Annotated in this window: 49 protein-coding genes and 2 pseudogenes (1 of these 51 only partly in view); 29 read left to right on the forward strand and 22 right to left on the reverse strand. The window is 65.7% G+C overall.

The window, feature by feature from the left end:
- Together HNS03_RS09355 and ppsA are read right to left on the reverse strand one after the other, a co-directional pair.
- A pseudogene (locus tag HNS03_RS09355) lies at positions 1–371 on the reverse strand (helix-turn-helix domain-containing protein); the annotation flags it as partial.
- A 217-nt stretch (positions 372–588) separates the two neighbouring features.
- Positions 589–2,985, reverse strand: coding sequence for a phosphoenolpyruvate synthase (gene ppsA / locus HNS03_RS09360; protein WP_367194775.1), 2,397 nt, complete (start codon positions 2,983–2,985; stop codon positions 589–591).
- Positions 2,986–3,399: 414 nt separating this feature from the next.
- On the opposite strand from ppsA, the gene HNS03_RS09365 reads away from it, so the two are divergent.
- From HNS03_RS09365 to HNS03_RS09375, 3 genes and pseudogenes are all read left to right on the forward strand, one after another.
- Entirely contained in the window at positions 3,400–3,714 is a 315-nt protein-coding gene (locus tag HNS03_RS09365) for a helix-turn-helix domain-containing protein (protein ID WP_367194776.1), read from the forward strand.
- Positions 3,715–3,888, forward strand: a pseudogene (locus tag HNS03_RS09370) (helix-turn-helix domain-containing protein); the annotation flags it as partial.
- A 79-nt stretch (positions 3,889–3,967) separates the two neighbouring features.
- Positions 3,968–4,513, forward strand: coding sequence for a TRAP transporter large permease subunit (locus HNS03_RS09375; protein ID WP_367195057.1), 546 nt, complete (start codon positions 3,968–3,970; stop codon positions 4,511–4,513).
- 77 nt (positions 4,514–4,590) lie between these two features.
- Here HNS03_RS09375 and HNS03_RS09380 read toward each other — a convergent pair whose 3' ends face one another.
- From HNS03_RS09380 to HNS03_RS09395, 4 genes are all read right to left on the reverse strand, one after another.
- Positions 4,591–5,931: an aspartate aminotransferase family protein gene (locus HNS03_RS09380; protein ID WP_367194777.1), complete on the reverse strand. Its 1,341-nt coding sequence runs from the start codon at positions 5,929–5,931 to the stop codon at positions 4,591–4,593.
- Between the two features lie 288 nt (positions 5,932–6,219).
- A complete protein-coding gene (locus HNS03_RS09385) occupies positions 6,220–6,648 on the reverse strand; it encodes a universal stress protein (RefSeq protein WP_367194779.1) in 429 nt (142 codons plus the stop codon).
- A gap of 294 nt (positions 6,649–6,942) precedes the next feature.
- A complete protein-coding gene (locus tag HNS03_RS09390) occupies positions 6,943–9,561 on the reverse strand; it encodes a TRAP transporter permease (protein WP_367194781.1) in 2,619 nt (872 codons plus the stop codon).
- A 182-nt stretch (positions 9,562–9,743) separates the two neighbouring features.
- Positions 9,744–10,709, reverse strand: coding sequence for a TAXI family TRAP transporter solute-binding subunit (locus HNS03_RS09395; protein WP_367194782.1), 966 nt, complete (start codon positions 10,707–10,709; stop codon positions 9,744–9,746).
- Positions 10,710–11,004: 295 nt separating this feature from the next.
- On the opposite strand from HNS03_RS09395, the gene HNS03_RS09400 reads away from it, so the two are divergent.
- The 6 genes from HNS03_RS09400 to HNS03_RS09425 all read left to right on the forward strand — a co-directional run bounded on the left by HNS03_RS09400 (position 11,005) and on the right by HNS03_RS09425 (position 18,808).
- On the forward strand, positions 11,005–12,570 hold the full coding sequence (locus HNS03_RS09400) for an MFS transporter (protein WP_367194784.1): 1,566 nt from the start codon (positions 11,005–11,007) through the stop codon (positions 12,568–12,570).
- A 206-nt stretch (positions 12,571–12,776) separates the two neighbouring features.
- Positions 12,777–13,409: a TetR/AcrR family transcriptional regulator gene (locus HNS03_RS09405; RefSeq protein ID WP_367194786.1), complete on the forward strand. Its 633-nt coding sequence runs from the start codon at positions 12,777–12,779 to the stop codon at positions 13,407–13,409.
- Entirely contained in the window at positions 13,406–14,383 is a 978-nt protein-coding gene (locus tag HNS03_RS09410) for an HlyD family secretion protein (RefSeq protein WP_367194788.1), read from the forward strand. The genes HNS03_RS09405 and HNS03_RS09410 overlap by 4 nt, the downstream gene beginning before the upstream one ends.
- Positions 14,380–15,297 carry an ABC transporter ATP-binding protein gene (locus HNS03_RS09415; protein ID WP_367194790.1) on the forward strand — a complete coding sequence of 306 codons (918 nt, stop codon included), beginning with the start codon at positions 14,380–14,382 and terminating at the stop codon, positions 15,295–15,297. Before HNS03_RS09410 ends, HNS03_RS09415 begins: the two co-directional genes overlap by 4 nt.
- A complete protein-coding gene (locus tag HNS03_RS09420) occupies positions 15,294–16,424 on the forward strand; it encodes an ABC transporter permease (protein WP_367194791.1) in 1,131 nt (376 codons plus the stop codon). Before HNS03_RS09415 ends, HNS03_RS09420 begins: the two co-directional genes overlap by 4 nt.
- Before the next feature lie 158 nt (positions 16,425–16,582).
- On the forward strand, positions 16,583–18,808 hold the full coding sequence (locus HNS03_RS09425; protein ID WP_367194793.1) for a diguanylate cyclase: 2,226 nt from the start codon (positions 16,583–16,585) through the stop codon (positions 18,806–18,808).
- Here HNS03_RS09425 and HNS03_RS09430 read toward each other — a convergent pair.
- Positions 18,792–19,880, reverse strand: coding sequence for a glycosyl hydrolase family 8 (locus HNS03_RS09430; protein ID WP_367194795.1), 1,089 nt, complete (start codon positions 19,878–19,880; stop codon positions 18,792–18,794). The genes HNS03_RS09425 and HNS03_RS09430 overlap by 17 nt on opposite strands.
- Before the next feature lie 287 nt (positions 19,881–20,167).
- Here HNS03_RS09430 and HNS03_RS09435 point away from each other — a divergent pair, with 287 nt between their 5' ends.
- Positions 20,168–20,599 carry a hypothetical protein gene (locus HNS03_RS09435; RefSeq protein ID WP_367194797.1) on the forward strand — a complete coding sequence of 144 codons (432 nt, stop codon included), beginning with the start codon at positions 20,168–20,170 and terminating at the stop codon, positions 20,597–20,599.
- Positions 20,600–20,604: 5 nt separating this feature from the next.
- Here HNS03_RS09435 and HNS03_RS09440 read toward each other — a convergent pair whose 3' ends face one another.
- Entirely contained in the window at positions 20,605–21,135 is a 531-nt protein-coding gene (locus HNS03_RS09440; protein ID WP_367194798.1) for a YHS domain-containing (seleno)protein, read from the reverse strand.
- A gap of 225 nt (positions 21,136–21,360) precedes the next feature.
- On the opposite strand from HNS03_RS09440, the gene HNS03_RS09445 reads away from it, so the two are divergent.
- A complete protein-coding gene (locus HNS03_RS09445) occupies positions 21,361–21,831 on the forward strand; it encodes a TerB family tellurite resistance protein (protein ID WP_367194799.1) in 471 nt (156 codons plus the stop codon).
- A gap of 263 nt (positions 21,832–22,094) precedes the next feature.
- Positions 22,095–22,865, forward strand: coding sequence for a glutamine amidotransferase (locus HNS03_RS09450; RefSeq protein ID WP_367194801.1), 771 nt, complete (start codon positions 22,095–22,097; stop codon positions 22,863–22,865).
- A gap of 97 nt (positions 22,866–22,962) precedes the next feature.
- On the opposite strand, the gene HNS03_RS09455 is transcribed toward HNS03_RS09450, so the two are convergent.
- Positions 22,963–24,723: a monovalent cation:proton antiporter-2 (CPA2) family protein gene (locus HNS03_RS09455; protein WP_367194803.1), complete on the reverse strand. Its 1,761-nt coding sequence runs from the start codon at positions 24,721–24,723 to the stop codon at positions 22,963–22,965.
- Positions 24,724–25,144: 421 nt separating this feature from the next.
- Between HNS03_RS09455 and HNS03_RS09460 the strand changes: the two genes are divergently transcribed.
- Together HNS03_RS09460 and HNS03_RS09465 are read left to right on the forward strand one after the other, a co-directional pair.
- Positions 25,145–26,605: a TrkH family potassium uptake protein gene (locus HNS03_RS09460; protein ID WP_367194804.1), complete on the forward strand. Its 1,461-nt coding sequence runs from the start codon at positions 25,145–25,147 to the stop codon at positions 26,603–26,605.
- A gap of 275 nt (positions 26,606–26,880) precedes the next feature.
- A complete protein-coding gene (locus HNS03_RS09465; RefSeq protein ID WP_367194806.1) occupies positions 26,881–28,560 on the forward strand; it encodes a methyl-accepting chemotaxis protein in 1,680 nt (559 codons plus the stop codon).
- Between the two features lie 194 nt (positions 28,561–28,754).
- Here HNS03_RS09465 and HNS03_RS09470 read toward each other — a convergent pair whose 3' ends face one another.
- Positions 28,755–29,192, reverse strand: a complete 438-nt coding sequence (locus HNS03_RS09470) for a host attachment protein (RefSeq protein WP_367194807.1) — start codon at positions 29,190–29,192, stop codon at positions 28,755–28,757.
- 525 nt (positions 29,193–29,717) lie between these two features.
- Between HNS03_RS09470 and HNS03_RS09475 the strand changes: the two genes are divergently transcribed.
- Together HNS03_RS09475 and HNS03_RS09480 are read left to right on the forward strand one after the other, a co-directional pair.
- Positions 29,718–31,415 carry an ABC transporter permease gene (locus tag HNS03_RS09475; protein ID WP_367194809.1) on the forward strand — a complete coding sequence of 566 codons (1,698 nt, stop codon included), beginning with the start codon at positions 29,718–29,720 and terminating at the stop codon, positions 31,413–31,415.
- Between the two features lie 89 nt (positions 31,416–31,504).
- A complete protein-coding gene (locus HNS03_RS09480) occupies positions 31,505–32,179 on the forward strand; it encodes a YoaK family protein (protein ID WP_367194811.1) in 675 nt (224 codons plus the stop codon).
- Between the two features lie 74 nt (positions 32,180–32,253).
- Here HNS03_RS09480 and HNS03_RS09485 read toward each other — a convergent pair whose 3' ends face one another.
- Both HNS03_RS09485 and HNS03_RS09490 read right to left on the reverse strand, forming a co-directional pair.
- A complete protein-coding gene (locus HNS03_RS09485) occupies positions 32,254–33,276 on the reverse strand; it encodes a Fe(3+) ABC transporter substrate-binding protein (protein WP_367195059.1) in 1,023 nt (340 codons plus the stop codon).
- Between the two features lie 324 nt (positions 33,277–33,600).
- Positions 33,601–33,900, reverse strand: coding sequence for a bacterioferritin-associated ferredoxin (locus HNS03_RS09490; RefSeq protein ID WP_367194813.1), 300 nt, complete (start codon positions 33,898–33,900; stop codon positions 33,601–33,603).
- Positions 33,901–34,313: 413 nt separating this feature from the next.
- Here HNS03_RS09490 and HNS03_RS09495 point away from each other — a divergent pair, with 413 nt between their 5' ends.
- Positions 34,314–35,627, forward strand: coding sequence for a polymer-forming cytoskeletal protein (locus HNS03_RS09495; protein WP_367194814.1), 1,314 nt, complete (start codon positions 34,314–34,316; stop codon positions 35,625–35,627).
- A gap of 17 nt (positions 35,628–35,644) precedes the next feature.
- On the opposite strand, the gene HNS03_RS09500 is transcribed toward HNS03_RS09495, so the two are convergent.
- The 3 genes from HNS03_RS09500 to HNS03_RS09510 all read right to left on the reverse strand — a co-directional run bounded on the left by HNS03_RS09500 (position 35,645) and on the right by HNS03_RS09510 (position 37,818).
- The gene (locus tag HNS03_RS09500) at positions 35,645–36,277 is read right to left on the reverse strand and encodes a hypothetical protein (RefSeq protein WP_367194816.1); all 633 of its coding nucleotides are present in this window, start codon (positions 36,275–36,277) and stop codon (positions 35,645–35,647) included.
- A gap of 172 nt (positions 36,278–36,449) precedes the next feature.
- Entirely contained in the window at positions 36,450–37,361 is a 912-nt protein-coding gene (locus HNS03_RS09505; RefSeq protein ID WP_367194818.1) for a sigma-70 family RNA polymerase sigma factor, read from the reverse strand.
- Positions 37,362–37,371: 10 nt separating this feature from the next.
- A complete protein-coding gene (locus HNS03_RS09510) occupies positions 37,372–37,818 on the reverse strand; it encodes a carboxymuconolactone decarboxylase family protein (RefSeq protein ID WP_367194820.1) in 447 nt (148 codons plus the stop codon).
- Between the two features lie 105 nt (positions 37,819–37,923).
- On the opposite strand from HNS03_RS09510, the gene HNS03_RS09515 reads away from it, so the two are divergent.
- Together HNS03_RS09515 and HNS03_RS09520 are read left to right on the forward strand one after the other, a co-directional pair.
- Positions 37,924–38,757: a 3-keto-5-aminohexanoate cleavage protein gene (locus tag HNS03_RS09515; RefSeq protein WP_367194822.1), complete on the forward strand. Its 834-nt coding sequence runs from the start codon at positions 37,924–37,926 to the stop codon at positions 38,755–38,757.
- Positions 38,758–38,860: 103 nt separating this feature from the next.
- Positions 38,861–39,214, forward strand: coding sequence for a hypothetical protein (locus HNS03_RS09520; RefSeq protein WP_367194824.1), 354 nt, complete (start codon positions 38,861–38,863; stop codon positions 39,212–39,214).
- 41 nt (positions 39,215–39,255) lie between these two features.
- Here HNS03_RS09520 and HNS03_RS09525 read toward each other — a convergent pair whose 3' ends face one another.
- From HNS03_RS09525 to HNS03_RS09535, 3 genes are read right to left on the reverse strand one after another with little or no spacing between them, the layout of a single operon-like run.
- Positions 39,256–39,612: a hypothetical protein gene (locus HNS03_RS09525; RefSeq protein ID WP_367194826.1), complete on the reverse strand. Its 357-nt coding sequence runs from the start codon at positions 39,610–39,612 to the stop codon at positions 39,256–39,258.
- Positions 39,609–40,034 carry a group III truncated hemoglobin gene (locus HNS03_RS09530; RefSeq protein WP_367194828.1) on the reverse strand — a complete coding sequence of 142 codons (426 nt, stop codon included), beginning with the start codon at positions 40,032–40,034 and terminating at the stop codon, positions 39,609–39,611. Before HNS03_RS09530 ends, HNS03_RS09525 begins: the two co-directional genes overlap by 4 nt.
- Before the next feature lie 26 nt (positions 40,035–40,060).
- A complete protein-coding gene (locus HNS03_RS09535) occupies positions 40,061–40,357 on the reverse strand; it encodes an ArsR/SmtB family transcription factor (RefSeq protein ID WP_367194830.1) in 297 nt (98 codons plus the stop codon).
- A 217-nt stretch (positions 40,358–40,574) separates the two neighbouring features.
- On the opposite strand from HNS03_RS09535, the gene HNS03_RS09540 reads away from it, so the two are divergent.
- The 4 genes from HNS03_RS09540 (at position 40,575) to HNS03_RS09555 (ending at position 46,483) form a co-directional block, all read left to right on the forward strand.
- On the forward strand, positions 40,575–41,867 hold the full coding sequence (locus tag HNS03_RS09540; protein WP_367194832.1) for an NAD(P)/FAD-dependent oxidoreductase: 1,293 nt from the start codon (positions 40,575–40,577) through the stop codon (positions 41,865–41,867).
- Between the two features lie 40 nt (positions 41,868–41,907).
- Positions 41,908–42,111 (forward strand): DUF2892 domain-containing protein, encoded by a 204-nt coding sequence (locus tag HNS03_RS09545; RefSeq protein ID WP_367194834.1) that lies wholly within the window; start codon positions 41,908–41,910, stop codon positions 42,109–42,111.
- A gap of 140 nt (positions 42,112–42,251) precedes the next feature.
- The gene (locus HNS03_RS09550) at positions 42,252–43,256 is read left to right on the forward strand and encodes an efflux RND transporter periplasmic adaptor subunit (RefSeq protein ID WP_367194835.1); all 1,005 of its coding nucleotides are present in this window, start codon (positions 42,252–42,254) and stop codon (positions 43,254–43,256) included.
- A complete protein-coding gene (locus tag HNS03_RS09555) occupies positions 43,253–46,483 on the forward strand; it encodes an efflux RND transporter permease subunit (protein WP_367194837.1) in 3,231 nt (1,076 codons plus the stop codon). Before HNS03_RS09550 ends, HNS03_RS09555 begins: the two co-directional genes overlap by 4 nt.
- A 137-nt stretch (positions 46,484–46,620) precedes the next feature.
- On the opposite strand, the gene HNS03_RS09560 is transcribed toward HNS03_RS09555, so the two are convergent.
- Together HNS03_RS09560 and HNS03_RS09565 are read right to left on the reverse strand one after the other, a co-directional pair.
- Entirely contained in the window at positions 46,621–48,273 is a 1,653-nt protein-coding gene (locus HNS03_RS09560) for a methyl-accepting chemotaxis protein (RefSeq protein WP_367194839.1), read from the reverse strand.
- 54 nt (positions 48,274–48,327) lie between these two features.
- Positions 48,328–48,897 (reverse strand): cache domain-containing protein, encoded by a 570-nt coding sequence (locus HNS03_RS09565; protein ID WP_367194841.1) that lies wholly within the window; start codon positions 48,895–48,897, stop codon positions 48,328–48,330.
- 242 nt (positions 48,898–49,139) lie between these two features.
- On the opposite strand from HNS03_RS09565, the gene HNS03_RS09570 reads away from it, so the two are divergent.
- Complete coding sequence (locus HNS03_RS09570; RefSeq protein ID WP_367194843.1) at positions 49,140–49,439, forward strand: DUF5132 domain-containing protein; 300 nt, start codon at positions 49,140–49,142, stop codon at positions 49,437–49,439.
- 4 nt (positions 49,440–49,443) lie between these two features.
- Positions 49,444–49,923, forward strand: coding sequence for a hypothetical protein (locus HNS03_RS09575; RefSeq protein WP_367194844.1), 480 nt, complete (start codon positions 49,444–49,446; stop codon positions 49,921–49,923).
- A gap of 178 nt (positions 49,924–50,101) precedes the next feature.
- On the opposite strand, the gene HNS03_RS09580 is transcribed toward HNS03_RS09575, so the two are convergent.
- Together HNS03_RS09580 and HNS03_RS09585 are read right to left on the reverse strand one after the other, a co-directional pair.
- Positions 50,102–51,235 (reverse strand): methionine adenosyltransferase domain-containing protein, encoded by a 1,134-nt coding sequence (locus HNS03_RS09580; RefSeq protein ID WP_367194846.1) that lies wholly within the window; start codon positions 51,233–51,235, stop codon positions 50,102–50,104.
- Positions 51,235–54,180 (reverse strand): HAD-IC family P-type ATPase, encoded by a 2,946-nt coding sequence (locus HNS03_RS09585; protein WP_367194848.1) that lies wholly within the window; start codon positions 54,178–54,180, stop codon positions 51,235–51,237. Before HNS03_RS09585 ends, HNS03_RS09580 begins: the two co-directional genes overlap by 1 nt.
- Before the next feature lie 375 nt (positions 54,181–54,555).
- Between HNS03_RS09585 and HNS03_RS09590 the strand changes: the two genes are divergently transcribed.
- The 4 genes from HNS03_RS09590 to HNS03_RS09605 form a co-directional block, all read left to right on the forward strand.
- Positions 54,556–55,056 carry a hypothetical protein gene (locus HNS03_RS09590; protein WP_367194849.1) on the forward strand — a complete coding sequence of 167 codons (501 nt, stop codon included), beginning with the start codon at positions 54,556–54,558 and terminating at the stop codon, positions 55,054–55,056.
- Complete coding sequence (locus tag HNS03_RS09595; protein ID WP_367194850.1) at positions 55,037–56,776, forward strand: sensor histidine kinase; 1,740 nt, start codon at positions 55,037–55,039, stop codon at positions 56,774–56,776. Before HNS03_RS09590 ends, HNS03_RS09595 begins: the two co-directional genes overlap by 20 nt.
- Entirely contained in the window at positions 56,773–57,168 is a 396-nt protein-coding gene (locus HNS03_RS09600) for a response regulator (protein WP_367194852.1), read from the forward strand. The genes HNS03_RS09595 and HNS03_RS09600 overlap by 4 nt, the downstream gene beginning before the upstream one ends.
- A 75-nt stretch (positions 57,169–57,243) precedes the next feature.
- Positions 57,244–57,255, forward strand: the start of a protein-coding gene (locus tag HNS03_RS09605) for an EAL domain-containing protein (protein WP_367194854.1). 1,227 nt of this gene lie beyond the right edge of the window; the window shows 12 of its 1,239 coding nt (coding positions 1–12); its start codon is at positions 57,244–57,246; its stop codon lies off the right edge, out of view.

The raw sequence follows: 57,255 nt of genomic DNA on the forward strand, positions 1-57,255 counted from the left end.
GACGGGCCTGCTCCAGCGCGAACATGGTTTTTTTTGAAGCTCAGCCCCTCGCGCCGCAGGAACTGCCAGACGGCATGATGCGAGACCGTCACGCCGTGATCGGCCAACAGCGCCTGCAGCCTGCGCACGCTCAGATGCGGAGTGGTTGCGATCGCCTGCAGAATGAGATCCCGGTGGCCGTCCAGAACGAACCTGCGGCGCGCGCCCATGCGCGAAGGAGCAACCGAGCCGGTCGTTCGGTAGCGCTGGTGCCACTTGACCACCGAAGACACCGCCACATCGAAGCGCTTGGCAACTGAACGCACCGGCTCGCCCCCATGCACCGCGGCCACGACCCGTTCACGAAGATCATTGGAATAGGGTTTGGTCATGCATGCCAGCCTCCACCCAGCAGGCAGCTTGAATCAGATCCAACCCCTCAAGGGAATCCCATTTCCGATTCAAAAACCAAATGACACGCTCTAGAAGCTGTTGCGAACGTCGAATAGGTCTGCGCCGTTGCCGATTTCTTTGCTCGGGCCGGAGCTGGTCGATGCTCGTACGGGGCGTACGGTCGGGGTCGGCGATGAACCGGAGCAAAGAATTCGCCTAACCCGCGCCCCTCGCGTTCCGCTCCGCTTTGGCAACCTCGGTCTTCACCGCCAGGAAACTGTCCGGGCTCACTGAGATGGAATCGATGCCGCACTCGACTAGGAAAGCGGCGAATTCCGGATGATCGCTCGGCGCCTGGCCGCACAATCCGACCTTCGCGCCGGCCTTGTGCGCCTCCGCGATGACATTGCGGATCATCCATTTCACCGCCTCGTCCTGCTCATCGAAGAGGTCCGCCAGCTCGGCGGAATCGCGGTCGACGCCGAGGGTAAGCTGAGTGAGATCGTTGGAGCCAATCGAAAAACCATCGAACCGCTCCGCGAACGCCGATGCGAGCACCACGTTCGACGGGATCTCGCACATCACATAGACCTCCAGCCCGTCCGCGCCGCGCGTCAGGCCGTTCGCCTCCATCACCTGAAGCACGCGGTCGGCTTCCTTGGCGGAGCGGCAAAACGGGATCATGACCACGACGTTCGAAAATCCCATGTCGTTCCGCAGCCGTGCAATCGCCCGACATTCCAGCGCGAAACCCTCCCGGTAACGCGGCGAGTAATAGCGCGAGGCGCCCCGGAACCCGATCATCGGATTCTCCTCCTTCGGCTCGAAGCCCGCGCCGCCGACCAACCCGGCATATTCGTTGGTCTTGAAATCGCTCATACGCACGATCACCGGATCGGGAAAACGAGCCGCCGCGATCCGCGCCAGCCCGCGCGACAAGCGATCGACGAAATATTCCGCCTTGTCTTCGTAGCCTTCGGTGATCTCCTGGATCTGCGCTTTTACCTCCGGGTCCGTCAGCGCATCGAAGCGGACGAGCGCCATCGGATGAACCTTGATGAAGTTGGCGACCACGAACTCCATGCGCGCCAGCCCCACGCCGTCGGCCGGCAACCGCCACCAGCGGAAAGCAGCGCCCGGATTGGCGAGGTTCAGCATGATCTTCGTGTGCGTCTGAGGCACGTGGGAGAGATCCAGCGGCACCTTTTCGAAGGCGGCGAGCCCTTCGTAGACGAAGCCCTGGTCGCCTTCGGCACAGGAAACGGTCACCTCCTGCTCGTCGTGGAGAACACGCGTCGCATCGCCGGTGCCGACGATCGCCGGCAGGCCGAGTTCGCGGCTGACGATCGCCGCATGGGAGGTGCGCCCGCCAAGATCGGTAACGATCGCCGAGGCCCGCTTCATCACCGGCACCCAGTCGGGGTCGGTGGTTCGCGTGACCAGCACCGCGCCATCGACGAAGCGGTCGATCTCGCTGGCCTCTTCGATGACGCAGACCCGGCCGCCGACCACCGCCGAACCGATCGCAAGCCCGGTCGAAAGCGTGCGCCCCTTGTCTCCGATCCGATAGGATGTCAGCGCCTGTCCGGCCTCGCGCGAATGGACCGTCTCCGGCCGCGCCTGGACGATGAAAAGATCGCCGCTGTCGCCGTCGCGAGCCCATTCCATGTCCATCGCGACGCCGTAGTGATCTTCGATCAGACAGGCCCAGCGAGCGAGCGTCAGGATTTCTTCGTCGTCGAGCACGAAAGCCGCCTGTTCGGCCTTCGAGGTCGGCACGTTGCGGGTCGCGGGCTCGCCGGTGCGGCCGTAGATCATCTTGATCGCCTTGGCGCCCTTGGCCTTCTCCACGATCGGCTTGAGCGACGGATTGGAGAGTAGCGGCTTGAAGACCTGATACTCGTCTGGGTCGACCGCGCCCTGCACCACATTCTCGCCGAGCCCCCAGGCGGCGGTGATCAACACGACCTTGTCGAAGCCGGTCTCCGTGTCGATGGAGAACATCACGCCGGAGCCACCGGTGTCGGAGCGCACCATGCGCTGCACGCCGATCGAAAGCGCGACCTTCATATGGTCGAAGCCCTTGACGGTACGGTAGCTGATCGCGCGATCGGTGAAGAGCGAGGCATAGCAGCGCCGGCAGGCGTCGATCAGGGCGTCGTTGCCGCAAATGTTGAGAAAAGTCTCCTGTTGGCCGGCGAAACTGGCATCGGGAAGATCCTCGGCGGTGGCGCTGGAACGAACCGCAACGTCGAGATCCTCGCGCCCCGCTTCGCGCGCGAGCGCGCCGTAAGCCGTCCGGATCTGGTCCGCCGTCGCCTCCGGAAAGCGGCCCTTGAGGAAGGCTTCGCGAATGGTGCGCCCTGCTTCGGCCAGCGACAGAGTGCCAGCCGCATAGGCCGCCAGCGTTCTGGCGATGAGGGGCTCCAGGTCGTTGTGCGCGACAAACGCCCAGTAAGCATCGGCCGTGGTGGCGAAGCCGCCCGGCACGCGAACGCCTTCGGCGGAGAGAGCGGCGATCAACTCGCCGAGGGAGGCGTTCTTGCCGCCGACGCGGGCAACGTCCCCGCGCCTCAGCGCCTCAAATCGCACCACATGAGCTTCGTCCACCATGGCGCTTTCCTCCTGACGCAGCAGAACGTGTTCAGCAATCGTGGCCGGTCTTGGATGGCGCGGCCGATCGAACCACCATGGCGCGAATGATCCACCGAGGGCGTTGATCGGCGTCAACCGAATGCGGGCTACGTGCTTTCGACATTTACGCCCCGCTCTTACGCTGTTGATTATAAATATTTTTTGAATTTCACCTTGGTGGCGCAGGCTCACGGAGAGCTGGCCTCGAAACTCAAATTCGATCCAATCGGAGAAAAGCGCGGACGCGGTGGCAGCGGAGCCTGTTTACCAGGCGGCTGATCCGCCGGGCATCGCCCAACACCTTGCCGCCCCCCTGACGGCGACGTAACCATAGCGCAAGCAGGACTCCGCATCCCGGAATCGGGGTGGAGCAGACAGCACAAGGGATTGGCGGTGGAGAAGCAGCCGCGCGGCATACAGTCGATCGAGGTCGGGGGACGGCTTTTGAACGCGCTGGTGGCGCATGCCCAGCCGATGACCCTCAAAGACCTCGCGGCGGCGGCCGACATGGCACCGGCCCAGGCGCACGGCTATCTGGCGAGCTACCGGCGGACCGGTCTGGTGGAACAGGAAAGCGCCAGCGGACACTATCAGCTTGGGCCCCTTGCCACGCGGCTTGCGACCGCCCGGCTCCTGGACGTGACCAAGACCTTGTCCGCCAACCACGGTCAGTCCCTCAAGGCGGGGCTGGCGGAGAAGGAACGCTAGATGCCGGCCAATTCGGGACGCGGGGTCCGCTCGGTCGAGGTCGGCGCGCACCTTTTGGAAGTGCTGGCGGCAAGCCTCGAACCCTTGATGCTGCGCGACCTTTCCCAGCGCGCCGGCATGGGGCCTGCCCAGGCCCACGCCTACCTGACCAGCCTGCGTAAGCTGGGCCTCGTCGAACAGGAACCGCAGACCACGCGCTACCGACTCGGCCCCGCCGCGCTCGATCTCGGGATCGTCCGCACCCGCAACGTCGATCCGATCCGGCAAGCTCGGCTGGGGCACGCTCTCCACCGCGCTGCGCGACACCACCAAGACCACCGCCATGATCATCTTCGTGATGATTGGCGCCACCGTCTTCAGCGTTATTTTCCGCAAGCTTGGCGGCAGCGACATGATCGAGGACGCCTTCGCCGTCCACGAGGGCAACCCCTGTCTGGTGCTCGCCATGATCATGGGGCTGGTGTTCGTGCTGGGCTTCTTCCTGGAGTGGGTCGAGATCACGCTGGTGGTGGTGCCGATCGTGGCGCCGGTGGTGGCCGGGCTCGATTTCGGCATGGACAAAGACCACACGCTGACCTGGTTCGCGATCGCGCTGTCGGTGAACCTGCAGACCTCGTTCCTGACGCCGCCGTTCGGCTACGCGCTGTTCTATCTCAGAGGCATCGCGCCGCCCGAGGTCACGATCGGCACGATCTACAAGGGCATCATCCCGTTCGTGATCCTGCAGGTCCTGGCGCTGGTCTCGGTGATCGCCTTCACCGCGCTGACGCTCTGGCTGCCGAACTATCTCTCCAACTGACGCAATTTCCGGAGAAAGGGAGAACCGGTCTTCCGCCCGAAATCGCGTGAGAGAAAGGCCCGGCACGGGCCGACAGGTCAGGCGACGGCGGCAAGCGCCGTGTCGAGCGCGCCGGAAAGCTTGTCGACGATCTCGTCGGCCTGAGGCTTGGTCAGGATGAAGGGCGGGGCGATCAGCACATGGTCGCCGTTGACCCCGTCGATGGTGCCGCCCATCGGGTAGACCATCAGTCCGTCGGCCATGGCCGCGCGCTTGACCTGCGCGTTGAGTTTCAGGCCGGCGTCGAACGGCGCTTTCGTCTCCCTGTCGGCGACCAGCTCCAGCCCCAGAAACAGACCGCGACCGCGGATGTCGCCCACGTGCGGGTCCCGGCCGAACCGGTCCAGAAGCTGGGTTTTCAGATAGGCGCCGACCTCGCGCACATTGGCGAGGAGGTCGCGGCCTTCGATCTCGGAGAGCACGGCACGGCCGGCGGCGCAGGCGGTCGGGTGGCCGCCATAGGTGTGGCCGTGCTGGAAGAAGCCGGAGCCGCCTTCGAATACCTCGTAGACGTGATCGGCGACCAGTGTCGCGCCGATCGGCTGGTAGCCGGCGCCGAGCCCCTTGGCGATCAGGATCATGTCCGGCACCACGCCGTCCTGCTCTGAGGCAAACAGCGTGCCCGTCCGGCCCATGCCGCACATCACCTCGTCGAGGATCAGGAGCACGCCGTAGCGGTCGCAGATCTCGCGGATGCGCTTGAAATAGCCCGCCACCGGCGGCACCGCACCCATGGTCGCGCCCACCACCGGCTCGGCGATGAAGGCGGCGACGGTTTCCGGCCCGAGCTCCAGGATCTTGGCCTCGAGCTGGTCGGCGATGCGGCGGCCATAGTCCTCCTCGCTCTCGCCCGGCTCTGCCCAGCGCCAGTAGTGGCAGGCGTCGATATGGTGCATGGCGTCGGTCAAGAGCGGCTCGAACTGGGCGCGGCGCCAGCGGTTGCCGCCGGCCGCGAGCGCGCCGAGTGTGTTGCCGTGATAGCTCTGCCAGCGCGCGATCACGTTGGCGCGGCTCTTTTCGCCCTTCTCCCAGAAATACTGCCGGGCGAGCTTGAGCGCCGCCTCCGCCGCCTCCGATCCGCCGGAGACGAAGTAGACCCGGTTCACGCCGTCGGGCGCGCGGCTTGCCAGGTGCGCGGCGAGCTCCTCCGCCGGCCTGGTGGTGAAGAAGCCGGTGTGGGCGTAGGGGAGCTGATCGAGCTGGGCCTTGATCGCCTCGACGACGGTTGTGTCGGAATGGCCGAGACAGGACACCGCCGCCCCGCCGCAGCCGTCGAGATAGCGCTTGCCGCTCTCGTCGATCACGTAGCAGCCGTCACCGCCGACGGCGACCGGCATCTCGACCTTGGTGTGACGGGGAAAGACGTGGGGAGAGGGCATGGGGTGGCCTTACTGGCTGTCTTGTTGGCGGTTGTGCGAAAAGCCGGTGTGAATGGGCGTTCGAGACCGGGGAGAGCCTCTCCCTTCACTCCGCTCATTCCCGCGCAAGCGGGAATCCATAGGGCCTTTCGAATTTTACTCAGTCGTTGCGGAAGACCTCGTCAATTCTGAGACTGAAAAACATATCCGTGCAGCCGGATCCGCGCGCACTTGTTATGCCGAATGGATTCCCGCTTGCGCGGGAATGAGCGGAGAGAAAAGCATGCTCGGAGGCGAAATGTCAGGCCCTCACTCCCTCACCACCATCACCGACTGGGGGGCGTGGCGGACGACGCGGGCGGCGTTAGGGCCGAGCAGATAGTCCTTCAGCTCCGGCCGGTGGGCGCCGATCACGATCAGGTCGGCCTGCAGTTCCTTGGCCGCGTGCAGGATCTCCTCGTAGATCGAGCCATGGGCGATGTGGCCGACCGCGTTGATCTCCGGTCCAAGTTCGGCGTCCAGGAAGACGCCGAGATCGGTCTTCGCCTTGTCCAACGCCTTTTCCTCAAAGCCGGAGGGGAAAAAGCCCCCGACGATCGACATCCCGAAATTCGGCACCACCGAGATGACGTGCAGCTCGGACCCGAAGGTCTGCGCAATCGCCGCGGCGGTGGCCAGCGCCTTCTTGGCCGTCGTGGCGTCGTTCAGGTCGATCGGAAGCAGGATCTTCTTGTACATGCCGGTCTCCTCCGGACTCAGGCAGGTTTTAGGTCATGAACTCACAAATCCGGACGGTCCGGGCGGAGGCGATTTGGTCGAATTCCAGGAGCAAGAGCGCAGGAAACCCGGCCGGTTTTCAAGATTTTGCGACGCAGCAGTCGGGCAAATCGACCCGCTCCTTCGGACGCCGAAACGGTTTCGACCTGCTTCGTCGACCCGCTCGGACGGGGGAAAGACCCCGCCCTTCGCGGCTCTCCTGGCATCTCTTTGCCGTTTCAGGCGCCGGAACATTCGCATTTATGAGTCCATGACCTAGAACGCCGGAACGGTCTGGCGGCGGCGCTGGGACCACACCACCACCACCAGAAGCAGGACCGCCGGCAGGTAGAAGATCTCGCGCGGCATCCGCTCCGCCGGGGTCGCCACGCTCTCCACCACCACCGGCTCGTCGGCGTAGAAATCGAGTTCCTGGGCCAGCCGGAAGAACGGCGTGCCGGGGAAAGGCTCGTCCAGCGTCATCCGGTCGCCGTCCGGGAACAGGGTCAGGCCCGCCTGATCCAACCGGTCCGCGCCCGGTCCCGGTGCTCCGAGCGGCACCATGAAAGTCTTGGTAATGCGCTCGTCCGGATTGTTGAAGTCGGTCCCCTCGATGGTCATGCGCAGCCGGGCGTCCGCCGGCAGCGAGGTCGCCACCTGCTCCACCTGGGTGCCGGGCGAGACGTCGTAGGGTGCCTGCACCTGGTCCAGCCAGAAGCCCGGCCTAAACAGCGTGAATGAGATCAAAAGCAGCGCCACCACCTCCCACCAGCGGGTGGGGGTAAGGAAGTAGCGCTGGGTGGCGGCGGCGAACAAGAGCATCGCCACCACCGCGACGATGAACTGAACCACCGCCTCCAGCGGCCCCACCCCGATCAACAGAAGCTGGGTGTTGAACAGGAACAGGAACGGCAGCAGCGCGGTCCGGATATCGTAGGTGAAGCCTTGGATACCGGTCTTGATCGGATCGCCGCCGGAGATCGCGGCGGCCGCGAAGGCGGCAAGGCCCACCGGTGGCGTGTCGTCGGCCAGGATGCCGAAATAGAACACGAACAGGTGGACCGCCACGAGCGGCACGATCAGCCCCTGCTGGGCGCCGAGCGTCACGATCACCGGTGCCATCAGCGAGGACACGACGATGTAGTTCGCCGTCGTCGGCAACCCCATGCCGAGGATGAGGCTCATGATGGCGACCAGGATCAGCATGACCATCAGGTTGCCGCCGGAGACGAACTCCACGAATTCGCCGATCACCTGGTGGGCGCCGGTGAGCGAGATGGTGCCGACGATGACGCCCGCCGCACCCGTCGCCACCGCGATCGCGATCATGTTGCGCGACCCGGCGATCATGCCGGCGAGCCATTCGTGAACGCCGCGCATCGCCTCGAAGCCGAGATTGCCGGTGCCGCGGAAAAGCGCCTTCAGCGGATGCTGGGTCAGCGCGATCGCGATCATGGCGATGGTTGCGTAGAAGGCGGAGAGGCCCGGCGACAGCCGCTCGATCATGATGCACCAGATCAGGATCACGATCGGCAGCAGATAATAAAGGCCGGTAAGCGCAACCTCGCCAGCGCGCGGCAGCTCCTGAAGCGGGGCGTTGGGGTCGTCGACCTCCAGATCCGGCCGCTGCGCCGCAATCCACAACAGGATGAGGTACGCCACCGCGAAGATCAGCGAGGCCGCCCATAGCCCCATGCCGGGGAAGACGTCCCGCACCCAACCTAGCCCGTAGTAGACGACACCGGCCAGCACGGCGAGGCCCAGGAACCCACCCAGGAAGCCCATCAGCCGGGTCATCAGCCGCATGTGGCTGGGCGGGCGCTTCATGCCGGCAAGGCCCAGCTTCAGGGCCTCAAGGTGCACGATATAGACCAGCGCGATGTAGGAAATCAGCGCCGGTAGCACGGCGTTTTTGATGAGCTCGGTATAGGGCGTGCCGGTAAACTCGGAGATCAGGAAGGCCGCCGCCCCCATGACCGGCGGGGTGAGCTGGCCGTTGGTGGAGGAGGCCACCTCGACCGCGCCGGCCTTTTCCGGCGGAAAACCGGTCTTCTTCATCAAGGGGATGGTGAAGGTGCCGGTAGTGACCGTGTTGGCGATGGATGAACCGGAATAAAGCCCGCTCATGGCCGACGCGACGACGGCCGCCTTGGCCGGACCGCCACGCAAATGGCCCAGAAGCGCAAAGGCGATCTTGATGAAGAAGTTGCCCGCGCCGGCCTTTTCCAGGATCGCGCCGAACATGACGAACAGGAAGATCATGGTGGCGGAGACGCCAAGGGCGACGCCGAACACACCCTCCGTCTGCATCCAGTAGTGCCACATGGCCTTGCCGTAGGAGGCGCCCTTCCATTGCAGGGTGCCCGGAATCCAGTCGGCATCGCCGAAGAACACGTAGAGCACGAAGACGGAAGCCACGATCAGAAGCGGCAGACCGAGCGACCGGAACACGGCAACGCCGAGCACGATCATGCCGACGGTCGACATGATCAGATCCCAGTCGGTGGGAAGCCCGGCCCGGTCGGCAATCTGGTTCTTGAAGACAAAGAGATAGAGACAGGCCGTCGCCCCGAGCGCGGCCAGGATCCAGTCATACCAGGGGATCTTGTGGCGCGAGGCCGACTTGAAGAGCGGATAGGCGAACGCCGCCAGCACCAGCGCGAACGCGAGATGGACGATGCGGATTTCGGTGTTGTTGAGAACGAGGGGCAGGCCCGACAACCGTGCCACGATGAACGGAACCGGCGAAGCCACATAGAGCTGGAAGAAGGCCCAGACCAACGCGATGCCGGGAATCAGCCAGCGCTGCCAGCCCTCGGGGGATCGCGCACCGGTATCGGTCGCGGCGACGAGGGACTCCGCGTCGACGCGATGGGTGGGTTGATCGACCGCCATGGCCGCGCCCCTCGTATCTGGAAGGTTATGTATCGTTTATCGTTGGGATCCCACCTCGAAGGATGCGATCCTTAAAAAGAAAACGGGCGCGGTCTCGGATTTTGGCGAGGAGTGGGATGCGCTCGGAAAACCGGCATCCCCTTTCCCTCATCCCGCTCCAAAGCCGCGCCCGCCGAGCCGGATTACATCCAGCCGCGCTCTTGGTAGTATTTCTTCGCCCCGTCATGCAGCGGCGCGGAGAGACCGTCCTTGATCATCTGCTCCTCCTTCAGGTTGGCGAAGGCGGGATGCAGCTGCTTGAACTGGTCGAAGTTGTCGAACACCGACTTCACCACGACGTAGACCACCTCGTCGGGAACGTCGGAGGACGTGATGAAGGTGGCGCCGACGCCGAAGGTGGTGGTGTCGTCCGGATTGCCCTTGTACATGCCGCCGGGAATGGTGGCGACGCGGTAATAGGGATTCTCCTCGACCAGCTTGTCGATCGGCTCGCCCTTCACGTCGACCAGATCAACGTCGCAGGAGTTGACGGCTTCCTGGATCGCCGCGGCGGGGTGACCGACGGTGTAGATCATCGCGTCGATGTTGCCGTCGCACAACGCCTGGGCCATCTCGGAGCCCTTCAGCTCGGTGGCGAGCGAAAAGTCGCCCATCTCCATGCCGAAGGCGTCCATGACCACTTCCATGGTCGCGCGCTGGCCGGAGCCCGGATTGCCGACGTTGACGCGCTTGCCCTTCAGGTCCTCGAAGCTCTCGATCCCGGAATCACCGCGAACGAGCAGGGTGAACGGCTCCGGATGCACCGAAAAGACCGCGCGCTCCTTCTCGAACGGTCCCTGGTCCTCGAACTTCGAGGTGCCGTTGTAGGCGTGATACTGCCAGTCGGACTGGGCAACGCCGAACTCCAGTTCGCCGGCGCGCACGGTGTTGATGTTGTAGACCGACCCGCCGGTCGATTCCGCCGAGCAGCGGATGCCATGTTCTTTTCGGTCCCGGTTGACCAGACGGCAGATCGCACCACCGGTCGGATAGTAGACGCCGGTCACACCTCCCGTTCCGATCGAAATGAACTGCTGATCTTGGGCCGATGCAGCGCCGGCGGCGGCAAAAAGCGCGGTCGCGGCAAGCGCCGCAATTGTGCGTTTCATCGATTGGCTCCCTTTGGAATAGTGGTTTCGTCGCCGGTGAGCCGGCGGAATATCCCTCCGGCCCGGAAGGGTATACCAGCTATCCTTGCCGCGTAAGTCAATCACAACCCGATGAAAGTTTCGGTGAGTGCTTCGCGGGGCGCGCCATGCGGGGGCCACAAAAGCCGAAAATACGACGCTCCGGCGCAGCCGATCGGCCGCTTGCGAGGCGCCCTCTTTATGCCAGCCGTTCGCCGCGCCAAACTGGACGTTTTCCGGCAACCGCCTCAGCGGTCCGGTCTTTTTCAGGATTCTCATGACGATCGGACCGCTGCTTTCGAAGACGTTGCTTCCTGCCCGCGCGGAGCTTCAGCCCTGCCCGGAGGCGCTGAAGCCGGCGCTGATCGCCGCGTCGGCGATCGCCGCAGGGACGATCTTCCTCGATCCCTTCGCCATCGCGATCGCCATTCCGGACTTGCGGCTCGCTCTCGGGCTTCCTTTCGCCGGCGCCCAGTGGCTTCTGATCCTGCATCCGCTGCTCCTCGCCGCCGGGCTGATCCTCGGGATCGGCCTTGGCCAAGCTTATGGGCGCTGGCGCATGCTGAGCCTCGGCCTGGCCGTCGGCGGCGTGGCGGCGCTGATTGCCGGGCTGGCGCCGGGGAGCGAGTTCGTGGTCGCCGCCCGGGCGCTGCAAGGCATGGCGGCCGCCGTCGCGCTGCCGGCCACGCTCGCGCTGATCGCCGTCAACCTGCCCAAGGCGGAGCGCGCACGCACCGTGGAACGATGGTCGCTGGGAGCGGCGGCAACGGTGGCAGCCGGCATCGTGCTGACGAGCCTTCTGGTCTGGCTGTGGTCGTGGCGCGGGGCCTTCCTTCTGGAAGCCGTGCTTGCGTTTGGATGTCTCGTCCTCATGCGCCTGCGCGTGCCGATCGATTTTCCGGAGCTGATCGAGCCGCGCCTCGACCTTGTGGGCGCAGTGCTCTTCGCTCTTGCCGGCGCCCTGGTGGCCTTCGCGCTCACGATCTCCTCGGCCGGGGTCGGCGTCGGCGTTGTGGTGTCGTTCCTGGTTGCCGGGCTGGTCGGCTTTGGGCTGTTCGCACTGTGGGAGACGACCATGGCGACGGTCCCGATGGTCGCGACGGACGTGTTCGCCTCGATCCGCTTTCTGGTTGCCACCGGGCTCGCGGTACTTGCCCATCTGGGCCTCGCCGGGTGCCTGCTGCTCGTCCCGATCGCGGTCATCGACGGCGGAGCCGGATCGCCCCTCGCAACGGCGGCTGTCTATCTCGCCTTCCTGGCCGGGCTGATGGGAAGCAACCGCCTCACCGAACCGACCGAGGACCGGATTGGCCCCGCTGCCGCGGTCGCCGCCGGCTATGCGCTTGCCGCCGGCGCCCTGCTTGGGCTGTCCGCAGCGGTGGCGAGCGGACGAGTCTGGCTCGCGGCCGTCCCGACGGCGCTCCTGCTCGGGATCGGCATCGGGGTCGCCGTGGCGATCCTTCTGCGCCGCGCCTTGGAGAGCACGCCCGTCCGCCACCGGGCTGCCGCGGCCGCCGGGCAGAACGTGGTGTTCCGGCTCGCCGGCGCGCTGTCGCTGGCGCTGATCGGTGCGGTCGCGGGATTTGCCTATCGCGACGTGGTGGTCGAACTCGCCCCTTCCGTCGCCAGCGTGTTCCACGGCCGCGATTTCGCCGCCCCCGTGAATCCGCTGCCGGAACTCCTGTCGATCCGCGCCACCGCCATTCGACTGACCTTCGCTCGCGTCGGCGTGCTGGGCGCCTGCGGCTTGGGCCTGGCAAGCGTCATCGCCCTGTTCGCCCTGCCACAGGAAAGCGGACAGTCCGCGACGGGTCCCCAAGTGCGCAACGGCCGGAGCCGATAGGGCGCAGACGGCGCCACGCATCGGCCTCGTGTCGCTTGCAGCCTCCTTGGCACCCGGCACGCTTGCATGCGGTCGTGGCGTGGCGGCTTGGTGTTCCTTGAGGCCCGCCGCACCATTTTCATCGACGCGAATGGAACGGAATATCTGGACGTGGGGATGAGAACGGCTTAATTAATAACTGACTAGTCAGTTATTAAGAGTGCGCCATGTCCGAAGGGCCCAAATTCCGCCGCCGCAAGGAAGCCCGCCCGGCGGAGATCCTGAACGCCGCTCTGGACGTGTTTTCGGAGAAGGGCTTCGCGGCCGCGCGCCTGGACGAAATCGCCAAGCGTGCCGGACTCTCGAAAGGGACCCTCTATCTCTATTACGCGACCAAGGAAGAGCTTTTTTCCGCCGTCATCACCCAGGCGATCGCACCGGACCTTGGCCGCATTCGAAGCGAAGCCACGGCGGTGGTTCCCTTTTCCGTGTTCGTGCGCGCCTTCCTGCTGCAGCTCGCCACCCGCGCCCGGAGCGGTCGGATCGCGCCGATCGCCAAGATGGTGATCGCCGAAAGCCGGACCTTTCCCGACCTCGCCCGCCATTGGCACGACCAGGCCGTGCGCCCGATGCTCGATTTCGTTGCCGGCGAGGTCGAAGCCGCCCAGGGCCGCGGCGAAGTGCGGCCCGGCGACCCTTTCCTCTATGCCCTTCAGATCGTGGGTCCGTTCATTCTCGGCATACTCTGGACCGAGACGTTCGTTCCGATCGGGGCCGAGTCGGTCGAATTCGAGCGCCTCGTCGACCAGCATGTGGCGACCCTGCTAGCCGGCCTCATGGGTACGGAGATCGCGTCATGAAGCGAGCCCCGATCGTTCTCGTCGCCCTCGCCGCCGTTACGGCCGGCGCGATCTACGCCTGGCAGGCGCGGACGCCGGAGGAGATCGCCGTCCTCTCCGGCTATGTAGAAGGCGAAGCGCTCTATTTCGCCGCCCCGGTGTCCGCTTCGCTGCGTACTCTCGACGTGGACGAGGGCGACCGGGTGGACGCCGACGCCCGACTGTTTGCCATCGACCCGGCGACGCTTGAAGCCCGGCGCGATCAGGCGCGCGCCAATCTGGAGGCGGCCGAGGCGAGGCTCGCGGACGCCCGCAAGGGCGAGCGCCCCATCGAGCTCGCCGTGATCCAGGCGCGCAAGCAGGCCGCGGAAGCCAACCTGACCCAGGCGGAGGCCACCTTGAAGCGGGTCAAGCCGCTGGTCGAACGCGGGGTCTCGCCCAAGTCCAACCTCGACGACGCCCAGGCCGCCTACGACGCCGCGCTTGCCAACCGCAACGAGGTGGAAAAGAGCCTGGAGGCAGCCGAACAGGGCGCGCGGGAGGACCAGATCCGCGCCGCCGAAGCCGACGTGAAGCAAGCGACCGCCGCCCTCAAGGAAATCGAGGTCCAGCTCGGCGAGCTGACGCCCAAGGCACCCGGTGCCGGCCGGATCGAAGACGTGTTCTATCGTCCCGGCGAATGGGTGCCGGCCAATCAGCCGGTGGTCGCCCTTCTGCCCGACGACCGCGTTCGCATCCGCTTCTTCGTGCCGGAGGCGGAAATCGTGCGCTACCAGCCCGGCAAGACGGTCCGCTTCGGCTGCGACGGCTGCGGCGGCCCGCTGAGCGCCACCATCAGCTACGTCAGCCCGCGCGCGGAATACACGCCACCGGTGATCTACAGCCGCTCCAGCCGGGAGAAACTGGTCTTCCTCGTCGAAGCGCGCCCGGACGACCCGACCGCGCTCGCCCCCGGCCTGCCCGTCGACGTCACACCGCTCGAGGGGACGCCATGACCGTCGCGATCGACGTTCACGGCCTCAACAAGAGCTTCGGCGACAAGCACGTCGTGAAGGACGTGTCGATCGCCGTGGAGGAAGGCCACGTCACCGGCTTTCTCGGCCCCAACGGCTCCGGCAAGACCACCACCATGCGCATGCTGTGCGGGCTGCTCACCCCCGACAGCGGAACAGGCACCTGCCTGGGGCTGGACATCCTCACCCAGTCCGGCGCGATCAAACGCCAGACCGGCTATATGACGCAGAAATTCTCGCTCTACGAGGATTTGACCATCGAGGAGAATCTGCGCTTCGTCGCCCGCATCTACGGCATGCACGACCGCGACCGGCGGGTGACGGAAGCTCTGGAAAAGCTTGGCCTGGAAACCCGCCGCCGCCAGCTCGCCGGCACGCTGTCGGGCGGCTGGAAGCAACGGATGGCGCTTGCGGCCGCCGTCTTGCACGAGCCGCGCCTGCTCCTGCTCGACGAGCCCACCGCCGGTGTCGACCCCAAGGCGCGGCGCGACTTCTGGGACGAGATCCACCGGCTCGCCGCCGACGGGCTGACGGTCATGGTCTCCACCCACTATATGGACGAGGCCGAGCGCTGCCACGACATCGCCTATATCGCCTACGGCTCGCTGATTGCGCGTGGCACCGTCGCCGACCTGATCGAAGAAGCCCATCTCGTCACCTTTCGCGGCGAAGGGCCCGGCGCCGACCGGCTCGCCCACGAGCTTCTCGGCAAGCCGGGCGTGGCGACCGCCACTCCGTTCGGCGCGATCGTGCATGTCAGCGGCGAGGACCGCGCCGCGCTGGAAGCCGCGATCGCCCCCTATCGGCATGCGCCCTACACCTGGAGCGAAAGCAAGCCGACCATCGAGGACGTGTTCATCCATCTGATGGACCGCTCCACGGACAATTTCCAATGACGGAGGCTCTCACCCGCGTCCTGGCCGTGATGGCGAAGGAGTTCATCCAGCTCTCCCGCGACCGGCTGACCTACGCGATGATCCTGGCCGTCCCGGTCATGCAGCTTTTGCTTTTCGGCTACGCGATCAACACCGACCCGCGCGATCTGCCCACCGTCGTGCTCGATGCCGACCGCAGCATACTGTCGCGTTCCGTGCTCGCCGCGATCGAAAACACCGGCTACTTCGCCTTCGTGCAAGAGGCCCGCTCGCCGGCCGAAGCCGACAGAGCGATCGAGACCGGCCAGGTCCAGTTCGCCGTCACCATTCCCGCCGATTTCTCCCGCCGCGTAGTGCGCGGCGAAGATCCGGAAATCGTACTGGAGGCGGACGCTTCCGATCCCACCACCGTGGGAAGCGCGCTCGGCGCGCTGGCCGGCGTGGAAAGCCAGGCGCTGACCCACGATCTGCGAGGGCCGCTCTCCGCCTCCAAGGGCGGATCGCCCTCCTTCCAGATCGTCGTTCACCGCCGCTACAACCCGGAGAACATCACCGCCTACAACATCGTGCCCGGCCTGCTCGGCATCGTGCTTTCCATGACGCTGGTCATGATGACCGCCCTGTCGCTCACCCGCGAGCGCGAGCGCGGCACCATGGAGACACTGCTGGCCACGCCGGTACGTCCGTTGGAGGTGATGGCCGGAAAGCTGGCGCCCTATGTCGGAATCGGGCTGATCCAGACGCTTCTGATCCTGGTGCTCGCCCGCATCCTGTTCGACGTGCCGCTGTCCGGCGGCTGGTCGGCGCTCGCCACCGGCGTGGCGCTTTTCATCGTCGGCAGCCTGTCGCTCGGTTTCTTCTTCTCAACCCTTGCCAAGAGCCAGCTCCAGGCGATGCAGATGTCGGTGTTCTACCTGCTGCCATCGATCCTGCTGTCCGGCTTCATGTTTCCGTTTCGCGGCATGCCGGAATGGGCGCAGGTGATCGGGACGGCGATCCCCGTCACCCATTTTCTGCGCGTCGTCCGTGGTACGCTCCTCAAAGGCGTTGGCTTCCCCGAACTCTGGCCGAGCCTGATTGCGCTGGTGATCTTCGTGACCGTCGTGACCACGCTCGCCATGACGCGCTATCGCACCACGCTCGACTGAATCGGGAATTTTCGAAGCGCGCACAACAATTTCGACACTGTCCGGCTTGCGCCCGGCGCCGCTTCGCGCCACGCTGCGCGCTTAAAATGGATCGGCCGACGCGCGGGATGGACTCTCCGCGCGCGGCGTGGCGGGCAGGCGAGGACCCCACCTGCAAAATGGCGGACAGGACCGGCAAGACCACCGCGCGACGGCCCGGGATCGTCACGATCCTGCTCGCCATCCTCGTGCTGTTTCTCCTGCCGACCCTTTTGGTCGTGGGCGTGTTCATCTACGAGATTCGAAGATCCGACGAGGCGCAGTCGGAGCAATATCTCAACACCGAGATCCGCGGTCTTGCCAACGGGCTCTCCGGCGAGATCGATGAAGCGCAGCTTTTCATGCGCGTGGTGCGCCGGGCGCTTGGCCCGCTGGTGGAGCGCGGCGACAGCACCGCCTGCCAAAGCCAGATTGCCGAACTCCAAAGCGGCGATCCGACGCTGACGGGCTACTACGTCACCGATGCGGCCGGTACGATCGTCTGCGCTGCCGACGAAAGTCGGGTTGGAACCTCCATCGCGTCGACCAGCGCCTTCCAGGCCCTGCAACTCGGCGGCCGTCTCTATCTCGGCGGCCCGACCTTCGACGCCCACGACCGCGCGATGGTGCCCGTCGCCCTCAAATGGCTGGGCAGCGCACAGGAATTCGCCGGCGTCGTCGGCGCGGAGATCGACCTGGCGACCGTGCTGGCCAAGGTGCGCACCAGCTACGCGCTGCCGGAAGCCGTCGTCATGCTGACGAGCTCGGACGGCCTCATCCTGTCCATGATCCCGGATCCGGGCGGCCAGACGGGAAGCCGCATCGCGCCGGGCGGCGGCACGCCATTCGTCGACGGTGTCGAACGGCGCTGGTCGGATCAGCAGGTCGCGCTCGCAAACGACGTCCTCGTCGTGACCGTCGGCGTTCCGCGCACCATCGTGGAGGCGCGCACCAACCAAATCGCCTGGTGGACCGTCGGGGCGCTTCTCGCCATCGTCGTGGCCGGTCTCCTGATCGCCTTCATCGCCGCGTCCTATTTCGTGCGCCGGCCGGTGCATGCCCTTGCGGATGCGGCCGAGCGGCTGGGTTCCGGCGATCGCAGCGCGCGGGCGGGAACCGTCGGCGGCGCGCGCGAACTGGCCGGGCTGGGCCAGGCCTTCGACACCATGGCCGACCGGCTCGACGGACGCGAAGCGGAAAACGAGCGCTATCGCCGGGAGCTGGAACAAGCCCGCGACGAGCTGGAAGTCCGCGTCGAGGAACGCACCCGCGACCTTGCCGCAATGACGGATAAGGCGGAGTTGCGTGCCCGCACGGTGGAGCGGCGCTTCGAGCAGGAAATGCGCCTGCGCGAGATCGTGACCCTGCTGCAGGCCTGCCAGGATCTGGACGAGAGCGCGGCCATCCTGAAAAATTTGATGCCGGACCTGTTCCCGTCCACCCGCGGCGCACTCGCCCTTTTCTCGGAGCCCCACAACGAGCTTGAGACCATCGCCCAATGGGGCACGGAAGGGTCGTTTGCGGAAAGCTTCATGCCCGACGCCTGTTGGGCGCTCCGGCTGGGCAACGGCCATCGCTCCGGGATGCACGGCGAAGGCAATCCGCGCTGCGCCCATATCGAAAATCCCGACCTGGACGTGGTGTGTGCCCCGATCCTGGTGCAGGGAGAAACCCGCGGCGTCGTGTCGGTCGATCTGCAGGGGCTGCCGGAGGAAATCGCCGGGGCAGAGGGCGAGCATGCGGTCGCGAGCGTGGAAACCGCTGCCACGACCATCGGCATCGCGCTCTACAACATCCGTCTGCGCGGAGCGCTGCGCAAGCTGACGATCCGCGATCCGCTCACCGGCCTTCACAACCGCCGCTTCGCCGACGACGTCGTCGCCAAGGAGCTGTCGCGGGCGCGGCGCAGCCGCCAGCCGGTCACCGTGGTGCGCATCGACGTCGACCGCTTCAAGGCGATCAACGACGAGTTCGGCTTCGACGCCGGCGACACGGTGCTGCGCGAAATGGCCGGCGCCATCGAACATTTCTTCCGCTACGAGGACGTCTGCAGCCGCTATGGCGGACAGGATTTCCTGATCGTGATGGTCGGGGCGTCCAAGGTGGATGCCGTGAACCGCTGCGACCAGCTTCGCGAACAGCTCGGCGAACGCTCCTATTTCTACAAGGGAATGGCGCTGCCGAGGATTTCGGTCTCCATCGGCGTCGCCACCTATCCGGAAGACGGCACCACCGAGGACGACCTGCTGACCGCCGTCGAAGCCGCTCTCTCCACGGCCAAGCACGATGGGCGCGACCGGGTTCGCGCCGCACCCGGCGAGGCGCTTCCGCCTCCCGACGACACGCCGGCTACAAACACCCGCTGAAATGGCGCCGCAGGACGGACAACGTCATCAGGTGCAGGGTCGAGGCATAGTAGGTGGTGGTGCGGAACCGGGTCAGATCGGGCGGTATCCGTTCGCCGCGCAAGGCACACGCCACCAGGGCCGCGATCGCCTTATAGCCCGGATCCGGCATCGGGCCGAGCACCGCGCCCGTCCGCGCATTGATCACCGCCGGCCCATCGCGCCCCGGGCCGTTCCAGGCCCGATCGAACGCGGCGAGCTGATCGCGCGGAACCACCCCGCTGAAGAGCAGATAAAGCGGGATGCGCACGGCATCGTAGCTTGAAAGCGGCGGAAAGTTGTTGGCCGGGTCGGGCCGCAGCGGATCGGTGACCGAACTCCAGTTCGGCGGAAGGACCGATGCGCCGGAGGCCGACGCCGCGGTCAGCCCAAGCCCCGATTCGATCAGGCTGCGCCACGTCTGATCGGGCATCACCAGGTTGAAATAGGGAAAGGCCGGATAGATCCAGTAGGACAGGTTCACCACCGGCCCGTCGCGCTGATCGTCCACGCCGAAGCCTTTGAGGCCCGGCTTCAGCAAGGTGGCTTCGCGCCGTCGGAAGATCAGGTCGCGCGCCACCGCCTGGATGATCGCGGAGGCCTCGTTGACGTAGTCGCGATTTTCCCATTTCAGCCCGGCGAGCAGAAGCGACCACGCGATGAAGATGTCGCCGTCGGAGGCGTCGTTCCGGTCTTCGATCGGGTTGACGGAAAACGGGTTCCACTTCCAATAGAACAGCGGCCCCGACGCCATCCGCATCTCGTCGCGGGCAAATCCCCAGATGCGGTCGAAGTCGTCGCGCGCGCCCGCCTCCACCGCCAGATACATGCTGAAGCCCTGGCCTTCGGAATGGCTGATCTGGCCGTTTTCGTAGTCGACCACGCGGCCGGAGTCGGCGACGTAGGCGGAGCGGAAGGCGTTCCACTCCTCCGCCGTGATCGAATTTTGGCGAATCGCCTCAAGATCGAGCTGGGCGTGGACAGGGGTCGGCACCGTCCACGCAAGTACGGCACATAGGAACAGCGCCAGCCGATGTGCCTCGCTCCGCAGCATGCCCTCGCCGTCGCAGCCTCACGCAGAATCGGGCCTCTTCGTGGCCTCACCCGCCATCGTGACCGAACTCGGCGCGCCGCGATAGACCGAGACGCGTTTCCGCCGCGCCGACCACTGATCCCGAAAGCTGATCCGGCCCAAAGCGTTAGCCGAAAATTGCCGCAGCGGTCCGGGATCGCGTCGCAGTCTCCGGCGCAAAGCCCCAAAAAAGACGCAACTGATGCACATCTTGAAGGTTCCCCTTTTTGGGGGATTTGTGGATGCAAATATCGTTGGATCGAACGACCATGACCAACCTTCGCCGCGGCCGGTTCGCTGCGGCACTTGCCGTCGCCCAATACGGCCATCGCCTTTCCGATGGCCTGAAGACGTTCGCACGCGCCCCGCATCGGCCGCACCTCGTGGCCACGACGCCGGAGCTTGCCGACATGGCCCGCCGCCTCGCCGGATCCCGGGCCGATGTGAGCCAGGCCTCCGCCCACGATCTTCTCGCGCTTGCACGCGCCGACATCGTGCTGTTTCCGAAGGCGAGCGTATCCCATGCGGAGACGGCGGTGGTGGCGCGCTTCGCGACCGTGCTGTCCTGCTCGACGAACCCGGCCGATCTGGAAGAAACGCTCGGCCAGATCCGTGACGCGCTGATCGCGCTCGACCGCGACGGCGAGTTCGACTACCGCGAGCGCTTCGATCTCGCTGCGGTCGAGCGGCCGACCGTCTAGCACGCTCAGCGTTTGGTGGGCGCCTGTTTCGGCTGGAGAGCCGGCACTGCCATATCGGAGGCCGGCCGGGCCTCCAGCGCGGTCCAATTCGTTTCCGCCTTGGCGAGGTTGCCGTCGATGTCGCGCTCCCACCGGCGCACGATGTCCGGCGAAATATTGAGATAGAGCGTGCCGTCGACGATCCGCCACAGGTTCGGATTGCCCGGAACTTTGCCGCGCACCGCGACGCCATAGGCGCAGTGGCCGTCATAGGCGGGAATGTAGCGCGCCGGATCGGCGAGAAAGCGATCCCGGTTCGCCTCGGTGGCGAATGCAAACGTCGCGCCGTTATAGCTGGCGGTGATGTCGGCCCGACCGGGAACGGCCTCGGGCTGAGACGCGCCCACCGGCGCCTGGGCCAGATCGCGATAGGCGACTACGTCGTAGCCAGACACGGCGAACCCGCTGCCATCGACATATTGCTCGCCGGCGCGCGCAGCCAACCCCATGAGCGTGAGCCCTGCCAGCACCACAAGTGCAAATCGCCCCGTTTTCATGACCCTCGCCCTTGTCCTGCTCGCGTCTCCGCGACTGTCCCGCTTGCGTCTCCGCGACGTCGAACGACGGCCGCTCAACCCTGTACCCGGCGCAAGCAAGAGGGAAATGACACCTTGCTCAAGACTGCGTGTGGCGGGTGAGAATCCCGGCTTGCGCTTGCGAGGTCCGGCTATCGACGCTACCTCCTGAGGGACAGGCCCGTTGGATCACGAAGGACGCTGCGCATGTTCAAGGCCATTCGCGAGTGGCTGCAAATGGAAGGTCTCGTCGAGGACGACGAGCGCCAGTTCGGACCCGACGATCATCGCATCGCGGTCGCCGCCCTGCTCGTTCATCTCGTCGCCATCGACGGCGAGATCACCGCCGACGAACGCCGCGTGTTGCGCGAAGTCCTGGCCGACCACTATGATTTGACCACCGAGGACACCGAGACGCTGGTCAAGCTCGCCAAGGAGCGCGACGACGAAGCGGTGGATCTTTACGGCTTCACGTCGGTGCTGAAGCGCGTGCTCGACGAAGACGGGCGCAAGCAGGTGATCGAGATGATGTGGGAGATGGGCTACGCCGACGGGCGCATCTCCGAATTCGAGGACAACACCGTCTGGCGCGTGGCCGAGCTCCTTGCCGTGACCTCGCGCGAGCGGATCGAAATCAAGAAACGTGTGGAGGCTCGGCTGGAGAACAAGTCGAGCTGAGGAAATGGCCGGGGATGCCGAACCGTCATAGATTGCGATGATTTCCGGGTTTAACGGCCCGACACCATCGCAATCGATCCAGGGAAGTTAGAGCGGGATGCGGACGGACGACCGGTTCCCACTTTTCCTCATCCCGCTCCAGATCACCCCCCTTCGGACCCGCGTTCGAAAGGTTGGGCTGATCGTATTGTTTTAGAGCGGGATGCGGGCGGAAAACCGGTACCCACTTTTCCTCATCCCGCTCTTGGGAGAGTGAACCACCCATGACGATTTCGTCGCCGAGACCGACCGACCACGACGATGCCGGCACGATTCTCATCGTTCTCCATCAGGAGCAGTCAACCCCCGGACGGGTCGGGCAGATGCTGCGCGAGCGTGGTTACAAGCTCGACATGCGCCGGCCCCCGCTGGGCGATACGCTGCCGACCTCGTTGGAGGGCTACGCCGGCTCGGTGATCTTCGGCGGTCCCATGAGTTCCAACGATCCCGATGCCTTCATTCGGCGCGAGATCGACTTCATCGACGTTCCGCTGCGCGAGAACGTGCCCTTTCTCGGGATTTGCCTCGGCGCCCAGATGCTCTGCCGGGCGATCGGCGGCCAGGTCGATTCGCATCCGGAGTCCCTCGTGGAAATCGGATATTACGACCTGAACCCGACCACCGACGGCACCTCGCTGATGCAGTGGCCACACAAGGTCTATCAGTGGCACCGGGAAGGCATGGCGGTTCCGGAGGCCGGCGCCACCCTTCTCGCCCGTGGCGAGCACTTCGAGCATCAGGCCTTTCGGGTGGGCGATGCCGCCTACGGCATCCAGTTCCATCCGGAACTGACGCTCGCGATGATGCACCGCTGGACCACCAAGGCCTCAGCCCGCATGCAGCTCCCCGGCGCGCGCGATCGGCGCGACCATTTCGCCGGCCGTCCGGTGTTCGACCCGGCGGTGAAGACCTGGCTGTCGTCGTTCCTCGACATCTGGCTCGCCTCCGGCCGCAACGCGACGTCAGCCGAGAAGCCTGAGCGCCTGAGCGCCTGAGCGCCTGAGCGCCTGAGCATCGCTAAACCCGTTCCCGCTTGGCCTGGAAACGCTCTCGGCAAGCCGGAAATGGGCTCGCCGTTCGCTCGAAACCCGCCTATTCCCCGTCCTTGCCGCCCCGGAAGCCGTCGAGGGCGGCACGCTCCAAGTCGCGGCGCTCGCCGATGATGGAGCGAGCGGCTTCAGCGGGAATCCCGAGGCCGCGCAGCATCACCTCGCCGAGCTGGAGCGAGGCTTCCACGGTCTCCGGGATCACTTCGTTGGCACCGAGCGCGAACAGGCGTTCCGCGTGGGCCCGGTCGCGGGCGCGGGCGATGATCGGCACGGTATGGCCGTCGCGCCGCACCGCACGCACGATATTTTCCGCCGCAACCGGATCGTCCATGGTCACGATCACCGCGGAGGCGTGCTCGATGCCGGCCCGCTTCAGGACGTCGACGCGGCTGGTGTCGCCGAAAAACACCGGAATCCCTTTCCGCCGGAGCGCGGCCACCGCCGGGCCGTTCACGTCGAGCGCAAGGTAGGCGGCTTTCTCATATTCCAGGATATCTCCGAGCAGACGCCCGACCCGGCCGAAGCCGGCAAGGATGACGTGATCGGAGAGCTCCGCCGCATCCAAGCCATCGTTCAGTTCCCGGCGCAGACCGCGCGCCTCCAGGCTTTTGCCGATCCGCTCCGCCCACGGCACGATCAGCGGCGTGATCGCCATGGAGGCGCCGGCGACGATGACGAGAAGCTGCGAGGTGCCGGGATCGATCAGCCCGAGGCCGGACGCCGCCCCGAGCCCGACCAACGCGAACTCGCCGATCTGGCCGAGAAGCAGGCCGGTCTCCACCGCAATCGCAAGCGGGAGACGCGCCGCCAGCCCGATTGCGGTCAGGAGAACCGCCTTCAATGCGAACAGGCCCAGGGTCATCCCGATGATCTCGACCGGGCGCGACGCCACGAACGCCGGATCGATCGACATGCCGACGGAGACGAAGAAGAGGCCCAAAAACAGCCCTTTGAACGGCTCGATATCGGCCTCGATCTGGTGGCGGAACTCCGTGTCGGAGAAGACCAGGCCGGCGAGGAAGGCGCCGAGCGCCATCGATAGGCCGGCGAACGAGGTCGCGACCGCCGTCCCCAGGATGATCAGAAGGGCCGCGGCGGTGAAAACTTCCCGATTGCGGCTGCCGCCGACGAAACGCAGGAATGGCCGCACGATCAGGCGGCCGGCCACCAGGATAACCACGATCGCGAGCGCGGCTTCCACCAGCGCGATCAGAAGATCGAGCGCCAGCCCGTCGGGATCGCGAGCACCGAGGGCGCCGATGATGAACAGGATCGGCACCACGGCGAGATCCTGAAACAGAAGCACGGAAAAGGCCGCGCGCCCCGGCGGGGAGGCAAGCCGGCGATGTTCGACCAGAAGCTCGGTGACGATCGCGGTGGAGGACAGCGCCAGACACGCCCCGATGACGATGGCCGTCGCACCGTCGAGCCCCAGCAGACGTCCGCCGGCCCAGATCACCGCGCCCGTGACCAGCACCTGCAGGAGTCCGAAACCGAACACCATGCGGCGCATCGCCCACAGCCGCTTCAGAGAAAGCTCCAGGCCGATCATGAACAGAAGGAACACCACGCCGAGCTCGGCCAGGTGGCTCACCCCTTCCACATCGTCGATCGCAGCGAAGCGGAGCCAGGGCCACTCGGAGACCAACCGCCCGATCCCGAACGGCCCGATCAGAATGCCGGCGACCAGGAAGCCCAGGATCGGGCTGACCTTCAACCGCTGGAACAGGGGAACGACAACGCCGGCCGTGACCAGGAACACCACGACTTCGCGCAGAAACGGAACCCCCGAGCTGTGCTCCATTCTTTCTGTCTCTCCCCCGGCCCTCGCCGCGTTGCGCTCAAACGTGCCACGCATCGCGCCGACACGCGGAGGACGGGAACACGCCGAGGCGGATCAAGCAAGCCACACGCCAGCCATCAAGGCGCAATCCGTCCACCGAGCGCCGGTTGTCCGACCGACAGCGATCCGCTAATGCTGAAATCGGTCGGCGATCATAGACCGGCCTCCGAACGGCGTTCGGGTGATCGATAGCATATGGCGGACTTCGGACCACGACCTGACGAGGAAAAGGGGGAAACCGGGTTTCCTCCCACATTCCGCTGTTGGGTTTCGGGCGCGATCACGCTCAGGATTTCGAGTTGTTGAGACCCGAACTTTTCGCGATCGCGCGATATTCGGGCAGAGCTCTGGGACAGCGATCTGACGTGATGGCCGCAGGCTGATGCAGGCGCTCCAGTACCTCCGCCCGAGCCTCTATATCGCGAGCTTCTTTGCCCTGCATGTCGCAGTGGCGATGCTGATTCCCGCATTCGTTGACATTGCCGACGGCAATCCCGACTGGACCGTCTTCATGGGGTCCAGCATCGGCGTGTTCGCCGTGGCGCTATTGGGCATCGTGTCGATGCGCCAGCCGCTGCCGAAATTCACGCCGCGCTTCGGCTTTCTCCTGACCACACTGTTGTGGCTGGTCACCGCGATCGTCTCCTCCATCCCGTTCTGGCTTTCGCCCCTGCAGATCACGGCGGCGGAGGGCTTCTTCGAGGCGATGTCGGGACTGACCACGACCGGCTCCACGATCCTGACCGATCTCGACGAGTTGCCCCGCGGGATCCTGATCTGGCGCTCCATGCTGCAATGGCTCGGCGGCATCGGCATCGTCGCGATCGGGCTGTTCCTGTTTCCGTTCCTGCGCATCGGCGGGATGCAGTTTTTCCGCACCGAATCGTCCGACCGCTCCGACAAGGCGATGCCGCGCATGGTCAACCTGACCGCCGCGCTGGTCGCCTTCTACACGGCCGCCACCGTGGCGTGTGCGCTGGTCTATGCCGCGCTCGGCATGAACCTGTTCGATGCCATCAACCACGCCATGACGACGCTTTCGACCGGGGGCTATTCCACCCACGACGCCTCGTTCGGCTACTACGGCAACAATCTCGGCATGATCTGGGCCTCGACCCTGTTCATGCTGGTCGGGTCGCTGCCCTTCGTTCTCTATGTGGAGCTGATCCTGAGAGGCCGGCTGTCGCTGTTTCGCGACGTGCAGACCCGCGTGTTCCTAGTCGCCGTGGCGATCGTATCCATCCTCCTCGGCATCTGGGTGCATTTCAACACGGGCCTGGAGCTCTTCCACGCGCTGACCAAGGCGGCCTTCAACACGGTCTCGATCGTCACGACGACGGGCTTTGCGAGCGAAGACTACAGCCTGTGGGGCACGTTCGCGATCGGGCTGTTCTTCCTGCTGACCTTCATCGGCGGCTGCTCCGGCTCAACTGCCGGCGGCATCAAAATCTACCGCTTCGTGATCATCTGGCAGTCGCTGCGGCGCTCGCTGGCGCGCCTGATCTATCCCAACGCCGTCATCCCGCTGCGCTACGGCAATCGCCACGTCGACCAGGACGTCTACGACTCCGTGGTCACCTTTCTCGTCGCCTTCTTCGGCATTTACGGCCTGATGACGCTGATTCTGTGTGGATTGGGCGTCGATTTCTTCACCGCGCTCACCGGGGTCCTGACCGCCATGTCGAATGTCGGGCCGGGACTGGGCGACGTGATCGGTCCGGCCGGAAACTTCAAGTCCCTCGACGAGCCCGAAACCTGGCTTCTGGCCATCGTCATGCTGGTTGGCCGACTTGAGATCATGACCGCCGTGGTCCTGCTCTCGCCGGTGTTCTGGAAGGACTGAGCTGCCACCCCATCGGGCAGCCTTGGTTGGGATCGAGCCCCCCCTTCTCCAGCCTTCGACAAGCTTTGCGCAAGCCTTGGCTGAAATGAGCATGGGCGGGCCGATATCGGCCCAATCGTGACCGATACCTGTCACCTATCGCCTTGGCTGACCGTGCCGCGTTGAGCGGTGTGGACCGCCCCGCTGCCCGGTGCCCTCCGGAACGCGGTTACCCTCTGATCTTCGCAGGCGCGTCCGTCAGCGGTCGCAAGCCATGCGACCTTAGGAACACGTTCATGCGCCTGACCATCAAGACCTCGCTGATCGGAATATTCGCGGTCATATTGGCACTGATTGCAATCCAGGGCTGGGTTGCCTACACGGGCCTTCAGAAAATCAACGACAACGTCGAGAACGAAGCCACCAACTGGGTGCCGAGCATCGACGTCGTCAACAAGATCAACACCGCCACCTCGGACCTCCGGATCGGTGAGGCCGCGCACATCCTCGCCGTGACGCCGATGGAGATTCAGCGCGCCGAAAAAGACATCGACGTCTCGCTGCGCAATCTCGCCGAGCTCCGCAATACCTACGAGCGCCTGATTTCGTCGGAAGAAGAGCGCGCGATCTACAATACGTTCGCCGCCGACTTCAACAAGTATATGGAGCTCCACAATCGGCTGATCGCGCTGTCCCAGCGCAACGCCAACGAAGAGGCCACCACGCTGTTCAAGGGCGAGATGCGGAGCGTCTACGATTCCTATTCCGCCGCGCTGAACGATGACGTCGCCATCAACAACAAGGGCGCAGCCGACGACTATGCGGCCGCGACGCGGACCTTCTCGCGCGTGCGCCTGCAGCTCATCCTCGCGATCAGCGCCAGCATCCTGATCGGCATTGCGTCGATCATTTTCGCGATCTTCGCCGTCAGCCGGCCGATCGCGCGCATCACCGCCGCCATGCGCTCCGTGAGCGACGGCAATCTGGAGACGGAGATCCCGTACGCGAAGAGCCGCAACGAGATGGGCGAGATGGCGGCTGCACTCACCGTGTTCCGCAACGGGTTGTTCGAAGCCGCCCAGCTGCGCGACGAGCAGGCGGCCCTGAAGGAGAAGGGGGAGGTCGAAAAGCGGGCCGCCATGCATGCGCTTGCCGACGAGTTCGAAGAGCAGGTGTCCGGCGTGGTGCGTTCGGTGACCGCCTCCGTGACCCAGCTCGAGCAGTCGGCCAACGTGATGAGCTCGTCCGCCGACGAAACCTCGCGCCAGTCCTCCGTCGTTGCCGCCGCGGCCGAGCAGACCACCACCAACGTGCAGACCGTGGCCACGGCGGCCGAAGAGCTTGCCGCTTCGGTCCGCGAGATCGCCAAGCAGGTGGCAATGGCCGCCGGGATTGCCGGCGAAGCCACCGGCCAGGCCTCGAACACGGCGGAAGTCGTGCGGGGTCTCGCCGCATCGGCCCAGCGCATCGGCGACGTGGTGAACCTGATCACCGACATCGCCGCCCAGACCAATCTGCTCGCGCTCAATGCCACCATCGAAGCCGCGCGCGCCGGCGAGGCGGGTAAAGGCTTCGCCGTCGTCGCCATGGAGGTGAAGACGCTCGCCGAGCAGACCTCCAAGGCCACCGGCGAGATCAGCTCGCAGATCACGGCCGTCCAGACCGCCACCAACGATGTGGTCAAGGCGATCGAAGACATCTCCGGCACCATCAAGCGGATCGACGAAGTGTCGTCCACCATCGCCTCTTCGGTGGAAGAGCAGGGTGCCGCCACCGGTGAGATCGCCCAGAACGCCCAGCAGGCGGCCCAGGGCACCCAGGAGGTCACCTCGAACATCGTCTCGGTGTCGTCGGCGGCAACCGACACCGGACGCGTGTCATCCGAGATCGTACATGCCGCTGGCGACCTGACCCAGCAGACCGGAATGCTGCGCTCCCAGGTGGACGCCTTTATCGAGCGGGTTCGCGCCGCTTAAAATAGCCCACACAGGCCGGCGGCACACGCTGCCGGCCTGTCCTCTCCCCGATCACGACGGGCTTGTGGCCTTCCCTGCAAACCGCGCGCTTTTCCGGAGGTTTGCGGAGCCAACGCGCGACCGCGCCGGCCTATTTGGTCTGCCGCATGTCCGAGCGGCGAACCGGTCCCCGCTTCGCCCGGAAATGCTTGTTCTCAGCTCTCCTTCAGGATCTTCTCCATCTCGGCGACCGGATGGTTGGTCAGGTCCTTGCTGATCTCGCCGATCACGCATTCGGCCACTTCCTTGTGCAGCGCCGGGCGGACATCGCCCATCACCTTCGGCGCGGCCACGAGGATCAGCTTGGTGTGCGGATGGTTGTGCACCAGCTTGTGCAGGCGCTCGGCGAGGTGGTGAGCGAAGCGCTCCTTTTCCAGCTCATGCCAATCGGTGTCGGCAACGGCGCTGCGGCCGGGTCCGGCATCGTTGAAGCGGCCGGGCTTGTCCGTGCCCTGCTCCCTGGTCGGCGGGTTGTCGATCTCCTCGTGCTCGACAACCTTGAGGTCGACCAACTCGTCGTCGCCGGCATTGCGCAGAAACAGCGCCCGTTCGCCGTCGGCGACCACGATCTTCGCGTCGTGGGGAATCTTCATGGGCATCGATCTCCTTGTTGTCTCGTCCTTGAGCCTATCCCGTTCGAACTGGCCCAATTTGAACGGAATACGCTCAGCCTATTGAATCTTCAGCCGTTTCTTATCGCCCAGATCGTCGCATCCGAGCGAAGAAGCTCTAAGGATCGCTTCCATCGTCGACGTCCGGTCGCCCGGCCGCCTCGACGCATCCGCCACCGATTACGCCGCCGCAGATCGCAACCGCGCATTGCGCCAGAACAAATCGTCCGGCGTGGCGATGGCCGATCGTGGGCGCCGCGCCCTCGAGCAACGCACGGACCCGGCGCTGATTTCCCTCCGCAGGCCATGCGACCGGGGATCAACTGCGGCCGCCGCGGTCCGTTCCGTTCGCGCGGCCGGATGGGTGCGCGCGCGTCCGCCACCGTCTCCTCATTAGAATTTCTCTAGTAAAATTCTGCAATCATTGGGCTTTTCACCTGCCGCCCCCAAAGCTATGAAGCCTCCTTTGCTTCTTTTCCCGGTTTCGTTTCGTCTGGAGTCCGGATTTTGACCGATCTCGCGCAGGACATCGTCGGCGCGCCGAAGGCCCCGACGGCGTTGCGCCCGCACCAGCGGGTCGGCTGGCTTGCCTGGACTGCGCTCGTCCTGTCGCTGGTGCTGTTGTCGCCGCTCGCCGCCGTCGTGGCGGCCGCCTTCGGCGAAGGCCACGGAACCTGGGCCCATCTCGCCACCACCGTTCTGCCGACCTATGTGGAGAACACCATTCTGCTGGTGGTCGCCGTCACCATCGGCGTTTTCGTCACCGGCACCGGCACGGCCTGGCTGGTGACCATGTGCCGATTTCCCGGCAAACGTCTGCTGGAATGGGGGCTCGTGCTGCCCTTCGCCGCACCGGCCTATGTGATCGCCTACGCCTACACCGACTTCCTGCAGCACCCCGGCCCGGTCCAGACCTGGCTGCGCGCCGTCACCGGCTGGGGACCGAACGACTACTGGTTCCCGGAGATCCGCTCGCTGGAAGGCGCGGCGGCGATGTTCATCCTCGTGCTCTACCCTTACGTCTACCTGCTCGCCCGATCGGCGTTCCTGCAGCAGTCATCGTGCACGCTGGAGGTCGCCCGGACGCTCGGCCGCGGCTCCTGGACCTGCTTCTTCAAGGTCGCGCTGCCAATGGCGCGTCCGGCGATCGCGGTGGGTGTGTCGCTTGCGCTGATGGAGACGCTCGCCGATTTCGGCACGGTCGCCCATTTCGGCGTCCAGACCTTCACCACCGGCATCTACCGCGCCTGGTTCTCCATGGGCGACCGGGTGGCCGCGGCCCAACTCGCGCTGAGCCTGGTGGGCGTCGTTCTGATCATCCTGCTGGCGGAACGTTGGCAGCGCGGAGGGCGCGCCTTCGACACCGGCCGCCGCTTCGATGCCTTGCCGGAGTATCGGCTCAAAGGGGCCCGCGCCTGGCTCGCCACGGCGGCGTGCGCGCTGCCGATCCTGCTCGGCTTCGTGCTACCCCTCATCATTCTGGGTCGGCTGAGCTGGCTCAACGCCCACGCCCTGTTCGGCGAGCGCTACATCCGGCTGATCATGAACTCGTTCACGCTGGCGGGTGCCGGCGCACTGGCGACCATCGCGATCGGCGTCGTGCTCGCCTATGCCGCCCGCTCCCGGCCCGGCGTCACCACCACGGCGGCCAACCGGCTGGTGTCCCTCGGCTACGCGCTGCCGGGCTCCATCATCGCCGTTGGCCTGCTGATCCCGCTGACCACGTTCGACAACGCGCTGGACGGCTGGATGCGATCGACTTTCGGGATTTCCACCGGCCTGCTGCTGACCGGAACGATCGCCGCGCTGGTGTTCGCCTATATGGTCCGCTTCATGGCGGTCGCGCTGAACACGCTGGAAGCAAGCCTCGGCAAGATAACGCCATCGATCGACGCTGCCGCGCGCACACTCGGTGCCGGCCCCGGACGCACGCTGGTCCGGGTGCACCTGCCGCTGATCTCCGGCGGTGTCCTGACGGCGGCGCTGATCGTGTTCGTCGATATCCTGAAGGAGCTGCCGGCGACCTTGATCATGCGGCCGTTCAACTTCGATACGCTCGCGATCCAGGCCTACCGGCTCGCCTCCGACGAACGTTTGGCGGAAGCCTCCACCCCCTCGATGGTGATCATGGCCGTGGGCCTGATTCCGGTCATTCTGCTTTCGCGCCAGATCACCAAGAGCCGTCCGGGCGCGGGCGGATCCTAACCCCGCCTCCGTCCTCCACGTTGACCCTCTTGCCTCCGCGCCCGTTTGGCCCTCAGATCCGAAGGGGTGGCGGAGGGAGAGACACGGCGATGACAGGTGCGGAAGCCCGCGGCCGAACCATCGACGTTCGCGACCTCGCGCACGGCCTGCTTCTGGTCGCGATCGCGGGATATCTGGACGCTGTTGGTTATCTCGCGCTGAGCGGGCTGTTCGTCTCGTTCATGAGCGGCAACACGACCCAGTTCGCCGCCACGCTGGCTTCCGACGCGCAGGCCGCGCTTGCAACGCTCGTCCTGATCGCCGCCTTCGTCGCCGGTGCGGGCTCAGGCGCGGCAATCGCGGAGCTGCTGCCCCGGTTCGGCGCCGCCGTGATCCTGGCGCTGGAGTGCGCGTTGATCGTGATGGCCCTCGTCGCCGCGGCGGAAGGGGTAACTGTCGTCCACCTGTCGCCGCTCGCCGTCGCCATGGGCCTGCAAAACAATTTGCGCCGCACCCTCGCCGGTACAAAGCTTGGCAGCACGTTCGTGAGCGGCGCGCTGGTGTCCCTCGGACAGGGCTTAGCGCGCCACCTGATCGGGCGGGCAGATCATGGAAGCTGGCTGCCGCACGCGGCAACGTGGGGTGCGCTCGTCATCGGGGCGATTGTCGGAGCGCTGATCTTTCTCGCCAGCGGGCTGGCCGCCACGCTGATCGCCCCGGCGGTTGCCACCGGCGTGCTGGCGGTGAGCCATGCCCGCGCAGCCGCACGGAAGGCCATTGCCTGAAAAAGCAGAAACCCACCGGCAAGAAGCAGCCGGCAGGTCCCACCCTGTCATTCGTCGGCGCTGACGCAGCCGACTTACTTGTAGCCGACGCGGTCGTAGATCGCCTGGGCCTCGGCCTGGTTCTCGCCCAGCTTCGACAGGTTCATGGTGTCTTCCTTGAAGCTGCCGAGATCGGCCACCGGGCCGGCTTCCTTCACATCGTCGACGACCGGGAACTCGTAGTTGCCGGCGGCGAAATATTGCTGAGCCTCGGGGCTCGCAAGATATTCCAGGAACGCGACGGCGTTTTCCGGATGCGGCGCATTGGCCACCATGCCGGCGCCGGAGATGTTGACGTGGGCGCCGGTGGTGTCCTGGTTCGGGAACACCCAGCCGATCTGGTCGGTCTCGCCGGTGAGGCCCGGCACGTTGTCGGCCACGCCGCGCACGAAATAATAGTGGTTGGCCAGCGCGATGTCGCACTCGCCCGACGCGATTGCCTTGAGCTGATCGGTATCGCCGCCCTGGGGATCGCGCGCCCGGTTGTCCCACACGCCCTGGGTCCAGGCTTCGGCCGCCTCCGAGCCTTCGTTCTCGATGATCGAGGCGAGCAGCGACAGCATGTAGACGTTCGAGCTCGATCGCGTGCAGATCATGCCCTTATATTTCGGATCGGCGAGATCGTCGTAGGTCTCCGGAACGTCGGTGACGTCATCCTTGTCGTAGAAGATGATGCGGGCGCGCTTGGCGTAGCCGGTCCAGAGCCCGTCGGGATGGCGGAAATGGTCCGGAATACGCTCGGCAATCAATTCCGACTGCACCGGCTGCAGCAGGCCCGCCTCTTCCGCACGCCACAAACGGCCAGCATCGGTGGCGATGAAGATATCGGCCGGGCTGTTGCGCCCCTCGCTCTTCATGCGCTCGATCAGAACGTCGGCATTGTCCTCGATCCGGTTGACCTGAATGCCGGTGGCTTCTTCGAAGCCCGCATAGAGCTTTTCGTCGTTGTCGTAGTGGCGCGAGGAATAGATGTTCACGACCCCTTGCGCGGAGGCAAGGCCAGGTACGCCGGCCAGCAGCGCGGCCAGAGCGACGGTTCGTAGGGACAAGGGACGCATCGTTTCCTCCACGTTGGCTTCCGCCTTGAGATCAATCGCCACCGCCTGCGATGACGGCAGCGCCCTCAAATCCCCAAGGGCTCCCTCGGTGTCAATAGAACATCCGAAGTTGTTAGTTAGAAGAACTCAAGAAAAACCGAATTATGCCCGCCTCATCGCAGGCTATCGCCGCGCGAGCGGCGCATCCAACACGCAGATGTGAAGACCATCGCGCTCTCCCCTCTCGGTTGCGGCTGCGCGACGACGCGAGGGAGAAAAGCAGAAGCCCTTTTGGGGCTTTAGATCATCGACCTATAGATCCGGGCTGACGTATGAGCCAATGACCTACGCCGCCACGATGCCAAGCCCGGCGACCTGGGCCGGCTCGACGGAAGGCGCTTCGTTGTGATGACAGGCCCAGCACCGGCTTCCCGGGCATTGGCAGCACTGCCCTTCGCCCGCCACATCGTGAGCCCGCGCATGTTCGGTGGCGTGGGACAAGCAATTGCCGCAGCGCGGGCGCTTGCCAAGCACACGATAGAGTTCGCCAGCCGTAATCGGCCCGGTCGGCCGGACCGCGCGCACACGCGCCACCGCTTCGCGAATATCGTGATGCGTTAGGACGTTGCACGAACACACGATCATGGGACTTCGACCGGATCTTTCCAACAGCGTTTCGAAACGCGCCCCCAATAGGCGTAAAAGACACAACCCAAAGCCCCGCCGTCAAGAAAAAATAATAGATTTAAATTTAGAAGAACTTCTATCTGAGCGCCATTGCGGTGCACTATATTGAATTAGATCGATTCCAAACAAGATTGATCGGACAACTGCCGAGCGCGGCTGCTTGCCGCCGGCACCAAATGCCGATCCACACAAGAAAATTGGGTGTTGCGGCCAATTTCATCAAGCCGAGCGCGCCCAATCGGTGCGAACGGCCGAGGGCGACCCCTGCGGCTTGCTGCCCGTTGCTTTTGCCCCGCCGACAACGGCATCCTCTTTCCGCACGGTCAGACGAACGCGGGGCCGATTGCCGCAGGCCACCGGAGGAGGGCACCATGGGCGCACGGTTCGATACGGCGCAGAAGACGTCGCGGCGTCGACGCCCGATCGCAAGCGCGGCGCTGCTGGCGCTTGTGGCTCTCGTCGCGTGGCTTGCTGTCGCCCCCTCCGGCCACAGCCAGACGCCGTCCGACCCTGCGCAAAGCACCGAAGGGGACGGCCGCGGTACGGCCGGCCAAGCGCTGCGCGAGCGCGCCGAAGATGCCCTTTCGGAACGCGGCGTCTCCGTGGGCGACGGCACGGTATCGGCCGATCGCGACGATATGCAGTTTCTGGCGGGACGCACCGTCACCGTGACCCAGGACGTCAGCGACGATCTGGTCGCGGCCGGACGCACGGTCACCATCCAGGGCGCGCGGGTCGGGACCGCCATCATTGCGGGCTATCAGATCCTGCTCGACGGCGGCGTGGCCTCCGACATGATCGCCGCTGCTTCGGAGCTGAACATCGACGGCCAGGTCGACGACGACCTTTTGGCAGCCGCCCGGCATCTCAAGATCGCCTCCAATGCCGTGGTTGCCGGCGACGTGCGCGCGGCGGCCGAAACGCTGGAGATCAACGGCCACGTCGGCGGCAGCCTGCGCGCCGCTGCCCGCCGGGTCATCCTCAACGGCGACATCATCGGCAAGGTCGATCTCGCGGCCCAGGAAATCGTGATCGGCGAGACGGCGCACATCCACGCCGACATCACCTATCGCAGCCCCGAGCCGCCCAAGATCGCCGAAGGTGCGACGCTCGACGGCGAACTTCTGCGCAAGGAGTTCGATCTGCCGAACCTGCGCAAGGCCGGCTTCGCGCTGATTGGGCTCGGGGTGGTGCTGGCGGTGTCTTGGCTCGGCTCGGTACTTGTGATGCTGATTGCGTTCCAGCTCGCCTTCCCCGCCTATGCCGTGAAGGCGGCGCGCCGCGCCGTGGAGCGACCCCTTGCCAGCCTTGGCCTCGGAATCGCTTTCGGGGCCATCGGCCTCATCCTGGCATTGATCGCCACCGTCTCCGTGCTCGGCCTACCGGCGGGGCTGGCGCTGTTCACCCTGCTTGCGCTGATCCAGCTTATCGCGCTCGGCACCACCGGCCTTGGCGCGGGCCTGTTGTTGCGCCGCGGTTTGCGCGGCTCCGGGCATCCGCGCGTGGCCAGCCAGATCGGGTGGCTGGTGGCCGGGTTATTCCTGCTCGTCGTGATCGCGCTCATCCCATATGTGGGCGGGCTGATCCTGATCCTGGCGCAAATTGCCGGCACCGGCGGCGCCGTGACGGAACTCTGGGCGCGGCTGCGCGCATCGAGCAGCCGGGGCCCTACATCGCTTCCTTGATGTCGGCACTCCGAAGATCAATGGCCGAGCTCTTTGTGGATCAAGGCAGCCAGAAGGCGCGGCAGCTCTGCCCTGTCGACGAGCCCCGCCAGTTCCTCTTCGCTGTCGGCCAGCCCCAGCTTTTGGGCGCTCGATAAAGATTTCTTGTCCACGAAGGGATAGAGTTCCGGCCAGGCGACCTGCATTTCCCGGCAGAAGATATCGGCGCCGACATCCCCGATGCCCTTGAACTGCTTCAGAAGCTTGCGCTCCTCCTGCGGGTCGCGGCCGGCGGCCTCGCGCAGTTTGCGCAGATCGCCGCCGTAGTCCTTGATCATCCGCTCCGACATATCCGCCAGACGGGTCGATGTGCTTTCGTCATAGCGGGCATAGCCGGCGTGGTTCAGGACCCGGACGCGCTCTTCCCACGTGGCGTCCGCCATCTTGCTCGCCGTGGTCCAGCCGTTCTCCGCCAACGCTTTCGCCGCCGCCATGGCCAGCCCCGCCGAAATCCGCGTACTCAAAAGCAAGGAGGCACACAGCCATCGAAACAGCGGCGACGGCGTATTCTTCGCGAGGTCGATGCCGAGCTCTTCGGCGTAGGTTCGGCTGTTGGCCAGCAGCGACGGCACGTCGGCCGTCTTTTCCGTATCGGTCTTGGCTTTGCTCATGTGGGCGCGCCTTCGGCAACGAACTCTGTCTCCACAGCAACGTATCCCGACCCGCAGAGGTTCACATTGCGATTGCGTTTCCAGGCCAAGTAGAAACCGGTTGGCCGTTCGGACACGCGTCGAAGCAGGAAGTGAGAGCCGCTCCGCGATTTCGAAAAAAGCGCAACAGCCTCTAAAGACAGGACCCGACCCGAAAGGCTTCGGGAAGCCAGTCGTCCAGATGCCGAAGCTTGTCCGGATTGCGGGTGATATAAACGGCCGTCACCCGCTCGCCCTCGATATCGACGGCAAGGGTTTGGCGATGCCCGTCGGACTCCACGGTCAACAGCCCGGGACCGCCGTTGAGCCGGAGGCGGACGGAGGCTTGCGGCGGTCCACGCCCGCGCTTGCGGGCGAGCCCGGCAAAGAAGCGGACGACGCGATCGGCACCGGCGATCACGTTGAGCGCCGCGCTGGCGCGGCCGCCACCGTCGGTGTGGAGCGTCACCTCCTCGGCGAGCAGGCGTTGAAGCGCGACCGTGTCGCCGCTGCGGGCTGCCGAAAAGAAAGCCTCGGCCACGCGGGTCGTGGTCGCTGAATCCGGCGCAAAGCGCGGCCGCACCGCCCGGACATTGGCGCGCGCCCGACTGGCGAGCTGGCGGCAGGCCGCCGGATTGCGGCCCAGAACTTTCGCGATTTCCTCGAAGTCGACCTCGAACACGTCGTGCAGGAGAAAGGCCGCCCGCTCCAGCGGAGACAGGCGCTCCAGCGCCAGCATCAGCGCGAACGAGACGTCCGAGGCAACCTCGTCGGCCGGAGCGGAGACATAGCCTGCCGCCTCCGCGATCGGCTCCGGCAGCCAGGGGCCGACATAGGTTTCCCGCTTGCGCCGGGCCGACTTCAGGCGGTCCAGCGACAGACGAGTGACAATCTGCGCCAGGAAGGCGCGCGGACTGTCGACCGTCTCACGCGGCGTACCGTGCCAGCGCAGATAGGCGTCCTGGACCACGTCTTCCGCCTCATGGACCGAGCCGAGCATCCGGTAGGCGATGGCGCCGAGGCGCTGGCGGTTTTGCTCGAACTCTTCGGTGGCCGCGTCGATCATCGCATGCAACTCAAGCCGAAGTCGGGTGTTGGGCGCGAAAGCCGACGGCCAACCGGTTCCAGACATTGATCGCGCCGATCAGGAGCGTGAGGTTCACCTGTTCCTCATCGCTGAAAGCGGCGCTCATCGCCTCGTAATCCTCGTCCGGAGCGCCGGTCTCCGCAAGCCACGTCAGCGCCTCCGTCCAGGCAAGGGCAGCCCGCTCGCGTTCGGTGTAGAGCGAGGATTCCCGCCAGGCCGACAGGAGATAGAGACGCGCCTCGCTCTCCCCGGCGGCGCGGGCGTCGCGCGTGTGCATCTCGATGCAAAAGGCGCACTGGTTGATCTGCGAGGCGCGGGTCTTCACCAGTTCGATCAGGCTCTTTTCCAGCCCGCAGGTCTGGACATAGGTCTCCAGAGTCCGCATGGCCTTGATGCCGTCCGGAGCCGCGGCGGCGAAATTCAGTCGGGTGTGCATCGCTCTCGTCCCGTGTCATGAAGAGGGGTGATGCCCTCAAGACGCGGCAGTCCCGGCCTGTGTGACATGGTCGGGGCAAAAATAACGGAAAGGGAGGAAGGCGACATGGCCGACGGTTCCATTCCGCCGGTCGCGATCGCCGTCGCGCCCAATGGCGGTCGGCGGACGACGGCAGACCATCCGGAGATTCCACTGACGCCGGCGGCCCTCGCCGCCACCGCCCGAGCCTGCCTGGACGCCGGGGCCGCAATGATTCATGTCCACGTCCGCGACCAAGCCGGCGAACACCTGCTCGATGCCGACGCCTATCGGGCCGCGATCTCCGCCATCCGCGCCGAGGTGGGCGACGCGCTGGTGCTCCAAATCACCACCGAAGCGCTCGGAAAATACCAGCCGGCCGACCAGATCGCGCTGGTGCGTGCGCTGAAGCCGGAGGCCGCGTCCCTCGCGCTGCGCGAGATCGCGCCGGGAGCAGACGACGTGCCCGCCTTCGCCGATCTTCTCGGCTTCATGCGAGAGGAGCGGATCGCACCTCAGATCATCCTTTATACGCCTGAAGAGGCCGAACGCCTGGCCGGGCTGATCCGTGAGGGCGAAATCCCGGCAACCGATCTTCCGATAATTTTCCCGCTGGGTCGCTACACCGCCGGCCAGCGCTCCGAACCTGCGGACCTTCTGCCCTTCCTCGCGCCAGGCCGGCCACGCTTCGACCACTGGATGGTGTGCGCCTTCGGCCCGCGCGAGGCCGCCTGCGTTGCCACCGGCGCCTTGTTGGGCGGCCACATCCGGGTCGGGTTTGAAAACAATCTCCAGCTCCCCGACGGCCGCACCGCGCCGGACAATGCCGCCCTCGTCGCCACGGCCGCCAATCTCGTCCGCGCCGCCGGCCTGACGACGGCAAGTGCCACGGACCTTCGGCGCGCCTGGCGGATCGACTGAACCGGGGCGTTCCCCGCTTTTTGCTCTTTTCCTCCGCCCGATCGACCCCACATGAAAACGTAGGTGAATAGCGATTGGAGCGTGGTTCGGGGGAGGGATGGACATGGCTTCGAGCGAACCGACAGCCGCAGCGCCACGGCCCTGGCGGCAATCGTTACGGCGCGGCCTTGTCGGAGCCGGGCGTCTTCTCGCCCTTGTCGTTTCCGCGGCCACGTTGATCGCCGCGCTCGTGGCACTTTCCGATGGCGTATCCGCCTGGTTTGCGATCGCCCCAGGTGCAGGCTTCCTGGCCGCACTCGGCCTTTCGTTCCTGCCGGGCCTTTCGGCCGTGCTGGCGGGCCTCGCCGCCGCCTCCGTTTGGGGCTGGCCGGCGGCCGGATCGCTTGCGCTCGCCCTCGCCGCCTTTTGCGCAGCGCTTTATGTGCGCGCCGCAACGCGCACGTTGCGCAGCGCGTAGGGCGATCCGCAAAGCAGAGATCGACTTCCCCGAATATCAGATCAGCGAAAGCGCCGCGTCTGCGGAAACGCCCGCTCGATATCCGACAGGATCGAGCCGATCGTAGCGGCTCCGGTCGCAAACTCGCCCGCGTTCGAGGCCTGCCGTTTCTTGAGCCGCTCGAACGCCGCGACGATCTGTCGAAGCTGATCGTCGCCAGAAGCCCCGACAGGGAGCGCCGCCAACACGCGGCGGGCCGCGAACACCGCCGCCAGCCCGACCTTATCGTCATAGCTCTCCCGCTCGATCCGATGCTGGCGATCCAGGATCGCCTCCACCGCCTCCACCACGGCTGTGCCGGTCAGGCCGCTCTGGCGGCTCCGTGTCAGCCGGGCAATGAAACGGGCGAGACGCGTCACGAGGGGCGCCGGCCGAACATTCCGAGCTTGAAGCTTTCGGCGATACGCTCCGCCCGGTCGATGAAGATCGCCGCGACCTCCGGCGACGCTACCTCCGCCGCCGTTTTCCGGAACAGACTTAGCCAGCGTGCGAAATGCGCGGGTTCGACGCCTTGAAGACGCGCATGCACCGGCATCGGACGGCCATGATAGCGCCCGCTCTTGAGCATGATCGACGACCAGAAATCGCACATCTTGCTCAGATGCGAGCCCCAATCGGCGATCTCGGCGGCGAAGATCGGCGCCAAAACCGCGTCGGCGCGGATCCGATCATAGAAGGTGACCACCAGCCGCTCGATCAGCGCCTCGTCGATCTCGGGATGAAGCGGCTGGCGCAGCAGATTGCGCTCGGCGCGTTCGGCATCGGACGGTTCGGATTTCATCCCGGACCCTTCTCGGATATTGGCGATCATTCGGCCTGAACGGGCGCCGGACAGAACGCCGCATGCAGGGCTTCGACCACGGTCAGAACCTCCGGCCGGGTGATGCGATAATATTGCGCCGTCCCCTCGCGCCGGGCTTCCACCAGCCCGTCGGCCCTCAGCCGCATGAGCTGCTGGGACATCGGCACCTGAGCAACGCCGAGCTCGCTGCGGAGCTCGGCCACCGACTTTTCCTCGCGCCCAAGCGCGCACAGCACCAACAGCCGCTGAGGGTGCGACAGGCTGCGCATCAGTTCGGCGGCGTCGCCGGCGGCTGGGATCATGTCCGATACATTCATGATATTGAATTTATATTCCTTGAATGTTATCTGCAAGTCATGAAGCGCACAGGAGCGATCGCCGGCCGCGATCCGAGGAGCCTGCACCGTTTCGCGCGCGCTTCAACGACAATTGCGAACAATCAACGACAGGTCGTGCCGGTGCAAGGAAAGTGAAGCATCGGCATCTCACCAATACAAAGACAGGGATGGAGGAACGGCCATGACAGAGGTCGTCATACTCGGAGCGGGTCTCGGCGGAGTTATCATGGCCTACGAGATCAAGGAGAAGCTTGGCAAGGCGAGCAAGGTCACCGTCGTCAACGCGGGCCACACCTATACGTTCGTTCCCTCGAACCCATGGGTGGCCGTTGGCTGGCGCACGCCGGAGGAAGTCTCCGTCGACCTGCGGCCGGTATTCCAGCGCCGGGATATCGAGCTTCGTCCGGAAGGCGCCAAGCGCGTGCACCCGTCCGAAAACCGGGTGGAGCTCAACGACGGGAGCGATCTCGCCTACGACTATCTGGTGATCGCCACCGGTCCGGACCTCGCCTTCGACGAAATCGAGGGGCTCGGCCCCCATGGCAACACCCAGTCGGTGTGCCAGCTCGACCACGCCAGCGACGCCAAGGCCGCCTTCGAGACGCTCGTGAAAAGTCCGGGACCTGTTGTCGTCGGCGCGGTCCAGGGCGCGTCCTGCTTCGGTCCGGCCTACGAGTTCGCCTTCGTGCTCGACACCGCCCTGCGCCAGGCCAAGGTGCGAGATCAGGTCCCGATGACCTTCGTCACGCCCGAACCCTATGTCGGCCATCTCGGCCTCGACGGCGTAGGCGACACCAAGGGTCTGCTCGAGAGCGCCATGCGCGAGCACCACATCAAGTGGATCACCAACGCCAAGGTGACGAAGGTCGAAGCCGGCACGATGCACGTCGAAGAGGTCGACGAGCAGGGCGCCACCAAGACGACCCACGAGCTGCCCTTCGCCTACTCCATGCTGTTGCCCGCCTTTCGCGGCGTTCCGGCGGTCAGCGGGATCGACGGCCTGACCAATCCGCGCGGCTTCGTGCTGATCGACAAATATCAGCGCAATCCGGCGTTCCCGAACGTGTTCGCCATCGGCGTGTGCGTGGCGATCCCGCCGGTAGGCAAGACGCCGCTGGCTGTCGGCGTTCCGAAAACCGGCTTCATGATCGAATCCATGGTGACGGCAACCGCCGCCAACATCGCAAGTCTGGTCAACGGCGAAGCTCCCCGTGCGGTGGCGACATGGAACGCGGTCTGCCTTGCCGATTTCGGCGACGATGGGATCGCCTTTGTGGCCCAGCCGCAAATCCCGCCGCGCAACGTCAACTGGTCGTCCCAAGGCCGCTGGGTCCACGCCGCCAAGATCGGCTTTGAGAAATACTTCCTGCACAAGGTTCGGCAGGGCAAGAGCGAGACCTTCTACGAGAATCTCGCCCTCGACATCCTGGGAGTGAAGAAGCTCAAGGACATCCACATCGAGTCTGCCGAGTGAGCCAAGCACCCCTCATTCCGCCATCTATTGGAGACTTTAAATGACTGTCGATCGTGCCGTCATGATGTTTGCGGGGATCATGATCCTCGTGTCGCTCGCGCTGGGCGTCTATGTCTCGCCCTACTGGTTCCTGCTGACCGCCTTCGTCGGGCTCAACCTGATGCAGGCGTCCGTCACCGGCTTCTGCCCGGCGGCAATCTTCTTCAAGAAGCTGGGCATCAAGACCGGCTGCGCGTTCCAGTAACCGGACCGACCGCGGATCCAGGTCGGGGTTCGCGGCTCTTTGTCCTTTCACGTCTTCGTCCGCTGGCCGGCGCCTTGCCGGCCGTTTCCCTCCAAGCCGATGACGGTCGTCCCGACGTCGGCCTGAGCTCCGAGTTCGTCATGGTCCGCGCCCCACTTCTCCTTCTCGGTCTCCTCGCCGTCGCGGCCGCCACACCGGCTGCCGCCGCCGACTTCCTCGTCGAGCCGGTCACGGTGCCGGAATACAAGGCCGTCTACGGCCAGGTCGAAAGCCGGACGATCACGCCGGCGCGCGCCCGGATCGGCGGGACCATCCAGGAGGTCCGCATCTCCGAAGGCGACATCGTCAAGAAGGACGAAGTCGTGGCGATCGTCGTCGACGAAAAGATCGCGCTGGAAATGGCGGCGGCGGACGCCCGCATCATGGCGCTCGATTCCCAGATGGAAAACGCCAAGACCGATCTGGACCGCGCCAAGCAACTCCTCGATCGCGGCGTCGCGGCCCAAAGCCGGTTCGACCAGGCCCAGACCGCCTACAACGTCGTGGTCCATCAGGTCGCCGCCGCCCAGGCCGAAAAGCAGGTGATCGAAGAGCGTGCCAACGAGGGCGACGTCCTGGCTCCCACCGACGGCCGCGTGCTGACCGTGCCGGTGACCGTGGGCGCCGTCGTGCTCGCCGGCGAGGAGATCGCGCGGATTGCCAGCGGCGGCTACTTCCTGCGCCTGTCGCTGCCGGAACGTCACGCCGCGGAGATCGAGGAAGGCCAGACCGTACAGATCGGCAAGCGCGGCCTGTCGGCCCGCGCGGCGGTCGAGGCGGGCGCGGCCACCACCGGGCGCGTTGCCAAGGTCTATCCGGAAATCAACGACGGCCGGGTCGTGGCCGACGTCGAGGTGGCCTCGCTGGGCGACTACTTCGTCAACGAGCGCACGCTGGTGCGCATGCCGGTCGGCAAGCGCACCGTGATCGCGGTTCCTCGCGAGGCGCTGAAGACCGTGCATGGCATCGACTATGTCCGCATCAAGACCGAGAGCGGCGAACAGGACGTCGCCGTCATCATCGGCGAGCCGGTCACCATCGAAGGCGAGGATCGGGTCGAGGTTCTGACCGGGCTGAACGCCGGCGACACGGTGATCCTGCCATGAAGCTCGGCATTGCAGGCGGCCTGACCAAGGCCTTCATCACCTCCCCGCTGACCCCGCTGTTCCTGCTCGCCTCGTTCGCGCTCGGCATCGTCGCGCTGATGACGCTGCCGCGCGAGGAGGAGCCGCAGATCTCCGTGCCGATGGTGGAAATCCACGTCCAGGCCAACGGCCTGAAGGCGGAAGATGCCGCCAAGCTCGTGACCGAGCCGCTTGAGACCATCATCAAGAGCATCGATGGCGTCGAGCATGTCTATTCGCGCACCCAGGACGACGGCGCCGTCGTGCTCGCCCGCTTTTTGGTGGGCACGAGCCAGGACGCGGCCATCCTGCGCGTGCACGAGAAGATCCGCGCCAACATGGACCAGATCCCGGTCGGGATCCCGGAGCCGCTGATCGTCGGCCATGGCATCGACGACGTTGCGATCGTCGTGGTCACGCTGTCGCCCAAGCCGGAAGCCGCCGGACGCTGGACCGAGAACGGCCTCACCCGGGTCGCCCGCGAACTGCAGATCGAGATGGCGAAGCTGGCGGATGTGGGGCTCACCTACATCGTCGGCGAGCAGCCGGAGGAGCTGCGCGTCGAGCCGGACCCGGAAAAGCTCTCGCTCTACGGCATCACCCTGCAGCAGCTTGCCCAGAAGATCTCCGGGGCCAACCAGTCGGTGCAGATCGGCTTGGTGCGCGAAAACCAGGAACAGCGCGCCCTGGTCGCCGGCCAGACGCTGCAGACCGGGCCGGAGATCGGCAATCTGTTCCTGACCGCCCGAGACGGCCGTCCGGTCTATGTCCGCGACGTGGCCGACGTGACGCTCGCCACCTCCTCCAACGAGGTGCACGTCAGCGACGTCCAGGTCGACGGCGGCGACCAGCTTGTCCGCGTTCCCGCCGTGTCCCTGGCCATCGCCAAACGGCCGGGAACCAACGCCGTCGTGATCTCCGAGCAGATCCTGCACCGGCTGGAACTGATGCGGGGCCAGATCCTGCCCGACGACATCGACGTCACCATCACCCGCAACTACGGAGAATCGGCCAACGAGAAGGCCAACGAGCTCCTGTTCCATCTCGCCCTCGCCACGATCTCGATCGTCGCCCTGATCGCGATCGCGATCGGCTGGCGGGAGGCGATGGTGACGCTGGTGGTGATCCCGACCACGATCCTGCTCACCCTCTTCGCCGCCAATATCATGGGCTACACCATCAACCGGGTGAGCCTGTTCGCGCTGATCTTTTCCATCGGCATCCTGGTCGACGACGCCATCGTGGTGATCGAGAACATCTCCCGCCATTGGGCGATGCGAGACGGGCGGCCGCGGGTTCAGGCAGCGATCGAAGCGGTGGCGGAAGTCGGCAACCCGACCATCGTCGCCACCCTCACCGTGATCGCGGCCCTGTTGCCGATGCTGTTCGTCTCCGGACTGATGGGGCCCTACATGGCGCCGATCCCCGCCAATGCCTCGGCGGCGATGGTGTTCTCCTTCTTCGTCGCCGTGGTGCTGACGCCCTGGCTGATGATGAAGTTCGGACCGAAGGTGCCCCACGGCCACGGCGGTGGGGTCGAAGGCGGCCACGGCACGGTCGGCGGGCTCGGCCGCGCCTATATCGCGGTCGCCCGGCCGATCATCAAACAGCGCTGGCGGGCCTGGACCTTCCTGCTTCTCGTCGGCGTGGCGACGCTCGCCTCCATGGGGCTCATCTACACCAAGGACGTGACCGTCAAGCTTTTGCCGTTCGACAACAAGACGGAGCTGCAGGTGGTGGTCGACCTGCCGGAAGGCTCGTCCGTGGAGGACACCAACCGGACGCTGCAACTCGTGACCGACCGGCTCGCCGACCTGCCGGAGGCTATGTCGTTCCAGACCTATGCCGGTACCTCCGCGCCGTTCAACTTCAACGGCCTGGTGCGGCAATACTATTTACGCACCCAGCCGCAGATGGGCGACGTCCAGGTCAACCTGGTTCCGAAGGAGGAGCGCGACCGCACCAGCCACGACGTGGCGCTCGACATCCGCGAGCGGCTGAAAGGGCTCGACGTACCCGCAGGCACCACCTTGAAGGTGGTGGAGCCGCCGCCCGGCCCGCCGGTGCTGGCGACCCTGCTCGCCGAGATCTACGGCCCCGATCCCGAAATCCGCCGCCAAGTCGCCACCAAGGTCCGCGAGGCGTTCGAAAGCGTGCCCTTCGTGGTCGACGTGGACGATTCCTTCGGCACGCCGGCCGAACGCGTCCGGATCGCGATCGACCAGGAGAACCTGGAATATTATCGGGTCGAGCAGGGCGACGTGTACAACACCGTCTCCTCGCTGTTCGGCGGCCAGACCGTGGGCTACTCCCACCGCGGCGGCGGGCGCCAGCCGATCCCGATCACGGTGGCGCTGCCGAAGAGCGAGAAGGTGGTGGACGAGCGCACGCTGGCAACGCCGGTGGCGGCAAATGCCCTGCCCGGCGACCGCTCGATCGTCGAGCTCGGCGACGTGGTGGAAGTTCAACGCGAGCCGGCCTCGTTCCCGATCTTCCGCCACAACGGCCGGCCGGCGGAAATGGTGCAGGCGGAGCTTGCCGGCGAATTCGAGGCCCCGATCTACGGCATGCTCGCCGTGCAGGACGCCATCGACGCCATGGACTGGGGCGATCTGCCGAAGCCGGTGATCAAGCTGCACGGCCAGCCGGAGGACGAAACCCATCCGACCCTTCTGTGGGATGGCGAATGGGAGGTTACCTGGGTGACCTTCCGCGACATGGGCGCGGCCTTCGGTGTGGCGATCCTGGGGATCTACATCCTTGTGGTCGCCCAGTTCGGCTCGTTCAAGCTGCCGCTGGTCATCCTGACGCCAATCCCGCTGACGCTGATCGGCATCATGATCGGCCACTGGATCTTCCATGCGCCGTTCACGGCCACGTCGATGATCGGCTTCATCGCGCTCGCCGGCATCATCGTGCGCAACTCCATCCTGCTGGCCGATTTCATCCGTCATGCCCGCGCGCCGGAGCGGCCGCTGCTCGACGTGCTGCTGGAGGCGGGCGCGATCCGCTTCAAGCCGATCCTGCTGACCGCCTTGGCGGCGATGATCGGCGCGGCGGTGATCCTGGCCGATCCGATCTTCCAGGGGCTCGCGATCTCACTCCTGTTCGGGCTGGCCTCGTCGACGCTGCTGACGGTGCTGGTGATCCCGGCGATCTACGTCGCGCTGCGCGGCGGCAAGGACCCGGCGACGACCCCGTCGGCCTGAGCCACACATGCGATCGACCCGGTGTGGGCCGGTCGCTAAGCGCGGACGGTGAGGCCGTGCGCCCCCAAAAACGAAACGGCCCGGACATCGGGGTGGCGATGTCCGGGCCGTCCGTCCTGGGACGTCGCCTTGGGGGGCTATGCGACGTCTTTCAGGAACCGGTCGACGACGGTGCGCAGCTCTTCGGTCTGGCCGGCCACACTGGTGGAGGCGGTCTCCACGCGGGCCGCCGCTTGCGAGGTCTGGCCTGCGACCTCGGTGACACCGGAGATCCGCTCGGCCGCGTCGCGGGTGCCGGAGGCGGCTTCCGCCACGTTGCGGGTGATGTCGCCAGTGGCCTGGCCCTGCTGGCCGACCGCGGCGGCGATCGCATTGGTGCAGCCGATCACGTCCTCCATGATGTCGCTGATTGCCTGGATCGCAGTGACCGCATCGTTGGTCGACGTCTGGATGGCGCCGACCTGGGCGGAGATCTCCTCGGTCGCCTTGGAGGTCTGGCTCGCCAGCGTCTTCACCTCGGCCGCCACGATCGCGAAGCCGCGCCCATGTTCGCCTGCGCGTGCCGCCTCGATGGTGGCGTTGAGGGCAAGCAGGTTGGTCTGGGCGGCGATGTCGGAAATCAGTTCCACCACTTCGCCGATCTTCTGGGCGGCCTCGGCCAGCCCAGAAATGGTCTCGTTGGTGGCGCGGGTGCCTTGCGAGGCGCGGGCGACCACCTCGTTGGTGTCGGCCACCTGTCGACCGATCTCGCCGATCGACGCGGCAAGCTCTTCGGAGGCGGAGGCCACGTTCTGGACGTTGTCGGACGCCTGCCGGGATGCCAATGCCGCGCCGGAGGCTCCGCCGGTGGCGTTTTCGGCGTAGCTCATCAGCGACGACGCGGTCGACAGCATCGTTTCCATGTTGACGCCGATCTGGCCGAGAAGGCCCTGGATCTGGACCCGGAAGTCGGCAATCAACCGGTCGGTGCGCTCCTGTCGGGCAATCTGCTCGCGCTGGGACCGCTCCTGGTCCGCCGCCAGACGCTGCCGCTCGATCGCATTGTCGCGGAACACCGCGACCGCCCGCGCCATGTCGCCGATTTCGTCGCGCCGTTCGGTGCCGATGAGCGCGAACGCCGTGTCTCCGGACGCAAGCTTGTTCATGGTGGCGAGCACGCCGGCGATCGGACGGCTCATCCAGCGGCGCATGGCGAAGTCGATCAGAAAGGCCACGATGATCGCGATCAGCAGGGCCTCACCGACATTCAGGAACGACCGGTTGCGCAGCGCAGCCCAGGCCGCGCTGTTGTCCCAGACGATCACGGCGCTGCCGATCACCTGCTTGTCCGCGCCAAAGTGCACCGGCGCGGCGGTGACATGAAACGCGCCGTCGACCCGGTTCGCGCCGTCGCTGTCGGCCAACGCTTCGCCCGCGACCGCCTTCGCGACGTCCGCCTTGCCGGCATTGCCGGCTGCCGCGATCAACGCGCCATCGGTGTCGATCGCCGCCACATAGACCGCGTGCATCGAAACGTCGGACAGAAGGACGTCGGCGGTCGCCGCGACGGCATCGGCCTTCTTGAAGCGGACGGCGCCGGAAAGCTGGCCCGCGAGCAGCGCGGTGAGCTGATCGTGCATGACCAGCAGATCAGCCTGTTTGCGGCCCGCTTCGTTGGAATAGTTGAGGACGGTCGTGCACATGAAGCCGAACGCAACGGCAGCGAAGACCACAAGCGCGACACGGGTCCTCAGCGACGTCTTTCGCGAGGTGCGCGCGATGCCCGCATCCTGCTTGATTTCACCGGACATCATGTCACTCCGTGCTTCGGTTTCTGGACGGGGTAAAACAGGTGGTCGCCGCGCTTACTGGAGATATTCGACGTTGACGCCGATGGTGAGCGCTCCGATCACCTCGCCATTGTCGACGACCGGCATGGAGACCTGGCTCTGATAGGTCTGGGAGGATTCGTCGAATTCGATGTCGGAGATGTGCAGGGAGCCGGCGCCCTTACCGAAGGTCTCCTGCCACTTGGCTTCGTCGCCCTGCCAATAGTCCGACGTCACGTCGCTCTGGGCCACGTTCAGGCCCTTGGCGTCCATGACGAAGATTTCGGTATAGAGGCCGGAGGACGAGTCCTTCTTTGCCAGGAGGAACGCGGACGCCGGCCGCGCGAGCATCGCATCGATCGTCGGCCGCTCGGCCGCGCCGACCTCTTCGCGCCAACGGCTGTCGGCCGCGTCGATCATGGCCTGATCGTATCCGCCGGTCTCGGCGTTCTGGGCTTTCACGGCGGCGATCACTTCCGGTGCGGAGGCAATGGAGGCCACTTCCGTGATCGCAAGCGCTTTGAGAGGAGCGTCGAACTCGTTCGCGAGCGCCAGCGAGACGAGGCCGGCGAGGATGCACAATCCGGACAGGAGCGAGCGGGTCATCAGAGGATTCCTTGGTCTGGAGGCTATTGGCGAATTTGCTTCTTTTCCTGGCTAACGGGGCGGGCTTGCACGAAGCTTGGCAAACAAAGACGGTCCGGCCTCTACCGAAGATCGAATTGGTCGCAGCCCTGGCGAGGGGCTCGCCGATTTCCCTTGGCTCGGAGATCGGTTAGACTTTGCCTCCCGTGCCCCGGCCGCTGCCGTGGGCACGGTCCGGCTCTTGATCGACAGAGGTTATCGCAATGCTCGGACGCGGCTTTCTGTTGGGTGCGGCGGTCGCCGCAGGCGGGTTGTTGCTGATCCCGGGCGTTGCGGCCGCGACCGCGCGGGCCGGACGCCCGCTGGCTCGCAGCTCCGTCAAGTACGGCACCGCGGCCTATCTCAGCCTCCAGAAGGCAGCGTCCGAAGCCTACGAGCACTTCGAGGATATGGCCGCGGAAGTGCGCGCCGAGATGCACTCCGCCGCGCAAGAGGCAACCGAGGCCGCATCGGATGCTGCGAGCGACGCCGAACCGGCCACCGAACAGACCGGGACCGTCTGAGACGATGAGCGCGGACGCCGCCCCGCCGGTTTCGCTTCGGCTGGCGCACCAGATGCCGGGGCGGGTTCGACTGCGGACGATCCAGCCGGCAGACGCCAACGAGATCGCCGCGCTGGTCGATCGCATCGCGGCCGTGCCCGGGCTCACGCGGGTGGTTGGCCGCCCGCAGACCGGCAGCATCATCGTGGAAGGGTCAGGCGCCGAAGGCGAGATCGCGCGCCTTCTTCAGGAGCACGGCGCGGCCCGGATCGTCACCAACCAGAGCCACTTTGCCCCGCCGATCGACCAGGCCCTGCAATTCGGCGTCGCCAAGCTGGACTACGAAATCGCGTCACACACCGCGAAATCGCTGCGCCTGCATTCGCTGCTGGCGCTGCTTCTCTTGGCCGCTGCCGCCGTGCAGCTCGCGCGCGGCCAGATCGCCGGCCCCGCCACGACGCTCTTGATGAGCGCGCTCTCGCTCCTGGAGCAGCCGCAGCGGTAGACCTAGAATAAATCCTTTTTCGCTCAAATTGAATCGATTCGGGCGGTAAGGACTTGCTGAACCACTTGAATTTGGAGCCATTTCTTGTCGCTCAGATGTTTCCATCTGAGCGGAAAAGACTTTAGCTCAAATGGAATGGAACCCGGTTGGGCGTCCGGAAACACGTCACGACAAAAGCTCAAATCTCCGCCGCCGTCTCCCACGGCAGGTCCAGATCGGACCGGCCGAAGTGGCCGTAGGTGGCGAGGTCGCGGTAGAAGCGCCCATCGCGCGCGGCGGGCAGACCCCAGAGCCCGAACCGCTCGGCGATCGCGCCGACCCGAAAATCGAACGCCGCGCCGACAATCCGGAGAATATCGGCGTCGGGTTTCGCGCCTGAGCCGAACGTATCCACCTCAACACTGATCGGCCCGCTGTCGCCGGCGACATAGGAGAGCTGCACCTCGCATTCGCGGGCGAGACCCGCCTCCACCACGCTCAGGGCCGCATGACGGGCGGCATAGGCCGCGATCCGATCGACGCGCGCCGGGTCCTTGCCGCTCAAGGCCGAACTGCCGTGGCGGGAGAACGAGCCGTAGCAATCGTCGGCCGTCTTGCGTCCGGTCAGTCCGGCATGAGTGCGCGGTCCGCCGCGCTCGGACCGCCGGGTCACCACGATCCGCGTCTCCGGGCCCGGCGCCGCCTCTGCCGCACCGAGGGCGGGCGCGACCACATCGGACACGAACACCTCCCGGACCGCCGCTTCGCTCAGATCGTCGGTATCGGCGGAAAAGGTGAGCGCGATCACGTCGAAGGCGACCGGCCGACGCTCCTCGAACCGCACCGCGACCTGAACCTGGGCGTCCGGCGACAGTCCGGCGAGACTCCCGTCCCGCCGCAGGCCGTCGAGACAGGCGGTCAGGCGGTGGGCCGACCAGATCGGCAACGCGATCCGCTCCGGGGTATGATCGCAGGCATGGCCGAAGACGGTCGTCATGTGGCCGGCCGGACGGTCCGGATCGGATGAAGGGCCAGCCATCTCCCCGTTGAGCACGCTGTCGAGCATCACAGTCATGCGTGTCGGCGCATCGGAGTTGTGATAGCCGGCCAAGTCGATGACCCGGCGCGCGGTCGCGGCCGGATCGAATGCCAGCTCGCGACGATGGCGCAGAGACAGGAAGATCACGCCCGAGGCGGCGGCGCACTCGGCGTTGATCGCGCCCTGGGGATCGGACGCCAAACAGGCGTCGACCACCGCGTCGCTGATCTGGTCGCAAAGCTTGTCGGGATGCCCCACGGTGACCGATTCCGACGTCAGAACGAAGTTCCGCATCAGTCCACCTCCTTGCCCTCGATCTGAAATGCAATCCCACGCCTGGCGAGCACGCTCGCAAACGGCACCAGCGCGGCCCCCGTCGCCACCGCCGTGTCGAATCCGGAAAGCGGCGCGATACCGAGAAGCCGCCGCAGCGGGCCAATCAAGAACGGTGCCACCGCCAGCGCGGAGGAGCCCAGGATCGCCAGATCCAGCGTCTTGTTCTCCAGTAGTTTTTCCGGATGGAGCTGACGCGGATCGCGGCGCTGACACACCAGCGTGTAGAGAAGCTGAGCGAGCGACAAGGTCAGGAACGTCATGCCGCGGGTCTGCGGTCCGGGGCCGTAGCGGACGAGCCCGGTGAAATGGGAGGCGAGCGCGGACGCCGCGATCACTGCGCTGTCGCGCCCCATCCGCTGCAGGTCCGATCCGGGAATGATGCTTTCGCCCGGCGCGCGCGGCGCCTGCTCCATCACGTCAGGATCGGGGTCGGCCAGCGCCAGGCCGAGGCCGGGAAACACATCGGTCGTGAGATTGATCCAGAGCAGCTCCATCGGCGTCTCGATCTCGCCCGGACCATGCAGCGCCTCCACGATGGAAACCGCAATCTCCGACATGTTGGTGGTGATCAGGAACTCCAACGAGCGGCGGATATTGCGGTAGATCGCACGCCCCTGAGCGATCGCTTCGATCAAGGTGCCGAGCTCGTCGTCGCGGATCACCACGTTGGCGACATCGCGCGCGAGATCGGTGCCGCTCTCGCCCATGGCAATGCCGATATTGGCCGCATTCAGCGCCGGGCCGTCGTTGACGCCGTCGCCGGTCATCGCGACCACCCGGCCGCTCGCCTGCAGGGCCTTCACGATCGCAAGCTTCTCGTGGCTGGAGACCCGCGCGAACACATGGGTCTCACCGGCAAGCCCTGCGAGGAGCTCCTGAGACATCTCCGTCAGGTTGGCGGAATCGATGACCTTCAGGGGCGCGCCGTTCGACAGGTTGAGCGCACGCGCCGTGGCCGCGGCGGTGGCCGCCTGATCGCCGGTGATCAGCACGGTCTCGATGCCCGCAGCATGCAGCGACTTGATGAAGTCGGCCGCCCCCGGCCGGATCGGATCCACCATCGCCACCAGACCGAGGAAGGTCAGCCCATCCGGAGCGTCACCGCCGTCGTGATCGTCGCGACGCGCGAAACCGAGCACCCGCGCCGGCCGCGACGCCAGACGATCGTTGGCCGCAAGGAGCGCGGCCCGGTCGTCCTCCGTCAGCGGGCGCACGACTCCCCCATCGAGCACCTGGGTCGAGCGCGCAAGCAGCGCCTCCGGCGCACCCTTCACCGCCGTCAATGGCGCCTCGCCGCCGTGGCGGGTGGTCATCCAGGGTCGACCGATGCCGCGCTCCACGGTTTCCCGGCGCGGCCGCTCCGCGCGGATCCCCGCAACGTCGATGCCGAGGCCTTCGGCGAAGGCCAGCAGCGCATGCTCGGTCGGCGAGGCGATCACGCCACGCCCATCGTCGACTCCAGCGTCGTTGTTCAACGCCGCGACCTCGGCCAGCGCCTGAAGCGCGCCGCAATCGTCGCACGCGACATCGGTCAACCCAGCGACCGCCTCGACCACCTCCATCCGGTTCTGGGTGAGCGTGCCGGTCTTGTCCAGGCAGATGGTCTGCAGCGCGCCCATGCTCTCCACCACCGCGAGATCGCGGATCAGGATGCCGCGTTCCTCCATCCGCTTAAGGCCGGAGGAGAGCGTGCTGGTCGCCACCACCGGCAAACCTTCCGGCACCGCCGCAACCGCGAGCGCCAGCGCGTCCTTCAGGATCGTGCCCAGCGGATAGCCGCGCAGCAGACCGACGCCCGCGAACACCCCGCAGGCGACCAGGCTTGCCGTCGCCAGCCGACTGCCGAGACGTTCCAGCTCCGCCTCGACCGGCGCCTGGGGCCGGCTCGGAGTTGCCGACAAAAGCTGGATGCGGGCGGCTTCCGTCGCCGCGCCGGTCGCCACCACGAGCGCCGACGCGTCGCCTTCCGACACGATGGTTCCGGCAAACAGCATGGTCGGCCGGGACCCGATCGGCGCAGCCGCATCCACACGCAGGTCGGCATGCTTTTCCACCGGCAGGCTTTCGCCGGTGAGCGCGGACTCGTCGACAGATAAAGCGCGGGCCGACAGCAGACGGCAATCGGCCGGCACCTGGTGTCCCGGCGCCAGCATCAGCAGATCGCCGGGAACGAGCTCTCCCGCCGCAATCAGCCGCTCCACACCGTCGCGCATGACCCGCGCGCTGGTGCGCGAGGTGTCCATCAGATCATGGATCCGCCGCTCCGCCTGCCCTTCCGTCACGAAGCCCAGCACGCCGTTGCCCACCACCACGGCGAGCGTGGCGATCGCATCGGCGACGTTGCGGCTGCCGAGCGAAACGACCGAGGAGCCCAGAAGCATCATCACCGGCAGGCCACGGAACTGCCGCAACAGGATCGAGAGCGAGGACGGACGTTCCTCCCGCGGCATGACGTTGGCGCCATGCGCCCGGAGGCGTCGCAAGGCTTCGTCGGACGACAGGCCATGTTCGACGTCGCTGGCGAGCTCCGCCACGATTTCGGCGATATCGCGGGCATGCCAGGCCGGAGCCGGGCGATCTCCCCGCTCGGTCCGCGCCGTGTTCGACGCCCCGGCCGATGCGCACGCCGGAGCGGAGGCGACCCGCTCGGCCGCCGTCGCGGGATCGGCGGAAAGGGCCCGTCGAACGCCCTCCACGATCTCGTCGAGGGCGTGGGCGGGATCGAAATGAACGACGAGGCTGCCGGTTACCGGACGCAGCACGGCGGACAGAATGCCCGGATGATGATCCGGCGCGGCGCTGGCGCGCGCTACCAAATCGGCGCGGCCGCGCAGGTCGTCGCTTTTCAGCCTGACGCGGCCGGGTGCGGCGGCATGGGCAATCGAGAGAATCGGGCCGGTCATATGCGCCGCTTTGCCTGTCGAAACCAATCCCCCATCGGCTTGCACCTTCGCAGGGGGAGATCAATTACCAACACGGAGTCGATTTGCGAATATCACTACCAAAATGGAGCGAATTTCGATGCGACCGCAGCGCGCATTGTGCGAACATCGCGCCTTCGGTCGGCAGCGGAAATTACGCCTGCGCCAAGACCGCTTTTGATTTTGAGACCCGGCCAAGTCCAACTATAACGCGCGCTCGTTGCGACACGAGCGGCAACCGGGGACTGCCGACAACACGATTGGACAACCAACGCGCCGACAGCGGGCCGCCCTTTTTGCGGGATGCAGCGGGCTTGTTCCGCGTCGACCGGCCCCAACCGCCTTCGAAGGCCCGAGATGTTGAGACGACTTGCACGCATTGCCGCTCTCTTTGCCGGCCTGACGGCTACTGGCGCGGCGCTGGCCGCACCGATCGACACACCGCTCACGCTGCGTTGGAAGGACGTAAACGGGACGGTCGTCGCCGAAAAGACCCTCGGCGTGGACGAGGTCGAGGCGCTGCCGCAGACCACGATCGAGACCGCCACCCCTTGGACCCACGACATGCGGACCTTCGTCGGACCGAGTATCGCGGTCCTCGCCAAACTCGCTCCGCATCCCGTCGCCGAGGCCACCTTCGTCGCCCTCAACGATTATACCGCGACGCTCGAACCCGCCGATTGGACCGAGCGCGGAGCCATTCTCGCAGTTCGCCACAACGGCGAATTGATGCCGGTGCGCGACAAGGGCCCGTACTGGGTCGTCTATCCGCTGAGCTCACATCCCGAGCTCGATACGCAATTCTATCATGGGCGTATGGTTTGGCAGGTCAAAGCCGTTGACTTCCTCGTCGAGTAGCAAGGTTCCGGCCTGGTCGCGCACGCTCACCATCGTGCTGGTGGTGACGACGCTCGGCATGTTTGCCAGCACCGCCCTGCTTTATTGGCAACAAGAGCGCAGCCGCCAGGCGCTTGCCGTGTCGATCCGAACGTCCGGCTGGGTCGCCTATCAGGCACAATTGGAGCTGGTGAAATCCCTCGCCGCGCTTCGAATTGCCACGCTCGATCCTTCGGCGTCGGAAGTCGACAACGTGCACCTGCGGCTCGCCATCCTCCGCTCGCGGCTGCCGCTGCTTTACGACTCGGAGGAGGGCCGGCTGCTGCCGGACATCGAAAACTATGCGTCGCTGTTCAAGCGCTATGAAAACCTGATCGACGATTTTCTCGACGGGCAGCACACGCAGAACACCTTCGAGATGCGGGGAGAGATGGAGCGGCTCGCAAACGAGCTGGACGATCTGCTGCCCCCGCTGCAAACGGTTCTGCAATCGGCGATCGCCTATAACGACGAGATCTACCGACGCGAGCAGGAGCTGGCGAACAATTCGGCGATCGTGCCGCTGTCCTTGCTGTTCCTGTCCGGCGGACTGCTGATCGTGTTCCTGTTCGTTCAGACGGTGCGGGACCGCAATCGGCTGTTGGCCGTGCAGGAAGCCGAAGCCGAAGCGGAGGTCGTGCGCACCAACCTCCGGGCACTGATCGAAGCGATACCGGCCGTGGTGATCGTTTACGATACCGCCAACCGGCAAATCTCCTTCATCAACGGCTTTGCGCTCGCACTCATTAACCCGTCTCCGGATCATCCCGACTGGCAGCGCTTCATGGAAGCCGCCCAGACCGTCCTCTCGACCTGCAGCCAATCCAGCGGCTGGGGCTCGTTTACCTTCCAACGCGAAGACGGCTCGATCATCGCCTTGCGGGGGAGCTGCCGCAGCGTGATGTGGGAGCGCCGGCCGCAATGTCTGTTCGCCCTGGGCGATACGACCCAGATCCAGGACGCCGAATACCAGATCATGCAGGCGGCGAAGCTCTCCACCCTGGGTGAAATGGCGTCGGCCATCGCCCATGAAATCAACCAGCCGCTGGCCGTGATCCGGATGGCGGCGGCCAACGCCCGGCGCCATCTCGCCAACGGGGAGATCGAGCCCGTCTCGGCCAAGCTCGCGCGCATCGACGAACAGGTCGAACGCGCCAAGCGGATCACGGACCAGGTGCGCCGCTACGGCAGGAAGCCCTCCCTGCGCTCGTCGCGCTTTCCGCTTTCCCGCGCCATCGATCTCGCGATCGGATTCGTGGCCGAACAATATCGCATGGCCTCGATCCGCCTGAATCTGGATCTCGACTTTTCGCCCGATGCCGAAGTCGAAGGCGAACAGACGCTGTTCGAACAGGTGATCGTCAACCTGCTCCTGAATGCGCGCGATGCCTTCGAGATGTCCGATATTCCCGAGGCCGCACGCGCGGTTAGCATTAGCGGAACGTCGAGCGAATCGGACATTCGCCTGATCGTGGAGGACACGGCCGGCGGCATTCCGACCGAAATCCTGAGCGACATTTTCGAGCCGTTCACGACGACCAAGCCGGACGACAAGGGGACGGGCCTGGGCCTGTCCCTGTCGCGAAGCATCGTTCGCAAGATGAGCGGCGAGATCGTCGCCACCAACGTGCCCGGCGGGGCGTGCTTCACGATCTCGCTGCCGGCGCCACGACCCTTGGAACTCGATCGAAGCGCGGCATGACCACCGATCGCTCCATCCTTCTATGCGACGATGAAGTCGAGATCGCCGAAGAACTGGCCGAGCTGTTCGAGAGCTTCGGGTGGCGCGTTCGCCTGTGCCATAGCGCTGCGGCGGCAAAGCGGATCTTGCTTGAGGCAATGCAACCCCATTGCCTGATCACGGATCTGCGCCTCGACGATGCCGACGGCACCTCCCTCGTCGCATTTGCCCGCGGCTTGCCCGAAAATCTTCGACCCAAGCTTCACGCAATCATGACCGGCTATGTGGTCGACGACACCACGGCCGAAGATCTCGGCGTCGACGCGCTCTATCTGAAGCCCGTGGATCCGTTCGTCTTGATCGACGACATCGAGAAACGGCTTGCCAAACGCGGCGAACCGGGCAGCTCCTGATATCGGTCACGCCGTGTGATTTCGGGATTTTTGGATCCGGAACCGCCGTGATCCAGAAAGACGTGATCTCGGCACATGATCGAGCGC

It is taken from the genome of Amorphus sp. 3PC139-8 (assembly GCF_040750475.1).
Taxonomy (GTDB): Bacteria; Pseudomonadota; Alphaproteobacteria; order Rhizobiales; family Amorphaceae; genus Amorphus.

Coding starts and splice junctions, on each gene's coding strand:
- HNS03_RS09575 (WP_367194844.1), top strand. CDS start 49,444: ATGAGCGCGGACGCCGCCCCGCCGGTTTCGCTTCGGCTGGCGCACCAG.
- HNS03_RS09515 (WP_367194822.1), top strand. CDS start 37,924: ATGGCCGACGGTTCCATTCCGCCGGTCGCGATCGCCGTCGCGCCCAAT.
- HNS03_RS09585 (WP_367194848.1), bottom strand. CDS start 54,180: ATGACCGGCCCGATTCTCTCGATTGCCCATGCCGCCGCACCCGGCCGC.
- HNS03_RS09425 (WP_367194793.1), top strand. CDS start 16,583: ATGGCGGACAGGACCGGCAAGACCACCGCGCGACGGCCCGGGATCGTC.
- HNS03_RS09470 (WP_367194807.1), bottom strand. CDS start 29,192: ATGAAGATTCCCCACGACGCGAAGATCGTGGTCGCCGACGGCGAACGG.
- HNS03_RS09580 (WP_367194846.1), bottom strand. CDS start 51,235: ATGCGGAACTTCGTTCTGACGTCGGAATCGGTCACCGTGGGGCATCCC.
- HNS03_RS09405 (WP_367194786.1), top strand. CDS start 12,777: ATGTCCGAAGGGCCCAAATTCCGCCGCCGCAAGGAAGCCCGCCCGGCG.
- HNS03_RS09440 (WP_367194798.1), bottom strand. CDS start 21,135: ATGAAAACGGGGCGATTTGCACTTGTGGTGCTGGCAGGGCTCACGCTC.
- HNS03_RS09410 (WP_367194788.1), top strand. CDS start 13,406: ATGAAGCGAGCCCCGATCGTTCTCGTCGCCCTCGCCGCCGTTACGGCC.
- HNS03_RS09500 (WP_367194816.1), bottom strand. CDS start 36,277: ATGAGCAAAGCCAAGACCGATACGGAAAAGACGGCCGACGTGCCGTCG.
- HNS03_RS09570 (WP_367194843.1), top strand. CDS start 49,140: ATGCTCGGACGCGGCTTTCTGTTGGGTGCGGCGGTCGCCGCAGGCGGG.
- HNS03_RS09590 (WP_367194849.1), top strand. CDS start 54,556: ATGTTGAGACGACTTGCACGCATTGCCGCTCTCTTTGCCGGCCTGACG.
- HNS03_RS09450 (WP_367194801.1), top strand. CDS start 22,095: ATGACGATTTCGTCGCCGAGACCGACCGACCACGACGATGCCGGCACG.
- HNS03_RS09455 (WP_367194803.1), bottom strand. CDS start 24,723: ATGGAGCACAGCTCGGGGGTTCCGTTTCTGCGCGAAGTCGTGGTGTTC.
- HNS03_RS09445 (WP_367194799.1), top strand. CDS start 21,361: ATGTTCAAGGCCATTCGCGAGTGGCTGCAAATGGAAGGTCTCGTCGAG.
- HNS03_RS09555 (WP_367194837.1), top strand. CDS start 43,253: ATGAAGCTCGGCATTGCAGGCGGCCTGACCAAGGCCTTCATCACCTCC.
- HNS03_RS09400 (WP_367194784.1), top strand. CDS start 11,005: ATGACGATCGGACCGCTGCTTTCGAAGACGTTGCTTCCTGCCCGCGCG.
- HNS03_RS09390 (WP_367194781.1), bottom strand. CDS start 9,561: ATGGCGGTCGATCAACCCACCCATCGCGTCGACGCGGAGTCCCTCGTC.
- HNS03_RS09430 (WP_367194795.1), bottom strand. CDS start 19,880: ATGCTGCGGAGCGAGGCACATCGGCTGGCGCTGTTCCTATGTGCCGTA.
- HNS03_RS09385 (WP_367194779.1), bottom strand. CDS start 6,648: ATGTACAAGAAGATCCTGCTTCCGATCGACCTGAACGACGCCACGACG.
- HNS03_RS09520 (WP_367194824.1), top strand. CDS start 38,861: ATGGCTTCGAGCGAACCGACAGCCGCAGCGCCACGGCCCTGGCGGCAA.
- HNS03_RS09560 (WP_367194839.1), bottom strand. CDS start 48,273: ATGTCCGGTGAAATCAAGCAGGATGCGGGCATCGCGCGCACCTCGCGA.
- HNS03_RS09550 (WP_367194835.1), top strand. CDS start 42,252: ATGGTCCGCGCCCCACTTCTCCTTCTCGGTCTCCTCGCCGTCGCGGCC.
- HNS03_RS09545 (WP_367194834.1), top strand. CDS start 41,908: ATGACTGTCGATCGTGCCGTCATGATGTTTGCGGGGATCATGATCCTC.
- HNS03_RS09535 (WP_367194830.1), bottom strand. CDS start 40,357: ATGATCCCAGCCGCCGGCGACGCCGCCGAACTGATGCGCAGCCTGTCG.
- HNS03_RS09495 (WP_367194814.1), top strand. CDS start 34,314: ATGGGCGCACGGTTCGATACGGCGCAGAAGACGTCGCGGCGTCGACGC.
- HNS03_RS09420 (WP_367194791.1), top strand. CDS start 15,294: ATGACGGAGGCTCTCACCCGCGTCCTGGCCGTGATGGCGAAGGAGTTC.
- HNS03_RS09395 (WP_367194782.1), bottom strand. CDS start 10,709: ATGAAACGCACAATTGCGGCGCTTGCCGCGACCGCGCTTTTTGCCGCC.
- HNS03_RS09565 (WP_367194841.1), bottom strand. CDS start 48,897: ATGACCCGCTCGCTCCTGTCCGGATTGTGCATCCTCGCCGGCCTCGTC.
- HNS03_RS09530 (WP_367194828.1), bottom strand. CDS start 40,034: ATGAAATCCGAACCGTCCGATGCCGAACGCGCCGAGCGCAATCTGCTG.
- HNS03_RS09510 (WP_367194820.1), bottom strand. CDS start 37,818: ATGCACACCCGACTGAATTTCGCCGCCGCGGCTCCGGACGGCATCAAG.
- ppsA (WP_367194775.1), bottom strand. CDS start 2,985: ATGGTGGACGAAGCTCATGTGGTGCGATTTGAGGCGCTGAGGCGCGGG.
- HNS03_RS09415 (WP_367194790.1), top strand. CDS start 14,380: ATGACCGTCGCGATCGACGTTCACGGCCTCAACAAGAGCTTCGGCGAC.
- HNS03_RS09485 (WP_367195059.1), bottom strand. CDS start 33,276: ATGCGTCCCTTGTCCCTACGAACCGTCGCTCTGGCCGCGCTGCTGGCC.
- HNS03_RS09380 (WP_367194777.1), bottom strand. CDS start 5,931: ATGCCCTCTCCCCACGTCTTTCCCCGTCACACCAAGGTCGAGATGCCG.
- HNS03_RS09505 (WP_367194818.1), bottom strand. CDS start 37,361: ATGATCGACGCGGCCACCGAAGAGTTCGAGCAAAACCGCCAGCGCCTC.
- HNS03_RS09540 (WP_367194832.1), top strand. CDS start 40,575: ATGACAGAGGTCGTCATACTCGGAGCGGGTCTCGGCGGAGTTATCATG.
- HNS03_RS09600 (WP_367194852.1), top strand. CDS start 56,773: ATGACCACCGATCGCTCCATCCTTCTATGCGACGATGAAGTCGAGATC.
- HNS03_RS09460 (WP_367194804.1), top strand. CDS start 25,145: ATGCAGGCGCTCCAGTACCTCCGCCCGAGCCTCTATATCGCGAGCTTC.
- HNS03_RS09490 (WP_367194813.1), bottom strand. CDS start 33,900: ATGATCGTGTGTTCGTGCAACGTCCTAACGCATCACGATATTCGCGAA.
- HNS03_RS09465 (WP_367194806.1), top strand. CDS start 26,881: ATGCGCCTGACCATCAAGACCTCGCTGATCGGAATATTCGCGGTCATA.
- HNS03_RS09480 (WP_367194811.1), top strand. CDS start 31,505: ATGACAGGTGCGGAAGCCCGCGGCCGAACCATCGACGTTCGCGACCTC.
- HNS03_RS09435 (WP_367194797.1), top strand. CDS start 20,168: ATGACCAACCTTCGCCGCGGCCGGTTCGCTGCGGCACTTGCCGTCGCC.